General features: G+C 40.2%; 39 protein-coding genes and 1 pseudogene (1 of these 40 only partly in view). 15 read left to right on the forward strand and 25 right to left on the reverse strand.

From position 1 onward, the window contains the following. The 9 genes from FC093_RS02330 to FC093_RS24520 form a co-directional block, all read left to right on the forward strand. Nucleotides 1-1,751, forward strand: partial view of a SusC/RagA family TonB-linked outer membrane protein gene (locus FC093_RS02330; protein ID WP_137260115.1) — the 3' portion only. Its footprint begins 1,300 nt before the window's first position; only the last 1,751 of its 3,051 coding nucleotides appear in the window; the start codon falls outside the window, past its left edge; it ends in the stop codon at nucleotides 1,749-1,751. Between the two features lie 11 nt (nucleotides 1,752-1,762). Continuing rightward, on the forward strand, nucleotides 1,763-3,313 hold the full coding sequence (locus FC093_RS02335) for a RagB/SusD family nutrient uptake outer membrane protein (protein ID WP_137260116.1): 1,551 nt from the start codon (nucleotides 1,763-1,765) through the stop codon (nucleotides 3,311-3,313). A 381-nt stretch (nucleotides 3,314-3,694) separates the two neighbouring features. After that, on the forward strand, nucleotides 3,695-4,264 hold the full coding sequence (locus FC093_RS02340; protein WP_137260117.1) for an RNA polymerase sigma factor: 570 nt from the start codon (nucleotides 3,695-3,697) through the stop codon (nucleotides 4,262-4,264). Nucleotides 4,265-4,342: 78 nt separating this feature from the next. Continuing rightward, a complete protein-coding gene (locus tag FC093_RS02345) occupies nucleotides 4,343-5,383 on the forward strand; it encodes a FecR family protein (RefSeq protein WP_137260118.1) in 1,041 nt (346 codons plus the stop codon). 34 nt (nucleotides 5,384-5,417) lie between these two features. Beyond that, the gene (locus FC093_RS02350; RefSeq protein ID WP_137260119.1) at nucleotides 5,418-8,888 is read left to right on the forward strand and encodes a SusC/RagA family TonB-linked outer membrane protein; all 3,471 of its coding nucleotides are present in this window, start codon (nucleotides 5,418-5,420) and stop codon (nucleotides 8,886-8,888) included. A gap of 20 nt (nucleotides 8,889-8,908) precedes the next feature. Continuing rightward, the gene (locus FC093_RS02355; protein WP_137260120.1) at nucleotides 8,909-10,366 is read left to right on the forward strand and encodes a SusD/RagB family nutrient-binding outer membrane lipoprotein; all 1,458 of its coding nucleotides are present in this window, start codon (nucleotides 8,909-8,911) and stop codon (nucleotides 10,364-10,366) included. Between the two features lie 55 nt (nucleotides 10,367-10,421). After that, the gene (locus FC093_RS02360; RefSeq protein ID WP_137260121.1) at nucleotides 10,422-11,654 is read left to right on the forward strand and encodes an alkaline phosphatase family protein; all 1,233 of its coding nucleotides are present in this window, start codon (nucleotides 10,422-10,424) and stop codon (nucleotides 11,652-11,654) included. Between the two features lie 687 nt (nucleotides 11,655-12,341). Continuing rightward, nucleotides 12,342-12,437, forward strand: a complete 96-nt coding sequence (locus FC093_RS24515) for a DDE-type integrase/transposase/recombinase (protein ID WP_137260122.1) — start codon at nucleotides 12,342-12,344, stop codon at nucleotides 12,435-12,437. A gap of 140 nt (nucleotides 12,438-12,577) precedes the next feature. Then, nucleotides 12,578-12,790, forward strand: coding sequence for a DDE-type integrase/transposase/recombinase (locus tag FC093_RS24520; RefSeq protein ID WP_394347966.1), 213 nt, complete (start codon nucleotides 12,578-12,580; stop codon nucleotides 12,788-12,790). 159 nt (nucleotides 12,791-12,949) lie between these two features. Here FC093_RS24520 and FC093_RS02375 read toward each other — a convergent pair whose 3' ends face one another. The 7 genes from FC093_RS02375 to FC093_RS02405 form a co-directional block, all read right to left on the reverse strand. Next, on the reverse strand, nucleotides 12,950-13,249 hold the full coding sequence (locus FC093_RS02375; protein WP_137260123.1) for a hypothetical protein: 300 nt from the start codon (nucleotides 13,247-13,249) through the stop codon (nucleotides 12,950-12,952). An 84-nt stretch (nucleotides 13,250-13,333) separates the two neighbouring features. Then, the gene (locus FC093_RS02380) at nucleotides 13,334-13,774 is read right to left on the reverse strand and encodes a hypothetical protein (protein ID WP_137260124.1); all 441 of its coding nucleotides are present in this window, start codon (nucleotides 13,772-13,774) and stop codon (nucleotides 13,334-13,336) included. A gap of 183 nt (nucleotides 13,775-13,957) precedes the next feature. After that, complete coding sequence (locus FC093_RS02385; protein ID WP_137260125.1) at nucleotides 13,958-15,280, reverse strand: TolC family protein; 1,323 nt, start codon at nucleotides 15,278-15,280, stop codon at nucleotides 13,958-13,960. Beyond that, entirely contained in the window at nucleotides 15,277-16,521 is a 1,245-nt protein-coding gene (locus tag FC093_RS02390; RefSeq protein ID WP_137260126.1) for an HlyD family secretion protein, read from the reverse strand. The genes FC093_RS02385 and FC093_RS02390 overlap by 4 nt, the downstream gene beginning before the upstream one ends. Continuing rightward, nucleotides 16,511-18,970, reverse strand: coding sequence for an ABC transporter transmembrane domain-containing protein (locus tag FC093_RS02395; protein WP_170970969.1), 2,460 nt, complete (start codon nucleotides 18,968-18,970; stop codon nucleotides 16,511-16,513). Before FC093_RS02395 ends, FC093_RS02390 begins: the two co-directional genes overlap by 11 nt. After that, on the reverse strand, nucleotides 18,936-20,138 hold the full coding sequence (locus FC093_RS02400; RefSeq protein WP_137260128.1) for a serine/threonine protein kinase: 1,203 nt from the start codon (nucleotides 20,136-20,138) through the stop codon (nucleotides 18,936-18,938). Before FC093_RS02400 ends, FC093_RS02395 begins: the two co-directional genes overlap by 35 nt. An 82-nt stretch (nucleotides 20,139-20,220) precedes the next feature. Then, nucleotides 20,221-20,436 carry a hypothetical protein gene (locus tag FC093_RS02405; RefSeq protein ID WP_137260129.1) on the reverse strand — a complete coding sequence of 72 codons (216 nt, stop codon included), beginning with the start codon at nucleotides 20,434-20,436 and terminating at the stop codon, nucleotides 20,221-20,223. Between the two features lie 380 nt (nucleotides 20,437-20,816). Between FC093_RS02405 and FC093_RS02410 the strand changes: the two genes are divergently transcribed. Further along, nucleotides 20,817-21,809 (forward strand): hypothetical protein, encoded by a 993-nt coding sequence (locus tag FC093_RS02410; protein ID WP_137260130.1) that lies wholly within the window; start codon nucleotides 20,817-20,819, stop codon nucleotides 21,807-21,809. A 188-nt stretch (nucleotides 21,810-21,997) separates the two neighbouring features. Continuing rightward, nucleotides 21,998-24,760: a CHAT domain-containing protein gene (locus FC093_RS02415; RefSeq protein WP_137260131.1), complete on the forward strand. Its 2,763-nt coding sequence runs from the start codon at nucleotides 21,998-22,000 to the stop codon at nucleotides 24,758-24,760. A gap of 18 nt (nucleotides 24,761-24,778) precedes the next feature. Here the strand turns inward: FC093_RS02415 and FC093_RS02420 are convergent, their stop codons facing one another. Both FC093_RS02420 and FC093_RS02425 read right to left on the reverse strand, forming a co-directional pair. Next, nucleotides 24,779-25,561, reverse strand: a complete 783-nt coding sequence (locus FC093_RS02420) for an anti-sigma factor (protein ID WP_137260132.1) — start codon at nucleotides 25,559-25,561, stop codon at nucleotides 24,779-24,781. After that, nucleotides 25,551-26,165, reverse strand: coding sequence for an RNA polymerase sigma factor (locus FC093_RS02425; protein ID WP_170970970.1), 615 nt, complete (start codon nucleotides 26,163-26,165; stop codon nucleotides 25,551-25,553). Before FC093_RS02425 ends, FC093_RS02420 begins: the two co-directional genes overlap by 11 nt. Nucleotides 26,166-26,419: 254 nt before the next feature. Here FC093_RS02425 and FC093_RS24525 point away from each other — a divergent pair, with 254 nt between their 5' ends. Next, entirely contained in the window at nucleotides 26,420-26,515 is a 96-nt protein-coding gene (locus FC093_RS24525; RefSeq protein ID WP_394347967.1) for an HNH endonuclease, read from the forward strand. Between the two features lie 84 nt (nucleotides 26,516-26,599). Here FC093_RS24525 and FC093_RS02435 read toward each other — a convergent pair whose 3' ends face one another. From FC093_RS02435 to FC093_RS02490, 12 genes are all read right to left on the reverse strand, one after another. Then, the gene (locus FC093_RS02435; protein ID WP_137260134.1) at nucleotides 26,600-27,052 is read right to left on the reverse strand and encodes a transposase; all 453 of its coding nucleotides are present in this window, start codon (nucleotides 27,050-27,052) and stop codon (nucleotides 26,600-26,602) included. Next, nucleotides 27,049-27,270 carry an IS110 family transposase gene (locus FC093_RS02440; RefSeq protein ID WP_137260135.1) on the reverse strand — a complete coding sequence of 74 codons (222 nt, stop codon included), beginning with the start codon at nucleotides 27,268-27,270 and terminating at the stop codon, nucleotides 27,049-27,051. Before FC093_RS02440 ends, FC093_RS02435 begins: the two co-directional genes overlap by 4 nt. Before the next feature lie 511 nt (nucleotides 27,271-27,781). Further along, on the reverse strand, nucleotides 27,782-29,131 hold the full coding sequence (locus FC093_RS02445; RefSeq protein WP_137260136.1) for an MFS transporter: 1,350 nt from the start codon (nucleotides 29,129-29,131) through the stop codon (nucleotides 27,782-27,784). A 77-nt stretch (nucleotides 29,132-29,208) separates the two neighbouring features. Then, nucleotides 29,209-30,390: a Gfo/Idh/MocA family protein gene (locus tag FC093_RS02450; RefSeq protein WP_137260137.1), complete on the reverse strand. Its 1,182-nt coding sequence runs from the start codon at nucleotides 30,388-30,390 to the stop codon at nucleotides 29,209-29,211. Nucleotides 30,391-31,052: 662 nt separating this feature from the next. Next, nucleotides 31,053-33,362, reverse strand: coding sequence for a DUF7133 domain-containing protein (locus tag FC093_RS02455; protein ID WP_206106488.1), 2,310 nt, complete (start codon nucleotides 33,360-33,362; stop codon nucleotides 31,053-31,055). A 71-nt stretch (nucleotides 33,363-33,433) separates the two neighbouring features. Further along, nucleotides 33,434-34,276: a sugar phosphate isomerase/epimerase family protein gene (locus FC093_RS02460; protein ID WP_137260138.1), complete on the reverse strand. Its 843-nt coding sequence runs from the start codon at nucleotides 34,274-34,276 to the stop codon at nucleotides 33,434-33,436. A gap of 101 nt (nucleotides 34,277-34,377) precedes the next feature. Next, the gene (locus FC093_RS02465) at nucleotides 34,378-36,240 is read right to left on the reverse strand and encodes a RagB/SusD family nutrient uptake outer membrane protein (protein ID WP_137260139.1); all 1,863 of its coding nucleotides are present in this window, start codon (nucleotides 36,238-36,240) and stop codon (nucleotides 34,378-34,380) included. 27 nt (nucleotides 36,241-36,267) lie between these two features. Further along, nucleotides 36,268-39,396, reverse strand: coding sequence for a SusC/RagA family TonB-linked outer membrane protein (locus FC093_RS02470; RefSeq protein WP_137260140.1), 3,129 nt, complete (start codon nucleotides 39,394-39,396; stop codon nucleotides 36,268-36,270). A 200-nt stretch (nucleotides 39,397-39,596) separates the two neighbouring features. After that, nucleotides 39,597-41,003: a putative oxidoreductase C-terminal domain-containing protein gene (locus tag FC093_RS02475; protein WP_137260141.1), complete on the reverse strand. Its 1,407-nt coding sequence runs from the start codon at nucleotides 41,001-41,003 to the stop codon at nucleotides 39,597-39,599. 87 nt (nucleotides 41,004-41,090) lie between these two features. Then, the gene (locus FC093_RS02480) at nucleotides 41,091-42,524 is read right to left on the reverse strand and encodes a Gfo/Idh/MocA family protein (protein WP_137260142.1); all 1,434 of its coding nucleotides are present in this window, start codon (nucleotides 42,522-42,524) and stop codon (nucleotides 41,091-41,093) included. 30 nt (nucleotides 42,525-42,554) lie between these two features. Then, the gene (locus tag FC093_RS02485; RefSeq protein ID WP_137260143.1) at nucleotides 42,555-43,385 is read right to left on the reverse strand and encodes a ThuA domain-containing protein; all 831 of its coding nucleotides are present in this window, start codon (nucleotides 43,383-43,385) and stop codon (nucleotides 42,555-42,557) included. 41 nt (nucleotides 43,386-43,426) lie between these two features. After that, nucleotides 43,427-44,680: a DUF6807 domain-containing protein gene (locus FC093_RS02490; RefSeq protein ID WP_137260144.1), complete on the reverse strand. Its 1,254-nt coding sequence runs from the start codon at nucleotides 44,678-44,680 to the stop codon at nucleotides 43,427-43,429. A 361-nt stretch (nucleotides 44,681-45,041) separates the two neighbouring features. Here FC093_RS02490 and FC093_RS02495 point away from each other — a divergent pair, with 361 nt between their 5' ends. After that, nucleotides 45,042-46,088, forward strand: a complete 1,047-nt coding sequence (locus FC093_RS02495; protein ID WP_137260145.1) for a LacI family DNA-binding transcriptional regulator — start codon at nucleotides 45,042-45,044, stop codon at nucleotides 46,086-46,088. An 82-nt stretch (nucleotides 46,089-46,170) separates the two neighbouring features. Here the strand turns inward: FC093_RS02495 and FC093_RS24530 are convergent. The 4 genes and pseudogenes from FC093_RS24530 to FC093_RS23985 form a co-directional block, all read right to left on the reverse strand. Next, nucleotides 46,171-46,365 (reverse strand): annotated as a pseudogene (locus tag FC093_RS24530) (DUF4842 domain-containing protein); the annotation flags it as partial. 694 nt (nucleotides 46,366-47,059) lie between these two features. Next, a complete protein-coding gene (locus FC093_RS24340) occupies nucleotides 47,060-47,191 on the reverse strand; it encodes a hypothetical protein (protein ID WP_262711009.1) in 132 nt (43 codons plus the stop codon). A gap of 30 nt (nucleotides 47,192-47,221) precedes the next feature. Further along, nucleotides 47,222-47,755 carry a hypothetical protein gene (locus FC093_RS23980; protein ID WP_206106489.1) on the reverse strand — a complete coding sequence of 178 codons (534 nt, stop codon included), beginning with the start codon at nucleotides 47,753-47,755 and terminating at the stop codon, nucleotides 47,222-47,224. Continuing rightward, nucleotides 47,734-47,928, reverse strand: coding sequence for a hypothetical protein (locus FC093_RS23985; protein ID WP_206106490.1), 195 nt, complete (start codon nucleotides 47,926-47,928; stop codon nucleotides 47,734-47,736). Before FC093_RS23985 ends, FC093_RS23980 begins: the two co-directional genes overlap by 22 nt. A gap of 705 nt (nucleotides 47,929-48,633) precedes the next feature. On the opposite strand from FC093_RS23985, the gene FC093_RS02510 reads away from it, so the two are divergent. Continuing rightward, entirely contained in the window at nucleotides 48,634-49,113 is a 480-nt protein-coding gene (locus tag FC093_RS02510) for a DUF2975 domain-containing protein (RefSeq protein WP_137260147.1), read from the forward strand. A gap of 3 nt (nucleotides 49,114-49,116) precedes the next feature. Then, on the forward strand, nucleotides 49,117-49,344 hold the full coding sequence (locus FC093_RS02515; protein WP_137260148.1) for a helix-turn-helix domain-containing protein: 228 nt from the start codon (nucleotides 49,117-49,119) through the stop codon (nucleotides 49,342-49,344). Nucleotides 49,345-50,074: the final 730 nt, after the last annotated feature.

A 50,074-nucleotide genomic window follows, 5' to 3' on the forward strand; every position in this document is an offset into this window, starting at 1 on the left:
AAATAGATATAGTAAAAGGGCTGCGTGCAAGAGCCAATTTTGGTTATAGTCAAAACCAGTATGTAGGCTACAACTTTACACCGGCAGAGCCTGAGCAAACCCGCTCCATTACGCTGGCAACGCTTAGCCAGGGCGAGGCACACTCCAGCTCGTTGCTGGAAGAATATACTATTACTTACAACAATACATTTGCGAAAGACCATAGTGTAAACTTTACCGGTGGTTATTCAGCCCAAACATTCAAGTCGAGCAATTTTGGTGCATCCAGAAATGGATTCGATGATCCTTCCGACCCGTTGCGTAACTTAAATAATGGCAATCCCGCTTACCAATACAACTATGGCAGTAAGGGTGTAAAATCCGGGCTTGCCTCTTATTTTGGCCGCCTGAATTATAGTTATAAAAGCAAATATTTGCTCACGCTTACGATGCGTGCAGATGGTTCTTCCAAGTTCCCGGTTAATGAGCAATGGGGCTACTTTCCTGCTTTCTCCGCAGGCTGGCGCATTTCGGATGAAGCGTTTTTCAAAAACAACATTCATTTTATCAACGATTTAAAGCTTACCGGCGGCTGGGGTGAACTGGGCAATCAGGCGGTACCCGACCTGCAATACCTTGCCATTATTGGCACCAACCAAAACTACAATTTTGATAATACACCGGTGAATGGTGTGGCAGTAACCAGCCTTGCCAATCCCAATATTACGTGGGAGCGTGCGCAGATGACCAACATCAGCCTCGAGTTTGGATTGCTTCAAAACAAAATAATCGGTACGCTTACTTATTTCGATAAGAATACAAAGGACATGCTCATACCATATCCTTTAACCGAAACGTATGGCATTGCTGCTATTCCAAACCAAAACATAGGCACACTCAACAATCGTGGTATAGAAGTAGAGCTCAATTATCAAAATAAAGTGGGTGATTTTACTTATTCCATTGGTGCCAACGCTTCATTTATTAAGAATAAAGTAACCTTCCTATATGGCGATAAGGACAATTACATTGGTTCTGTGTTGTATGGCAGGCAGGCACTCGAAACCTCACGCACGTATGAAGGTCAGCCTATTGCATCCTTCTACGGATTTAAAACGGCCGGGTTATATCAAAACCAAAAAGAAATAGATGAGGACGCGAATATTGCTAATGATGATAAGACTAACATCAAGCCAGGTGATGTTCGTTTTGTTGACCAGAATAACGATGGAAAAATAGATGACCAGGACAGGATATACCTTGGCAATCCCAATCCTAAAGCGGTGTTTGGCATTAATGGTAATGCAGGCTACAAAAACTTTGATCTCAGCTTTTCGTTTGCCGGTGTAAGTGGTGTAAGCTTGTATAATGCCGATCGTGTAGCAGGCTTAGATGCAACCGGCGTGTTTAACTGGTATGCCGATCAACTGAACCGCTGGCATGGCGAAGGTACCAGCAATACGGTGCCGCGCTTGACCAAGGAAAACCTGCATAACAATTATCGCTCTTCCGACCTGTGGGTAGAAGACGGCAGCTATATTGCACTTAAAAACATAGCGCTCGGGTACACATTCAACCAGTTGCACGCCGGCGCTACCAAGCTGCCGGATGTAAGGTTGTATGTAAGCTGCTACAATGCTTTTTACATTACCAAATACACCGGCTTTACCCCCGAACTGGGCTATACCGATGGTAACCGCCAGCGTGGCGTGGATGTAGCGCAATATCCATCTGCCCGCACGTTTACGGTAGGTGCTTCTATTAATTTTTAAAATTGAAACTAATGAAACGAAATCATTTAATAATAGCAACCAGTGTACTGGTATTTGCCACGGCGATTGCTGGCTGTATTAAACATCCGCTGGAAACAGAACCGGCAGGAAATTATACTACCCAAAACTACTGGCGCAACCAAACCGATGTACTGGCAGGTGTGGCAGGCATTTACAACATCCTGTTTCAGGAAGATGGTGCGGGACATGGCAACTATATTTTTGAAGACCAGAGCGATGATATTTCGGTGGATGGCGACCATGACGACTACAAAGCCATCGAACGCTTTAATGCCAATCCCACACTTTATCAGATACGCACTACGTGGATATTTTCGTACGAGCAAATAGCCCGTGCCAATAATGCCATTATTTACATACCTAAAGTGCCGGTGATGGACGAAGACATCCGCACCCGCTCGATGGGTGAGGCGTATTTCCTGCGGGCGTATGCTTACTGGACATTGAATAACATTTATGGCGAAGTGCCTATTGTACTGGAAGACAATGTACTAAATGGCAATTATAATGTACCAAAAAACACCAGCGAAGAAGTGCGTGCACAAATAGAAGCCGACCTCCTAAAAGCAGCAGACATGCTGCCCGAAACGTATGGTGAAGCAGATAGAGGACGGGTAAGCAAAGGCGCTGCCTGGGGCATGCTTTGTAAACTGTACATGACATGGGAAAAACTGGATAAAGCCATTGAATACGGGCAAAAAGTAATTAGCAATGCCAACTATAGTCTGGCACCGAAATATGCCGACAACTTTACGGTAGGTACACAAATTGATAATTCCGAAATCTTGTTTGCTATCTGGAATAAAGACCAGTTTAATGCTGCTCCGGCAAACATTTATTTTACAGCACGTGCCTGGAATGGCTGGGGCTTTCATCATCCTACCGAGAACTTTGCGGAGGCATTTGAACCGGGTGATACTGCGCGCAAGAAAGCGACATTGGTAGCAGTGGGCGACTCGGTACCCAACCAATCATCCCTCATAACCATCGGACCTGCAGATGCTTACCAGATGTTTGCAGGTAAAGAAGGGCAGGAAACCGGCCGCATGTTGCCCAGCCAGTCTACTACCGGTTATAACCTGAGAAAATACACCGCCTTCAAGCCCGATGGCAGCGGACTAAACAACGATCTTAAGCAGCCGCTCCTGCGCACAGCAGATATTTACCTGCTGGTAGCCGAAGCTAAAGTAAGAACCAGCGGCGCTGGAGCCGGCGACAACGAAATAAATGTAGTGCGCAAAAGAGCAGGCTTGGGCGAAGTGCATGGTGCTGCCTTCAATGATGTGGTGCATGAGCGCCGCGTAGAACTGGGTGGCGAAAATGTTCGCTACTTCGATTTACTGCGTTGGGATAAAGTACAGCTTATTAATATGGACACGATTGTAGGCAAGCCCAAACTGGCATCGCCATTGCCGCCTTACAACAGCAGCGTAGTGGTGCCTGCACGTACCTTTACGCGTCCTAAGGATTATTACATGCCCATACCGCAGAATGTAATTGATGAAAGTAAGGGAATAATAACGCAAAATCCTAATTATTAGGACGGACTTTCATTATCAAAACAAAAGCCCCGCATTTGCGGGGCTTTTGTTTTGATAATAGCTCTTGATAAATTATAAACTCTTGATTACCGTCTATATTAATAATTCAACAAGTATAATTGCTGGCAAACAGCATATAAATTGTTTGATCTAACAAGAAGCCTTTCATAATGGAATGTAGTCTTATTGAATAAACGTCGGACTGTTTTTAGAAGATTTGAAAAAGCAAGCTAATACAATGGCAGGCACATTCATTTTGCCGATATCAAATGATAACGTATTATTATCTTTATTTCAGGGCAACCGTATCCCTTTGTAACAGCATTTTTATGGCAGATAACCAGTTTATAAGTTGGAAGTGATTTGTACTAAATCTTTACAATGCAGAACGAGTATAACATACATAATAAAGGCTCTGATGAAGAGGTATTCGCTTCTTTACTACTGTTGTATTATGAAGATCTGTATAAGTATGCATTGAAATATATAAAAGATGCAGAAGAATCAAAAGATAGTGTCAACCAGTTCTTTATTTATGTGTGGGAAAAACGTACTTTTTTTCAGTTAGCCTCCCATACCAAAAGCTATGTTATCACATCATTTAAAAATTTCCTGATCAGATCTGGCAGTTCCCTTCGCCAGAATGAGAAAAAACAGCAGCTTTATTCGCTAACGTTAGAAGATAAAGAACTGCCTTATGAAGCGTATATTTTAGCCAATCAAAAAGAAACGGAGCTTAAACAACATCTGCAAAAAGCCATTAGTAATTTATCTCCCCGCCAGAAGCAGTTGGTGCAATTAAAATTTTACGAGCATCTCAGTTATGAGGAAATCGCGGAAAAAACTTCTCTTGAACTGCGCACTGTTTACAACAAGCTGCATGAAGCTATAAAACAACTACGCCAATCCGATATTATACAACACTTGAAAAAGAACATTTTCATTTTTTAAAGTTTTTTTGAAAAAGTGTAAAAAAAACGGGTAAAAAATTGCGGCGCTTGTATTTATATAGGTATACACTGCTACGGCATGACAAATAATCGCTTTACTGTTGAAGAATTAATGCTCGATGATAGCTTTATTGGCTACTGCCTGGGAAAGGATGCTACTGATATAGAAAAATGGGAAGCAATTATTAATGTACATGCAGATTATCAGAACGTTTTTGCCGAAGCTAAGCAGTTGATTATCCTTCTGAACAGCGGACTTACACAAAACGAAATAGATAAGGAGCGGCAATGGATAATGAATGAAATCCTGAAGCGGAAAACCTTTATTATAGGCGATGAACATGAAAATCAAAAGGTTAAAAAAGTCTGGTATTTAAAGGCATCTTCCTGGGCTTATATAAGTGCTGCTGCCTGCATCTTATTCATTGTATTTATGGTTGTTCCAAAGGTGGATAACAACACTGCTGCACCTCAGCAAAAGGAGGTATTTTCTTCAATCAGTTCTTTTGGCGAACATAAAAAAGTATTGCTTCCGGATAGTACCACTGTTATGCTCAACAGCAATAGCAGTATAAGCTGGAACAGCGATTACAACAGTACAAACAGGCTCCTTTCTTTAAGAGGAACTGCTTTCTTTAAAGTGGCTAAAAATCCCCACAAACCTTTTATAGTTCAGTCGGGTACTTTGTTTACAACAGCTTTAGGAACTGCTTTTTATGTACAGCAATCCGCTGCTGATAATACGGTAGCGGTTTCGCTGCTGGAAGGGAAAATCAGCGTTGAAGCATCCAAAAATACTGATAAAAGTATTGTGTATCCAGGCCAGCAAATAATATACAGCAAGGCAAGTGCAAACTTGCAAAAGCAATCTTTTGATACCCTTTTTCTTCATCAATTGCTTACCGATGAGATTTCTTTTACTCAGGTAAGACTGAAAGAAGTAATGGCCCAACTGGCAAAATGGTACAATGTAAATATTGAAGTACAGAACCCTGCATTGAAGGATAAATTAGTAACGGGTGTTTATAAGGATATATCTCTTGAAGATCTGCTGAAGGTGCTCAGCTTCAGTATGCATTTTACTTATACAAAGATTGGTAACACTATTATTATTCAATAGAAATTCAATTACATCAAGACTCCAATTTTATCTTATGAGAACAAGTCAGAAGTATCTAAAACTTTTTCCTAAAGGTTTACCAACTGTTATCGCAGTAGTGAGTTGCCTGTTGCTGATAATGCCTGCCAAAGCACATGCTGAACAGAAAAAGAAAATTGGCCTGAACAATGCAACTTTTGAAACGGTGATTAAAGAAATTGAGAAAGTATTCTCGGTAAATTTTACTTACGACGCAGCCATGAAACAGCTGCAACAAAAGGTGTCACTGCAGCAAAAGGAAAGAACACTTGCGGAGGTGCTGTCTGAATTGGCAAAACAAGTGAATGTAAAGTTCATCAGGGCCGGAAACTTAATTGGCATACAGGAAAAGACTGCTCTTTACCAGTTAAGTGCTTATGAAAGTCCTGCGGTTGCAGGCGCACCGCCTTTCCTGCTGAAAGGAAGGATTATAGATGAAAAGAAAAACATTGCTGTTGCCAATGCAACCATACACGTGAAAGACTCGAAGACCTATACAACATCGGATGAAGATGGTAATTTTTCGATTGAAGTATTACAGGGCGATGTATTGGAGATCACTTCTGTGGGGTATGCTGCTAAGGAAGTAACTATTGGTAATAGTAATGAAATAATAATTAACCTGAGCAGCAGTGAAAACCAGTTGAATGAGGTGGTAGTTACTGCCTTAGGCATTAAAAAAGAAAGAGCTAAAATAAACTATGCAACACAGGAAGTAAAAGGCGAAAGCCTGCAAAAAGCAAAAGAGGCAAACGTTATTTCCAGCTTAACCGGAAAAGTAGCAGGATTAACGGTTGTTAATAAATCTACGCTGTATGAAAACCAGGATGTAAGGGTTCGCGGGGAGGCAACATTAGTAGTAATTGATGGGGTGCCTACCAATACCAATTTCTGGAATATTAATGCAGATGACATAGAAAGTGTAACCGTATTGAAAGGCACTGCTGCTGCCGCTTTATACGGCTCTCTTGGGGTGAACGGTGCCATTATGATTACTACAAAGAAAGGTAAAGGTGGCAGCAATGGCTTAGAGGTAAGTTTTAGCAGTACCAACCAGTTTCAGGCGGGATATATAGCTATACCAAAAACACAACAGGAGTACGGTATGGGCTGGAGTGGTTATTATGCTTATATAGATGGCCAGGGTGGTGGCGGCTGGTACGATAACTACGGTTATGTGTGGGGGCCTAAACTGAATGTAAAAGACCCGAATACTGCAAGTGGCTATGCAGAGTATCCGCAGTATAATAGTCCCTACAATCCTGATTCATTATACACATTTACACAAGCAGGCTATACCGGTCAAAGCCATTACAAACCAATGCCCTGGGTAAGCCGCGGTACCAATAATCTGAAAAATTTTTTACGTAATGAGTTTTTAACAACAGATAACATAAGCGTAGCAGGTAAAACAGATAGAACTGATTATAGAATATCAGCATCGCATGTATATCAAAAAGGCCAGGTGCCGAATACGCATCTTAACTCTACCACATTAACGGTAGCCGGCGGCTTAAAAATTTCAGACAAATTAAGGGCGGAAGCTACGATATCTTACAATAAACAGTATACACCTAATTATCCCTCGAGTGGTTATGGTCCCAGCAATTTCTTTTACAATATTCTTTTATGGATGGGACCAGATGTGGACATCCGTGATATGAAGAACTACTGGCAACCGGGCAAAGAAGGCATACAACAGTTAACCTACAATTACTCGTGGTACAATAATCCCTATTTCATGGCAAATGAATACCTGAACAGTTACAATACAGATGTAATAACTGCACAGGCAAATGCTACTTATTCTTTTTCAAAAAATCTGAACTTATTGGTACGTACCGGTGCTACTGTAAATAATGTATCAGAAGATACTAAAACGCCTTATAGCTTTATCAATTACGGAACTTCAAAAGCGCCGTTTGGCCAATATGCAATTGACCGTCGTGGAACAGTGCGTATTGTGTCTGACGCATTGCTTACTTATCAGAACAAGTTTGGCGACTTTGATGTAACTGTTTCCGCAGGTGCCAGTTCCCGGTTCGACCAGGCAAACGGATTATATTCCAATACGGTAGGCGGCCTGGCAGTGCCCAACAATTACACACTCGCTAATACGCGCGATCCTTTAAACTCCACCAACTATCTTAATGAAAAGCAGTACATGAGCTTATTTGGCTATTCAGATATATCCTATAAAAACATTGTATATCTAAGTCTTACCGGTCGTAACGACTGGACTACTGCCTTGCAAAAGCCGAATAACTCGTTCTTCTATCCGTCGGCAGGTTTGGGGTTGATGGTTTCTCAATTGGTGAAATTGCCCAGTGCAATCTCCTGGCTAAAATTGCGTAGTGCATGGGCAAATGTCTCATCAGATGTGAATCCTTATTATACACTGCAAACTTACAATAGAGGCATACGCTGGAATGGCGTGCCATCGCTCGATGTGCCATCTACTTTAATCAATCCGGATATACGGCCGCAAACAACCATTTCACAGGAATATGGTGGAGAAATCAAGTTCTTAAAAAATCGTATTGGTCTGGATGTTACTTATTATCGCTACCTGAATAAAAACTTTGTTGTGGATGTTCCGCTTTCGCAGGCATCCGGTTATAGTTATCGCAGGGTAAATGCAGATGAAATACTTAAAAAAGGTATTGAAATAGTGCTTTCAGGAACAGCAATAAAAACAAAAAATTTTCAGTGGAATATAGTTGCCAATTACAGCCGCATACGTAATACAGCAAAATCTTATTATGGCGGCGACAGTATAAGAAACGGGGTGAAAATAGGCGAGCGCAACGATGTGTACAGAGGTTATGCCTGGGAACGTTCTCCGGATGGCCGGCAGGTATTCAGTAATGGCTTGCCGCAATACATTAACCAGATTGTAAATCTTGGCTATTTAAACCCTGATTGGGAGTTTGGTATCATCAACAGTATTTCTTACAAAAACTTCAGCCTTAGCTTTACATTCGACGGACAAATTGGTGGTTACATGTTCAATGGAGTAGAAGCCAAAATGTATGAAGGTGGTATGCACCCGGTTACTGCTAATCATTACCGCGATGAAGCTTACAACGGTGAAAAAACATATTTAGTACCGGGCGTTGTGGTAACAGAAGGGGAAGTTACTTACGATCAGCAGGGCAACATTACGAGCGATACCAGAAAGTTTGCTGCAAATGAAACCAACGTCAATTACATTGACTACATATTTGCGCAGTACACGAATGGCGTAGATGAGTCTGTGTTATACAAACGCACATTTGTAAAGCTGCGTGAGGTTGTTTTTAGTTACAATATACCGGCTACTTTATTCAAAAAAGCGCCTTTTAAAGCTGCAAGTATCGCTCTTACAGGGCGCAACCTTGCATTGTTTACCAAGGTACCTTTTATGGATCCTGAATCATACACCGGTACTACACTCGCAGAGCCTACCTACCGGAATATTGGCGTTAGTGTAAACTTTACTTTCTAACCTTCTTAAACAAATTCTTCATGAAGAACTATAAACTATTTATATACATTTTTGCTGTTGCTGTAGCGTTGCAGCTTACCACTTCCTGTAATAAATATGATTATTACCAAACCAATCCCAACAATCCTTCGCAGGCTACGCCGGCTTTATTATTAACCGATATATGCGTGCGTGTTTTTGTGCACGATGGTTTGCCCATGGCTTATGCCAGCAGGTACCTGGCGTATTATGAAAGACCGGATGTGAATGCCAATTATGGATGGGGGGCTGCCAGTTTTGATAACTACGATATTCTGCGACAGGTAGAACAAATGAATACACTTGCCATAGCCAGTAATGAAGTGAACTACCAGGCAATTGCAAAACTGTTCAGAGCTGTTTTATTTTCGCAGCTTACAGAAACTTTCGGGGATATTCCTTACGCCGAAGCGTTGAAAGTAGATGAAGGCAATAACACTCCTGTATACGATGCACAGGAAAGTATATATGTAGGAATTTTGAAGGAATTGGATGAAGCCAACAGCCTGTTTGATGCAACGCAAAACACCATTTCAGGAGATATAATTTTTGATGGCGATATCAGCAAGTGGAAGAAGTTTACCAATGCATTCCGCTTACGGTTACTGATTCACTTAAGTAAAAAAGAAGATAATACGAACCTGAATATCAAACAGCAGTTTCAATCTATTATCAGCAATCCGGCAATGTATCCGCTAATGGAAAGCAACGATGATAATGCCCAGATTGTATTTAATAAAACAGCTGCTAACAATTCTTATCCTGGTTTTCAAAGCAACTCTTTACAAACCTCTATTTCGATGGAGCAAGGCTTTGTTGATAGTTTGAAAGTTTTTGCAGATCCAAGACTGTTTAAAGTAGCTGCCCCTGTTTCCGGATTACCAGCAGGTAATTTTAGCAGTTATGAAGGTGTGAATGAAGGGCTTACCGTAGGTGAAATGCAAACGGCTTCTGCCGATGCTTCCCGCATTGCGCCGCGGTATTGGCAAGATCAGATAAACGAACCCATGATGCTGCTCGGCTACCAGGAGCAGGAGTTTTTGATAGCAGAAGCCATTAGCAGAAACTGGATTTCAGGTGCAGGCACGGCAGAGGAACATTATAAAAATGGCATTGTTGCTTCCATGCAGTTTTATGGTGTGCCCGATGCTGATATACAAAACTATCTTGCAACGCCCAAAGTAAAGCTTGCAGCAGCAACGGCCTTACAACAGATAGCAGTACAAAAGTATTTCTCCATGTTCATGCAGGCTGGCTGGGAGCCTTTTTATGAGCAAAGGCGTACAGGCATTCCTGTATTTAACGTAGGCGATGGCACTTATAACGATCAAAGAGTGCCCAGGCGCTGGCTGTATCCGCAGAATGAATACAATGTAAATAAGGCAAATGTAGATGCTGCTGTTCAGCGGCAATTTAATGGTGATGACGACATTAATGGCGTAATATGGCTTTTGAAGTAGCTGTGCTTTTTATATTTTTCTATAGCAAGATTTTGTAAATTAATATCAGATTATAATGATTAAAAAAACTTTGTTCCAGATGCTGATGTTTTGTGTCATCAGCACAACGGCTTTATTTGCACAAAAAGTAAAAAAAACCGTATTTATTATTGTGGATGGTATTCCGGCTGATGTAGTAGAAAAGCAACCAACGCCTAATCTTCATGCCATAGCAAAAGAAGGTGGTTATACACGTTCTTATGTAGGCGGTGTTAAAGGTGCTTATTCCGAAACACCAACTATTTCGGCTGTAGGCTACAACAGCCTGCTTACCGGCACATGGGTTAACAAACATAATGTTTGGGACAATGATATAGCCGAACCTAATTATCATTATCCAACGGTATTCAGACTTCTAAAAGAAAGCTATCCGCAAAAGAAAACTGCTATTTTCAGTAGTTGGCTGGATAACCGTACCAAACTGGTTGGCGATGAATTGGCAGCTACAGGCAATATAAAAATAGACTATCATTTTGATGGGCTGGAACTGGATACTATCCAATATCCGCATGATCAAGCCAGGGACTTTATGAGCAATATTGATGAAGCGGTTTCGCAGCAGGCAGCTACTACGATCAAACAGGACGCACCGGATCTCTCGTGGGTATATCTTGAATATACAGATGATATGGGGCACATGCATGGCGACAGCCCTGAATTTTATAAAGCAATAGCGCTGGCAGATAAACGGGTAGGATATATTTGGGACGCTATACAGTATCGTCAGAAGAACTTTAATGAAGACTGGTTGATTATTGTAACCACAGATCATGGGCGTACAGCAGAAACAGGTAAGGGCCACGGCGGACAAAGCGACCGGGAAAGAGATGGCTGGATATTTACCAACGCCAAAAACCTGAATGAACAGTTTGGTACACCACAAAGTTCTATAGTAGATATCCTGCCTGCCATCATCAGGTTTATGGACATTCACCCTTCGCAAAAACAAGCATTTGAGATGGATGGCTTGCCCTTTATTGGTAAGTTATTATTTGCAAAACCCCGGATAAAAATGGAAAATGGCAGTCTTCATGTTGACTGGAAAAACCTGGCTAAAGGTGAGATGACGATTCTTGCATCTACAACCAACGAGGTAAAAACAGGCGGAGAAGACCATTATAAAGTATTGGCAACAGTACCGCTTGCACAACAATCTGCCACTATAAAATTAGATAATCTGCCTTCTGATTTTTATAAGGTTGTTTTACAATCCGGTAATGAAAATTTCAATTATTGGATTAAAAAGTAATACTGACTTTAGTTACAACTGCGTGCAATTCTATCAATAATATTGCTATTACTGTTTACGGGCCTGGTTATGCTCTCTGCTGATCAGAAAGCTTATGCTGTTGCCCTAAATCAAATAATGATTACGTTTATATAGCTATTATTAATAAATATAAATTTCAAAAAAAGTGAACTGCAAAAAGCAATACAGCGAACAAGCAATGCCATAAGGTAAACATCGAATCGCAAAAATGCTCTTACTTTGTTGCTATTGATTATTTTTAATTTTTACAAATACAAATAGCGGGATACTTTTTGCTTGCCATGGATTGCTACTCTTCAATAGACGACCAGGAACTGCTGCACCGTTTGAAAGCAGAAGAAAATGCTTTTACGGAAATGTATAACCGCTATTGAAAGCCTTTATTTGCTGTTGCTGGTTCTGTTGCACCTGTAATTGAATTGTAAGGGTAAGGATTACATTTGTAAGATGTTCAGAGGGTATTGTTTTCCTAAAGAGGTTATCCTGCAAGCGGTATATTGTAAATTAAGGTTTAGTTTGAGTTACCGGGATGTGGAGGAACTATTTTCTATTCGGGAGAGTAACAGTTGACCATGCTAGTATTCAAAGATGGGTATATAAATATTTTCTCCCCTGATGAAAAAGATTTTTCAAAAAAGAAAGAAGACAGTCGGGGATAGCTGGTGAATGGATGAAACCTATATCAATGTAAAGGGCGCGTGGATGTATCTGTACCGGGCAGTAGATAAGGAAGGCAATTACAGTGGAATTCCTACTCACTAAAAGAAGAAATAAAAAGGGCTGCTCATCTATTCTTGCTTAAAGCCATTACATAACAACGGTAAACCTTAAACCATCAATTTGATAAGAGTAGTGCTAATAAGCAAGCCATACGAACTTACCACAAAAGAACATGGTCCAGAATAAAGATCAGGCAATGTAAGTATTTAAATAACCGGATAGAAGGGAACCATCGGTTTGCCAAATGGCGAATGCGTAACGTGCCTGGATTTAAAAACTTTGAGCCTGCTTCACGAACATTAACAGGCATCGAAATAGTACGAATGATTAAGAAGGAACAAGTAGCCTCTCCTATGGCTACTTATTTCAAAATGTTCTGTTCTCTGGGTGTATAAAATGTAATAGTCAGAACTTAATACAATCTTTTGGGATCTATACCAACAGATGCAGCAGTGCCATTAATGAATTCAATATCATAATAACATATCGGAATAAAATACTTTCTTCTCTGATATATCAGAGAAGAAAGTATTTTATTCCGATAATATCCCTCCCTATTTTTCACCTAGGAAAGTGCCATCAGCAAGCCATTCTGCTTTTGCTTTTTGTCCATTCGCCTTTCTGAATTCTGCCTGGTACACCTTCATACCGTGCTCGCTCTCCAGTTCCCAACGGGTATTCGTTGCATTAGGATAACGGGCGCGATAATCCTGCTTTACCGGTCTTGGCACTTCGGAGGCGGGAATGTGCTGACCATCTCCACTTTTTACTGCATAAGCACTAAGACTTTCTTTGGGTGTGGCAAAGGAACCCACGGTGGCTAGCATACATGCTGCCAGAATAATTGTTTTCATAACTGTTTGCTTGTTTTAAAGATTAAATGAAAAAAATATTGTACACTGATAGTTAGATAGCTTTTGCGAAGCAGGCATTAGCTGTTACGCTCTTTCAAATTCGAGACGGCTATGTGTGGAAGGATGATCATCGTCGTTATCGTCAGCTTCGCTGCTATCCTTAAGATACAGGTGATCGTCTGTAAGGTCTTCCACATACCAGCTACCATTTAACTGGCTAAGGGGAAAGGCAGAAAAATTTATTTTTATTTCTGTGTTATTGCCATCATCAAATTTCCAGGTACCATCAAAAGTATCGCTGCCCTTTGTTGCAACAATGGTTCCGTCTTCTTTAAATGTGAACAGGAAACTACTGAAGGTTGAAGTTTCACTTCCGGTACTTACAAATGAGCCTACTGTAAAGTTGCCTGCAACGGAAGCAGCAGTAACCAGCAGTGGAGTGGAAGGATTAGTAGTTTCTTTTTTACATGCAATAAACTGTGTAGCAATCAGGCAAAGAATAAAGAAGGGAATAACCGATTTCATGAGCATCTGTATTTGTATTGTGGTATGAATATTTGGTATTTAAAAGTGCTTTGAATAATACCTTTATTCTTAGCACATATATAGGTTGTACCTGCAAATGAAAATGTAACCACTACAATAAGGTTTTTTAATAAATATCTTTGCTGCCGCTCTGGCTTATGTGTAGTTGCGGAGAGAGAAGAATCAGCTATTCAGCAACAACTCAATGAGTTTATACTTAAAATACAAATCATATTTTACCGTGGTTGCTTTTACCTGTTGTGCATACAACTGGTCTTTTGCAAGCATTAGTTCCAGCGAAGAAATATATCCTAATTTGTGTCTTTCTTCAAAAGCATTGTATGCTAACTCGCCTTGCTGTAAGGATTCAGCCTGCAATAAATATTTCTGTTTCGCAGCTATAAAATCACTCAGTAACTGCTGCGTGTTTTTTACAATTTCATTTTCAACCTCCTGCATCGTTAGCTTTGCATTGGCAAGGTTTATTTTTTCTTTCTCTACTGCCGCCCTGTTCTGGTATTTATTAAACAAAGGCACCTGCAGCAATACACCAACCGTTTTGCCAAAATTGTTATTTAATTGTTCATTCAAACGAATGTGGCTGCCACTGAGGTTTCTATCATTTAAGTTATAATTTGAAAACACATTTCCGGTAAGCGACATAGTAGGAATGAGGCTTCCTTTGGCAGTCTTTACCTTCATTGCTGCTGCGCTTGCATTATACATGCTCTCCAGCAATGCAGGATGATGCTTTAAAACTTTTTCTAATACCTCAGCAACATCAAATGCTGTATGCGCAATAGTACTTATCTCGTTCGAATCAATGTCTTTAACAGTAAATGATACATTGTTGTTGATACCGATTAAGTATTTCAATTCATTTATTGTAGCAAGCAAGTTATTTTGTGCTTCCACTATATCGGCCTGCTCACTTTTGCAACGCGTATTAATAGTATAATAGTCACTCTTGCTAAGTTTTCCAACATTTATTTTCTCCTGTACAACATCCAGTTCGTTTTGTGTATGTTGATAGTTATTTTCGATAGTAGCAATCTGCTCTCTGCTATACAATACCTTCGCATAGGCAACACTAATGGCAGCAAAGGTTTCCAGCTCTGCTTCCTTATAAGCTTGCTCATCTGCCCGTATTTTATATAAGCTACTCTTTATTGCATGGAATGCACTAAAGCCTGAAAAAATATTAAGTTGTAAAGTCACATCAAATTCGCCACCACTAAAATTTTCGCGAACAAAATTGTTTGTTACCGGATCAATATTTTTACCGGAAGAAAAAATATGTTCTGCATTGGCATATACAGCCGGCAGCAGGTTGTAAGTTGCCGCTTTCTTATCTATGTAACTGTTTTGAATATCGTTTTTACTTTTTTGAAGCGCAATATTATTGCTCTGTGCAGCAGCAAAACAATCTTCTAAAGAATATGATTGCTGTGCAATTCCCTTCAGGCAGAAAAGGCTAATTAATATAAATGGAGCACAAAACTTCATGATGGCTTCTTGTCAAAATCTTTGAATATTTTTTTAATAAAGTATCGGAATAACACAAGCTTGTCTGTAATGATTTCACCAGATACGTTATACCCTGATTTTAATTGAAAGTTTTTTGCATTGTTTAATTTGATGAAAGCATAGAACTTATCATTTTCTTTTCTAGCGGAGATATAGGTAACATTGCCTTGTATAATTCCGTATTCGAGGTGATAATAGGCATCTAACTGGAGATGGGCGCGCATTGTTGTTTTTACATATTGCATATCATTTTCTGGCAATACTACTTTTGCATAAAAGTCATTCTTGTCGGGCGAAATACTCAGCAATAAATCATTCTTATTGATGAGGTTGGTGGTTTGTTTGGAAGTAAAAATAAAATTTACAGTGCCATTTGTATTGGCAATCAGATACTGTTTAGCTAATTCGTGACTTAATAACTCCAGGTTCTCGTTTGCCTTGATTAATTCATTTTCTAAATCAATCTGTAACTGACGCAAGCTTTGGTTATTTTCTTCCAATGCTATATTTTTTAATGCCAATTGGTGTTGTTTCGACGCAAACTCATTGGCACTTAATTGTTGTTGAACCTTTTGTTTTTGTAGTTCGCTTTTTATTATATTTACCGATTCCCGTATATCATTCACCAAATCCTTACTAGCATTGTATTCTATTTTACTCAACATATCTTTCTGATATAAAATGGAATCAGCCCTGTTTCTTTCTAAAGCATTATTAAGCTTTTGTTGCTGCAGCTTGTATTGTGCATCTAAAGTAAGTATGTTGTTTTGTATATTTTGTACATCTACATTTCTATCCGAACTATTAATACTATTTTCAACACCGGTCTCGCTTTTCTTTTTGCTTAATGCAGCAAGTAATGATTGTACAGATGCCAGCTTCTTTTCCAGGTATTCTCTTTCTGCCTTTTGTGCTGTGTAAGCTCTTGAATTGGCTTCGTTATAAATCACCATCAAAGTATCACCTGTCCTAACTTTTTGCCCTTCACGTACATACATCTTTGAAAGCTGTGCTTCAAAAGGTGCCTTTAAATTGAGTTGCGGGCTCTGCGAGATAATTTCACCTTGTGCGAAGGAAACGGTATCATTGATGCGAACAGTAAACAATAAACTCATACTTATTAACACAAACAGCAACAATAACCGGAAGAACCAAAGTATAAATCTTTGTGTCTTTACCGGGTAATCTTCACCATATAATATTGCGTAATCAGTGATCATTTTTCATAAATCTTTTGTTTGTGATATAAATGTTTTCAACAACGCTCCCGTTTGTTAACATGATTGCTTTATCGAAACGTATATTATCAACCGGCTCGTGAGAAATAATAATGAAAGCACGCGTACTATCCTGGTTAATAAAAGCTTCTATTTTTTCCTTCGATTCTTTGTCAATACCTGATAGCACTTCATCAATGATAATGAGTTCTGCATCTGATAACAATGCACGCAGCAATAAAACTTTTTTGCGCTGACCTGTTGAAAGATTTCTCCCGCCTTCTGTAATTACATAATCAAAACCTTCTGCATTCTTGGATATAAAATCATGAAAACCTATTTGCCTAGAGAGCATTAGAATCTTTAAAACATCAACAGATCTGTTGAATTTGATATTGAATGACAGCGTATCATTAAATAAGATATCATCGTTACTAATCAATAAAATTTTCTTTCTCAGCGCAGCCTGGTTGTAAAAAATTGCTTTCTCATTATTGATATACACATTGCCTGCAGTGGGCGTATAAAGCATGGAGAGTATTTTGCAAAACGTGCTTTTACCTGCGCCGTTGCTGCCTTCCAATCTTATCTTTTCTCCGTCTGTAATACGAAGATTAAAGTTCTTTAAAACCGGCTTCTGAGGAACATATTCAAAGCCTACATTTTTAAACTGAATATTCTTTAGCCGAAAGTCTTTTATTTTATCTTCCTGTTCCATATTTATTTCATTGTTTACATCGGCTTTGGTTGCATCAAAATCAAGATATCTCTTTAAAATAATTTCATTTTCCTGCAGGTCAAGATTCTCATCCATGATGCTGGTAAGTGAATTAAAAATTCTGCCAGACAACGCGATGAACGTAATGATTTGCCCAACTGAAACAGATTGATTATTTACAGAACTAACAGAAAGGAAAGCAAGGATTAATACACTTGCAATAATGATGAGCAAATCTATTACTGAAGAATTTAAAAGACTGATATAGCGAACTTTTTTCTGCACCTTCATCATGCCTGCAATAGCGGGTTGCATGCGTTGTTGAAAAAGGTATTCGATGTTGAACGATTTTATCACCTGAAGTCCATCAATGTTTTCCAACACATTCGAAAACAGCCCCGACTTCTGCATAAAACGACGCTTTTCATTCTCTCTTATCCTAGGTGTAATTACCTTAAACCATATGATAAACAGAATTATAATGGCGAGAATAATCAAGCTGATCTGCCAGTTGATGATGAATAAAATAATAAGCGAATACACCGAGATGATACTATCGGTCAATATACTTGTAAAGAAGCGGGTAAAAAAGGTTTTAAGCATAAGGCTGTCTTTCATACGTTCTGTCAAATCACCCCGATTAAACGCGTGAATATACCTTATCGGATAACTGTTCAGTTTTCTTACAAATGAAGTAAGAAAATGGCTATCGAAAATATTAGAGAGTTGGATAGAAATAAAACTTTTATATACACGTATTGTCAGCTCGAAAAGTTTGAATAAACCTAACCCAACAGCAAATAAAATAACCAGGCTGGTATCATAGCTGGGTAGAATATTATCTATTAATAACTGACTGCTGAAGACAAGCATTTGTGTCATAAAAGCAGCAAACAACGCAGCAAAGATATAAATGTACCAAAGCTTCTTGTGCTGTTTCATTTCTCGAAACAATTGTATGTAAGCATTATTGTTTTCGGATGCTTTTTTGGAGGTGAATTGTTGTTTATATGTTTTATTATCAATCAATTTTACTGTTAATACCACCGGCGTTCTAACGCTTATTTTATCATCTGCTGCTTGTAAGGATTTGAATTCGTTTGGAAGCGTATTCAGTTGCAGATTATATAACAAATCCTTCAAAAAACTTACTTCAGCGTCCTTTGAAGCAAAACCAAAATTCTCTTTCAGATAAGAAAAATAAGTAAGCTTGTTAGCGACAATTGTTTCGTCCTGTTGTGTAATACTATTGGGTTGAAGATCATACAGGTCCAATTCATCTTTAATGAGTTGCTGTAATACTTCTTTGCTGCTCAGCTTATCGTAATAAGCAGTATTGGTATAGGCACGTTGCATAAATTCTGCAACGCTCCACTTCATGCGGTTGGCTTCAGCCGGATCAAGCACCAGCAACTTTTTTTCTTCGGTGCCATATATCACTACGTAGTGCAAACCACGTGCATTTTTAACAGGAAGAATACAAGGCAAAAAGGCTTCTATCTTTTTTGTATTAAACTTCAATGCATTTAAGTCTAAGAAGTTATAATCCGCTTTAAAGCAATGTTGTTCAAAAAAACTTTTAATATCCTGCAGCCATGCTCCATTTGCATCCAGTGGAACAGTAGCAGCAATATAATCCCGATCAATATTTACATGATAATAGTTAAATATTGATTTAATAACGCTGATTCCGCAATCGTTATATTTTAATTGCTGATCTGATTTTACTGGCATTATCCATTCGTTTTTTTGAGATTGCGTTATATAGTTCATGAGCATTGGCAAACCTTGCTGATGGCTTTTTAGCGACACACATTGCAATGCTATTTTTTAGCCATTCCGGAACTAAGAAACCATATTGTGACTTTGGAGGAAATTCAATTGGCTTTTCTTTTATTGCTGTTGCCAGTTCCTCCCACGTTATTCCATTAAAGGGATACGCATCATACAAAAAGGTATACAGCACAACGCCTAACTGAAAAACATCAGAGGAGAAGTCTGGCTTGCGGGTAAATTTTTTATAGGTTGTTTTTTTTATTCTTTCAGGTGGCATAAAAAAATAAGCACCACCAAAATTTATCAGTTCATCCTTTTCCAGTTCATGATGGATTGCCAAACCAAAGTCGAGCACTTTGATTTGCATCTTATTAGTCAGTATGATATTACTGGGATGTATATCACCGTGCACAATGTTTTCAGCATGAATTTTTTCAAAGGCTTCTATAATTTCAGCAGCAATATCCAACACAAGTTTTTTAGGTGTGTTCTTCTTTCTTTTTATAAACTGCGGTAAGCTGAGACCATCAACAAACTGTTGCGTAAAGTAGGTATATTTATCACGCTCAATAAAGGTATAGGCAAGAGGCGTAACACCTGTTTTACTTAAAGTCTCTAAAAAGTTATATTCTCTTTTTAACGCTTCGACGGCTTGCTCATTGGGGCGTTTCAGCAATTTAATTACAACTGTATTAGCTGAATTTAAATCAGTTGCCATATAAACATCTATATTACTATTTACATCAATAATCTTTTCTATTTTATACTCATCGAGTATGGTATTGATAGCAAATGAAGCAACTGCTGATGGCTCCTTTTCAGTATAATTTTCAGAAACTATAAAATGTCTGTACTTACTATGATTGAAAAAAGGTAAGATTATTTTTTTTACATCGATAACCGGCGTATGTACTTCTGCAGCAATTTCTGCTGTTATTTCATCCAATGTTTTAGCAACAGTAAACTTTTTAATGAATGTTTCTATGGTTGGGTTGACAAGGAAGCTACGATCGTCTTTAGTATCTCTTATTAAAATACGGTTTTGTAAAACGAAAGTATCCAACTGTATAGTTGAACATTCTTCCGGATGTAAAAACTGAATATGTTTAGAGATTTGGTAGCGCACAGGTAAAATTTTAGAATACGAATAGTAAGAAAAGAAGCATCAGGTAAATAATCTTACCTGATGCTGTAAACAGAGGAGCCGATTAATAATATTTGGTGCCATGTTTCCTCGTACGAGTCCTTGTTCTTGTTTTTGTTTTGGTCTTCGTACGGGTTTTTGTTTTTCCATGTTTACCGCCTACTACTTCATTAACGGCATTAACTTTCAGTTCTGTCATGATTTTTTCTAATGTCAGCATAACTGTGAGATTTTGATATAAAAAAATACGCCTACTTTTTTCAAGGGTGTTCAGCATCATTCCCATTTATTTTTGAAATAACTTGTATGCTAAGAGGTGTATAAGCAGTTTCAATCGTACTACATATATGAGTTATAGCAGCGGGAGAAAACGTAACCAGCCATTCGGAAAAATTTCAAAAAAATTTTAATCACTTACTTGCAGCAGCGATTTACATAAGGCGGCATCATTATTTTATCTAAAAGTGTTTGCGAAGCAACCAAAGTGAAATTTTTTCGTACACTGATTATATTATGCGTTGGCGATGCAACTAAACAATACTTATCTGAAATGATAAGGCTGTGTTTATAATAATTGTTATAAAAGATTTTATATTAATATTTTTTAATAAGTTAGCAAGCTATAATTTACATTGGGCCACACATTTTTAAACCTGCGTTATGAAGCATATCACACCTGTTTTCTTATTTATAGTTACTGTCGCTTTGGGTATATTGGCGTGCAGTAAAGAGGCTGCATACAGAACCAATGACATACAGAATACAACAACTGCTGCTAATAAGGTACAATCTGCCCGTGTGGTAACCAGCACCTGCGCTCAGTTTGCTTACCCCGATACCATCTTTTACCTAACTAACCTGCCTGGCGGCAATTATATTGTAAAACCTGTCAATCCGCTTACCGGTACTTTTGGTGCATATCCTGACGGTCTTAAAATTGATAAATCTGATGGCAGCATTAATATAACCGGAAGTGAAACTGGTTTAAAATATATGGTATGGTTTGTAGCAAGTGGTACAAGAGATACTTGCAGAAAATTTATAACTGTTTCGGGTATTAACTATATGGATAGCACCTATGTACTGGCAAATAATACAGCTACTGCTATTCCGATATATAATGCCAATCCTTTGAAGCCTACCGACTGTAGCGGAGGCTGCGAATTTGATGTTGGCCCGCCTGCCGAGCGAGTATCGGCACAAGGCATTGTTATAAATAGAAAGACAGGTGTTATTAATCTTAAAAAGAGTTTGCTAAACGGAGCATTGGGGAAAAACCCTGCGAATGGCACTTACAAAGATTTCATTTTGGAATACCGTTTAGGTGATAAAAGTTCAAAAGCTTTAAACCATATAGGATTCCGTCTTTATTATTACAAGAAAAAATCTGATATACCAGCAAATTTAGAAAATGAGTTGGAAGATAAAAAGGGACAGGTATTTTTGGGTGACGATAGCGGTGAAGAGGAGGATGATCGTGGCGGTGGCGGGCACGGCGGCAGTGGTGGCGGTCATAGCGGTCCTGGTGGAGGTGGCAGCGATGACAACCGTATTGCATTTACGTTTACTGCCAGTGCAGCAAGTACAACCGCTAAGCAAGGTGCAGCTACGGCAAAATGCAGACCGCCATATATTATTGTAACACAGCAATAATAACGGGTGTAAAAAGTGTAAATGTATATTGAATGAGATATTGGCTGGTAGCCTTATCTCCTATCAAATTGTATCAATTAGTGTTGGTTGTAGTTAAAATAAAGCAATGTTGAATGTTGTAAACGCATACTCCTAAATAACTAAACCGCAATAGCAATTTCTTACTATTTTAGTACGTCGCTTATTAAATGAAAAAGAAATTGCTATTGGCTTTTATTGCCGTTTGTTGGTTGATATTTATACAATTGCGCAGCCAGGAAGAGAATAATCTTCCGTCCTATCAACAATTATTCAACCGGGCAGAAGCTTTGTTTAATGGGCCAGCTACAGACAGTACCGATTCTGTTGCATTAAGTTATTACAACAGGATTGCTGCAGCCCTTCACCCAAACGCATCCAATGCAATACTGCTTTATAACTGTTACGAACGGGCGGGCATTTTAAAACAAGGACTGGACTATTTGCCCGAAGAAATATTACAACATTATTATGCAGGCTTAAGAATACAAACAACTTTTCATCTTAGTGATTCCATCTTATTCCGCCTGTTGCTTTCTGCCGGCAATGTTCATTATACAAATGGATTGTTCGACTCTGCCGTTTACTATTTTTCAAGAGCAGAAAAGATCATAAACCGTTATCCTGCCGCCGGGCTGGCCGGCGACTTATACAACTCGCTCGGTGCGTTGTATAATGAGGCGGGCAACTATGTACAAAGTGGCATTTACTTTTGCAAAGCATTAGAACTTACCCGGCAGCAGCATAGTTACGATGAAGCTATTTTTGCCATGTCGGCAAATGTGGCGTCGGCAGTAAGGGCATCAGGCTACCCCGATTCTGCACTCCAATTGTATAAAAAGTTATTAGATTATACCCAACCATCGTTAGCCATTGTAAATAATATCAGCGAAATATATCTTACTAAAAATCAATCCGACAGCGCTTTATATTACCTGCGAATAGTTAAAGACATAAAGGGTTTTTATGCAATAGCTATTCATAATGCTTTTGCACAGGCTTATATGCAAAAAGGCGATACAGCACAAGCTGCTAATCATTTGCAATCCGCTACCACTTTTTATACAGCAAACAATCAGCAGATAAAAAATAATTACTATGGGGCTACCCAAAAATATTTTGGCGATCTGAGAATGCTGGAAGGAAAATTGCAGGCTGCTTTACCTTATTATCAGCAGGCAATCATACAATACAACTTTAAATTTAATGACAGCAATGTGTTTGCTAATCCTGGTAATTTTATTGGTGATTTTGCCAGCTATAATTTATTCAATGTTCTAACGGCAAAAGCAGCTTGTTTTGCCACACTTTATAATCAGGCAAAAGATACCAAATACTTTAAAGCGGCGGTGAGCACTTACGATTCGGCGTTTGCCTTATCGGACTACATAAAAAAATCTATTGATAACGATGAAGCCAGGCTATTTATAGCAGATAAAGTTTTTGATGCTTACAGCAAAGCAGTAGATTTTATAATGACTTCTAATCATCAGGAAAATGATATAATTCATGCATTGGAATGGATAAGTAAAAGCCGTGCTACATCTCTTGCCATCAGCCTGAAAGAAAATACGATTAAGCAATATGCAGGTTTACCAGACACCTTATTGCAAAAAGAAGAGAACTATAAAATCAGTATATCGAGGATGAAGCTGCAGTTGCAACGAAGTACTGACACAGCAGAACAGGCACGGTTGCTGTCAGCTATTAATACAGCATCATTGCAATTGCAAACCATTGATAACACACTTAAAGAATTCCCTAATTATTACAGGCAAAAGTTTGCGGCTGATAATATTGATATTCGCACTATTCAAAAAAAAGTACTGGACAACAATACTGCAGCCATTTGTTACTTTAAAGGTGCCAATAAGCTATATGCTTTTGTAATTAAACATAATACCATCGTTGTGCATGAAATTGACAGCGATGCCATTCTTGAAAAGAATATTGATTCGTATGTCCGTCAACTTACAGGAGCTGATGTTGGTAAAGCTTATGACGAAAATGCTGCCATGTACCTTTATGGTACATTAGTGCAGCCTTTTGCAGGCGATATAAACGATATTACATCACTTGTAATTATCCCCGATCAAAACTTAATTAACGTTCCATTTGAAGCATTTCAGAAAGCCAACAGTAAATATCTTATACAGGACTATACAATCACTTACCAGTATGCACTACCATTTTTACAAAAGGAATCATTAACTCTTGATAAGGATAAGGCTATTGCATTTGCGCCGTTTGCCAATAGCAACACGAATGCAACCATGAGCGTGCTGCCTTCTTCCGTTAAAGAAATTTCCCGTTTTCCAAAACATGCGCAATTATTAAATAAAGCTGCTACAAAAGACACATTCCTTTTTGTAGCGGGCAATGCCTCGGCTATTCATCTGGCAACACATGCAGCCGTAAATTTTCAGGAACCCGAAAATTCGTACATAGCTTTTTACAAACAAAGCAAAGCTGATTCTGGTTACAAAATATTTGCGCATGAACTATACAACCTGCAATTGCGGCATACAAAGTTTGTTTTTTTAAGTGCTTGCGAGACCGGCAGCGGAAAGGTATCCCGAAGCGAAGGCTCGCTAAGTTTATCACGGGCTTTTGCGTTTGCAGGCTGTCCAAATGTCATCACTTCTTTATGGAAAGCGGAGGATAAATCAACTGCGTATATCAGTGAGCATTTTTACAGGTACATTGATAAAGGATATACTTACGCGCTGGCATTACAAAAAGCAAAAACAGATCTGTTGGCAGATGAATTGATGAGCCAGTTTCACTCACCTGCATACTGGAGCCATCTTATTTTTATTGGTGATGTACAGGAAGAACAATCCGCAGTGGCATGGTGGATAGTCGCCGCCAGTATAGTTGTTATTTCAATAATGATAATACTGTTTTATAAGCGAAAGAAGTATGTATTATGATAAGCCGTACTTATCAAACTACTTATCTTTCCACTTCAGCATCATCAATTTTATGCTACTGATATTTTTGGCTTTGGCATAAAACAAATGTTGCTTGTTGGAAATTATTTTATCCTGTTGCTTTTTTGCCAGGTCAATTTTTCCTGCTTTTATATATGCCAGCAGCAGGTAATAATCTGTCTCCTGCACAAAATATTTATCGGTGCTGTTATTGTTGATATCTTCTACCTGGCGAAATAAATTAATGGCTGCATCAGCATTATTTAATTGTAGATAAGATTGTGCAGCAAGAAAGTAATCTTTCTGGTTCTTCTGCTGCAGCTCATTAAAAGTGCTGATAACAGCATTAAAGTTGCCTGCATTATACAGGGCATCAATACTATCGGGGCCTTCATTACTCCTGTTTACCGGTAACTGATAAGCAATAAAATGATCATTGTAAACAGATTGATTGGTTGTTGAAGTATATTGAAATACACCATAACCAGCTATTACTACTATCAATATGGCTGCAACCCTCATCAACCTTTTTGGAAAGGATGCCGGCTTTACAACATTTGCCGGGTGCGTTTCCTGTGGCTTTACTTCCTGCATATATGCCTGGTGTACTGCTTGTACCCTTTGTTTAAGTGCCTGCGCTTTAATGGCTCTTTTTGCCGCCAAAAAATATTGATAACGCTCCTGTAAAGCAGCATCTTCGCGCAACAACTTTTCCGCAGCTTCTCTTTCGGCAGCATTTAATTCACCATCCATATACCTGATGAGCATTTCAGCCATATCATCTGTAGAATTATCCTGCATACCTTAGTGCATTTTTAAGTTGTGTACGTAAAGATTGATCGTTCTGTATCATTTGTTCTAACTGCTTCATGCATTTATATTTTTTATTACGCAGCACTTGCTCATTCTGATAATCCGGCATTTGCTGAACGATATCACTCATCGAAAGGTCTTCATAATATACCAGCATGAGCAGTTGCCTGCATTTTGTACCCAGCTTTTCGAAAAACTGCTGTATTACTGCAAAATACTCCCGCTGCACTAGATGTTGTATAGTTGCCTGTTCCGTATCATCTTTTGCTTTTTCAAATATCCTGTTCCTGTTGTCGGCACTGCTCCTCTTTCTAAGTTCGGCCAACCAAAGGTTGCGTGTTATAGCATATAAAAACGACTTAATACTGGCGTCACCCCTGTACTTATCCTGTTCTACAATTCCTATGAATGCAACAATGGTTTCCTGAATTATATCAGCAGCATCCTCCTTACTTCCTTTATTGTTGATTACATAATTTTCCAGTAATGCATAGTATTCTTTGTAAATAAGGCTGATAGCTACATCCATTTCTGTAGGATGTTTCAACGCACTTATAAGCTCTGCATCTGAGTAATTCCTGACAATCTGCATCCGATGTATATTAGTTTGTATTGACTGAGAATGAATTTGTAACCGGAAATGTAAAAACATAATCTGATATGTGTAAACCAATTTTACAAATGGGTAAAAGTTGTTGCTGCTTTGATTATATTCCAAAATGTATGATGAACTGAAAAGACTGAAAGGGCAACAAAATTGAACTTAAAACATTTAAAAATGCTTCTACACGTTCCGCAACGGCTTCCTTATAATCTATCCGTCTCATACAGCACAGCACCAATAGTATTGACCATATAATAAGAAAACTGGATGGCGGTTTAGGGACAATCGAAAATGGACAGTTAACGCATCCTTTCTGTAACACGGAAATAAAAGACTAGAGAATGAAAACATCGCCCAACAGCGGGTTTGGCAAAAGCAGGGCAGATTGCTATGGAATAAACAAAAGTTTTTTGTGGTTTTATTCAAGCTGCGGCTATATGGTCAACATAAGGTTTCTGATTGTTAACCACGGCAGCGATTCTTAGCACTAACTTGTTTCTGATGGCATTGATAATAGGCATACTGTGCTTGCCTTCCTTTTTCTTGCGCTCATAATATAATCTAAATTCAGGGTAGCATTTAATAGCTGACAATGCGCAGAGATGTAAGCTTTCCTTTAGTCCTTTATTAACCATCTGATGTACCCTGTTTCTGCCCTTGATACTGATGCCATTTGTATGTTCAAAAGGCATCACCCCTGCATAACAGGCAAGCTGTTTACCCGTAACCTTACAAACAAAGTTGTTGGTGCAACAGATCAGATAAACAGCCGTCAGGTGACCAATGCCAGGTACGGTAAGCAACAGGTCATAGTTGGCTTTTATAGAACTATCTGTTTCAATGATTTGCTTGATTGCAGTTTGCAGCCGTGTCAATGGATTTCGGTGTTTTCAATGACTAAAAGCGAGTGCTCATCAAAACAAACACCCTTTTCTTTAAGCCACTTGTGCAATGCTTTGATACCTGTTGCAGTGTTATCGAAACGCTTTGTAATGACAGGCTGCTTTTGATGGTTGATGACCGTCATCAAAGAAAGATCAAAGTACAGTTTGGACACATCAATACCCATGTAAAACTTTGTAGTTTGTTTCATAACTTAGATTTGAATTTTAAAAGAAAGCCTGACCGTTTTTGCCTGAAAGTCATAGTCCTTGATAATGGGTATGAAATCCCTGATTGCTATATAGACATCAATAAGGCAAAGAAAGTGGCAGCGGATTGCATCAGCCCATAGGTCGTGAGCCTTGACGAACAATTAATGAGCCGCTGCCACCTGGTTAGGTTATTCACAAATTAAGATGCTGATGAAAAGAAAAAACTAACAAAAAGAAAATAATAGTATCAATAGATCTATCATACTTTTATTTAAATCAAAGCTAAAGGACGAACCGCTGAATGCCGCTACTGGCAGCAAGCCCTGTTCGTTAGGAGGAAAACAGCATTTTTCTGCAAGTTTTTTCCTCCATACAATCAGGCTGTTGATCCGGTCGATGCTAAAAAAGACAATGACAAATGGGTAGTGTTATCAGCGTTACACAAATAAATTCACTCATTTGTTTATGTAAAAACCAACAATAAGTTTTTGAAAACTGCACGTGAGTTTCTCAATATTTATTACTAATCGGCTTCATATGCGGAACCAGTATTTTAAACATAATCAGCCAGGCTAACAGGTAACCGGCTCCGCAATAGAGAAACAGCATATAATAACCGGTTTCAATGCTGCCCAAACCTTTATAATAATCAAACAGTAAGCCTGCCAGCGTAGATATCAGCATACCACCCAAGCCGCCTGCCATGCCGCCAATGCCCGTTACAGATGCTACCGAATTTTTCGGGAACATATCAGATACGGTGGTAAACAAATTTGCCGACCATGCCTGGTGCGCCGAAGCAGCAATACCGATAATAATAATAGCATACCACATGTGATAGCTGCCTGCTGCCTGAGAAAATATAATGAGTAAAGGGAAAAGTGCATATATAAACATGGAGGTTTTTCTTGCACGGACAACGTTCCAATGTTTTTTCTTCACCAGCCACATAGGCAGCCAGCCACCAAAAACACTGGCCACGCCGGCAAGCGTATATACAAAAGCAATGGGCAAACTGACCTGCATACCGGTAAGATGATATTGCGCATCTAAAAAAGCAGGCAGCCAAAACAGTAAAAACCACCAGATGCCATCGGTTAAGAACTTGCCCATAATAAAAGCCCAGGTTTGCTTGTAACGCAGCAAACTACCCCACGAAATCTGGGGCTTTTCTTCCGTGCCCTCTTTTGCAGGCGGCTCTTCTGCGTCGCTGTGGATATAATCGAATTCTGCCTGGGAAAGTCTTTTCTGCTTTGCCGGCACATCGTAAAAAATAAACCAGAAAATAAGCCAGATAAAACCAATGGCGCCAATGGCAATAAATGCAATGCGCCAGTTATAATTTATGGCGATAAAAGGTACAAGAATGGGCGCTAAAATAGCACCGACATTTGTACCCGAGTTAAAAATACCGGCGGCATATGCCCGCTCTTTGCGGGGAAACCACTCGGCAGTGGTTTTGAAAGCAGCGGGAAAATTGCCGGCTTCCGTTACGCCCAGAAAGCCGCGATAAATGGCAAAAGAGAGGGCGCCGGTAGCAAAAGCGTGCAGTACAGAGGCGATGCTCCACAATGTCAAGGTAATGGCATAGCCCAATTTCGTTCCTATTTTATCAATAATTCTTCCGGCGAAGAGCATACCTATGGCATAAGCAAACTGAAAAGCCACTACAATGTCAGAATAATCGGTTTCTGTCCAGTGGAATTCTTTTTCCAGGGTAGGTTTCAACAAACTAATCACCTGCCGGTCGAGATAATTGATGGTAGTGGCATAAAAGACCAGCGCACAAATGGTCCAGCGATACCTTCCTATTTTAGTAGTTGGGCTAGCAGTGTTTAAATTGTCAGGTGTAGCAAGCATGTAGTTGTGTTATAACGGATAAATTAGAAAATATGGGTGAACCCATTTCGCCGCATCGCAGCGAATACGGCAATATTTTACAAAATAGTAATAGCCACTTCTTCGCCCTTTTTTTCGGCAGAAACATAACCGGCATAAATAGTAGCAGTTACATCGGCAGCCAGGCTGCTGTTGCTTTCAATGGCAGCGCCGTAAGCTGCTGATCTGTAAAATGCATCCATCTCGTGCTGATAACCGGCAAACCAGCCTTCATCGGGTGATATAAACGACCAGCCTTGCTTGGTTTCCATCTTTTCTACCACATATACGTCTTCAAAATGTTTTTGCGCCGGCGTGTACGTTTGCATGGCATTATTAGGATTCATATTGCAAATAGTCCGGTGGTTAGTCGTATTTACTTCTATCCAGTTGTGCACACCGCCTAACACCAGTTCGGAGGCAAACAAGTCGGCAATGGTACCATCTTCAAATACAATATGCAGCAGCGCAAAATCTTCGGTGTCTTTGTAGGTAGTGCGCAAATATCCTTCATCCTTGAAGCCCGGCATGCGGGTGATAGCGTGCGTGCGTGCCGAAATAGTTGCGGGGCGTATCGGTTTGCCATTTCGGGCCTTACCTTCTATCTGCTTAAAATAAAGGGCTGCTGACAACGGATGACAACCTTTACCAATCATAGAGCCACCGCCCGAAAATTGCCATTGTCCATACGTGGGAGAATGCGAGCCGGAATGAGATTGCTCGCCATGCATCCAGATGATTTGTGCACCCGTTTTTTGCAACAGTTCTTTTTGCTTTTGAACAGCAGGCGCATATATCCAGTTCTCCGCATACATAATTTTGCCTTTACTGTTTTTCTCGGCATTCAGCATATTGGCCACACTTTCCATGGCATGCTCTAATCCTTGTTTTTTTGGAAAAGTATCGCCATTAAATTCCACTGTGCCATCACCGAAATAGCCGGTAAACGGTTTTTCTACAATCACAAATTTATCCTGCTGCAAAGCAGCTATTACCAGGGGTTCGTGCGTCACCGGTGGCGTACACACATGAATCACATCTGAGGCTGCTATCAATTGCTCTACATTCTCAAAGGCGGGAATTCCCCGTGCTGTCGTAAAATCTGCCAGCTTTTGCGGCGTAGGTGAATATGCTCCCGCTATCTCCACTTTAGTATTAAACACCCGCTGCAAGGCGTCATAATGAAATTTGGCGGCAAAACCGGAGCCTATAATACCTGCGCGTAATATTTTTTTTTCCATTATAAAAATGTAATGTAAAATAATTTACCTCATTGCGAATAGTGATAAACTTTCCGTTAAAGAATTAAATTATTATTGGATATCATCACCAGACCCGTATTCGTAAGATTTAATTTAGTCTCTCTGTGAATTAGTTATGTTTTTTGAAGATGTTTTTATTTCAACCTCTTGTTTGTCACTTTTTGTCTTGACACAAAAAGTAACCAAAAAGTATGAATGCATTGATGTCTTTTCAATGGTATTCATGAGATTGCTTCGCTTAGTTCAAGGACAACACGAATCGCTCCGCGCGTTTGTCCGGCCAACGCCTCCACTTAATCTAAGATGGATTTCTGTTGCTAACAAAATGGTTTGGCTCCTAAATGTTTCCGAACATCTTAACTGCACACTCTAAACCTTTGTCAGCCAAACTTTACACACAAATACTAAAATCACTCTCAGGCAGTGTGGTGGTGCTGGCCTGCACGGCTGCGCGGAGCGATCATGCCGTGCTTGAACTTTTTTGTTCCTTTTTTCTTTCATCGCCTGCCCCGAAAAATCGGGGAGAAAAAAGGAAAACAAGAATCAACGTATGAAATCAAACTTAAAACACTTACACAGTCTCCTATATAATATCCCAAACCTATTTATTCTATTCCAAACATATTCAAGTTACACTACACTTAATGAATCCCATTCAATTCTTCCATTGTAAATGTCTTCTGCCGGTCTTTATACTTTTCACGGATGGCACTCACATCGGCAGCCGTAATCTTTTCGGCTTTATTATTCCAGGCATTGCGCACATAGCTTAATACCTGTGCAATGTCTTTATCTGTAAATTCTTTATTAGCACCAATACCCGGCATATCGCCGCTTATCTCAGGCGCCTTGTACGTTTTACCGGCAACAGTCACCGGACCGGTTAAGCCATATAAAACAATTGGTATTAACCTGTTTTTATCACCCTGTACCCAATTCGATCCGTTTAGCGGAGGTGCCAAAGCAGTAACGCCGTTACCATCAGTACCGTGACAGGTTTGGCAAAGTGACCGGAATATAGTAGCCCCTTTCGGATACAGCTTTGCCAGTTTTTCTACATTGCTGTTGTTTTTTGCTTTAGCAATGTCTGCTATTACTTTGCTTAACCGCTTATTGATGACAAGACTGGTATCCGGCTCTTTTTTACGGATTTCGGCGTAGTAGGCAGCCTCCTTATCTTGCAGGTTGCTGATGATAGCATCTGCCACATACACATTATCCGGATATTTTTCGGTTAAAGTTAGTAAAAGCTGCTTAGCCCTACCGGCATTATATGGTTGTATATCATGCGTGAGAAAGGCAATATAAGGCGCAGCGAGTGTATCGTTGCTATTTGCCATTTGCTCCAATTCAGAAGCATATTGCGCATAGTTGCTTTTATTAATCACGGAAGGTAATACGCTTAATGCCTGCATCCGTATGGTCCAGTCATTTTGTTTTAATAATGGCATTACATCGCTATCGCCTAAAACACCTAATCCTTCCATTGTCCACAACGCATGGATAAGCGGTAAAGGCTGAGCCGTGTTTTGAAGCAACTGGCGTAACGGAACAGTTGCACTTTTATCTTTTTTATCTATTAATAATTGTTGTGCTTTGCTACGCACCCAGCCGTTGGGATGCTGTAACAGTTGCACCAGTTGCGCAGTATTATCAGTAAATTGAACAGGCTGCAATGTTTTGTTTTCAGGAACAATTTTATAAATACGCCCGCAGTTAAGCGGCTGGGTTAACGACCGTTCTTTAATTTCATTTTTGAGGTAAGGCGTTAAGTAGGTTTTATGCTGAATAATGCCGCGATACATATCTACTACATACAAAGCACCATCGGGCCCGTTACTTAAATTCACCGGGCGAAAGCGCTCGTCTTCGCTGGCTAAAAACTCCTTGTTTTTATAGGCTTCTTCTCCATTTATAATATATCCTTTATCAGTAATAATATTTCTTTTAATAAGATTTGCCGAAGGCTCCGCTACAAAAGCGTTACCCTGGTACGCATCACCAAAGGCATTTCCCTTGTAGATAACTGGTCCGCAGGCAGCAGTAAAGTTGACCAGCCGCAAACTATCGTCTAAAACACCTTCCATATAGCCACGGTTAACGCCGGGCGTAGGACGCACCGGATACACCCGGTTATCATCCACCACTTTTGTTACATAGCCTGCCACACTCTTTTGATTTTTATTTTCGGCACCCAATCCCGGAGAAAAATAATCGCCCAGCAAGTTCTCCGAATTGGTGTTATAGAATAAGCGTCCATAGGCATCCTGCGTGATACCCCACTGACCTCTGAAGTGCGTGCGCTCTATCAGCCAGCGATCGCCTTCTTTGCGGTAACGCTTGGCCGATTTAGCGTTATAAATCCAGTTATCAAGTGCACGAAATAAGCCATTAGGCTGATGCTCTACATTACCGCCTTCGGCATAAGCAGAATCAATCAACCTTTTATTCACCGGCTTGTCATCTACAATGTCATAATACCAAAGCTTAGGCGGCTCCGCGACGAGAATACCGTTTTCAATCAAACAAATGGCGCGTGGCAACACCAGCGAGTCTAAAAATATGTTGCTCTTATCCATTACGCCATCGCCATTAGTATCGGCAAGAATGACCACTTTACCGGTTGGCTGGTCTTCGCCGGTGCCCACAGTATCGGGCATATAATCCTGCATATCGACCACCCAAATTCTCCCTTTATCATCCCAACTCATGGCTACCGGCGCGGTAACCAGTGGTTCCGATGCAACCAGTTTTACGGCAAACCCATCTTCAATATGCATTTTTTTAATAGACTCTTCCGGTGATAATTGCGGCGCTTCTGCAATGCTTTTTCTTATAGCCAGCGAATCGGGATGCGTGCTTTCCCTTGCTGAGTTTTTGCAGCTACCGGCAAATGCAATCAATGCATAGCAGGCAACTGCATATTTCATAAATAGACCAAAACGTTTCATTAAATATCCTTTATACTTAATGCTACTTTTTCAAATAGCTGGATGACAGGTGTGTAAGATAACAAACGATGCTATACAGATGCCATTATCCCTCTAAAATAGCCGATTGATTCGGCGATACCGGGTAATGGATCGGTCATATCTTTTTCAAATTCGATACTGCAAACACCATTATACTGAATGGACTTTAGTGTTTTTACCAGTGCAGGAAAGTCGATTACCCCTCTGCCTATTTCAATTGCTTTTGCATCTTTATAGGCACCGGTCACATCTTTAATGTGCATATCAAAAAGCCTGCTTTTGTATTCTTTTACAGACTGTACCAAATTGGCACCTGCTCTTACCGCATGCCCGATGTCGAGGCAAAGTCCCATGCGCGCATCGCGGTTTTTGATATGGTCGTATACATTCTGCGGAGCCGGATACAGCTTGTCTTCCGGACCATGATTGTGAATGGCGATCCTGATACCGGATGATTTTACTTTTTGTTCGGTATAATCCAGCAACTCATAAGTAGGCACGCCAACAATCATATCTACGCCCACTCTTTTGGCGTAGTCAAAGGCTGCATCTACATCAGCTTCCGTTTTCATATAAATAACACCTACTGCATACACTTTGCAGCCGGCATCGGCAAAGGCACCCAATACTGATTTTATTTTATCAGCATCGCTGTTTATAGGCAGATGAAAATCTTTTATAGACAAATACTTTATATCCAACCGCTTTATCATGGATGCTGATTGTGCAACATCAAAACGGGCAAACGTAAACCCGGCAACACCGATTTTTAAACTTCCCGTTTTGTTATTTTGATAAGCATGTAAGGCAGAAGCCTTGCCTAATAAAGGTAATCCCACTGTGCCTGCAAGCCCCATTGCTGCTTGCTGCAAAAACTTTTTTCTTTTGATCATCTCTTCATTTTTTTATTAACCTCTGATATTATTGCCAGTATAGTATAGGAGCAAGAGGCTATGGAAAATTCTCTATATTTTTCTTATCGGGCTCAACAGGTCTATTCCGGCAGTTCTTCCAGGGGTGGTACATTACTTTCAGCACCTGCATAACCTTCGTTTTGATTAATATGTCCTTGCACATTTGCATCTATAGCCGACTGCGGTACAGGCCACAAGACATGATAAGGACTCAATGTATATTCATCGCCATGAATAGTATGTACGCCTTTGTTGTAAAACTCCGTAACATCCATGATCCTGTCGTACCAAAAATTGTTTGTAGAAAAGCTATTCATGCTGTATGTCCTTCCTTTATAATCAGGCTTGCCGGTTTGCGCAAAAAGATAAGCCATGCGGGTAAGTTCCACCTTCCGGTATTCTTCATAATACAATTCACGGGCTCTTTCATCCAGTATGGTTGCAATGGTAACGTCTGCAGCATTGATTGGCGCAGCGCCTGCTCTTTGTCTTATCACGTTAATATCTGCGGCTGCCGCTGCCAGGTCACCCTTCCAGTAATAAGCCTCAGCCCTAATCAAGTAAGTTTCTGCCAGTCTAAACACATACCAGGGTGTATGTCCGCCATTATTGGTTGTATTCTCATTGTCCGGAACGAATAATTTATAATGGGGCCAGTCAAACCAGTCCCTTATCGTATCCGCACACAAAAGCGCCCCGGATGCAGAATATTTTTGCAAAGGCTGACCATAATAAGGGTCTGTTCCTTTTAAGGCCGGATTATTATAAACAAGATCTTCCATTGTCATCCAGTTACCCGGTGCATGGCGAAGGTCAGTTGAATCGTTTGCCCAAATCAGATGGGTGCTGTACCAGGTTGCTCTGCACCGGCCTATTCCTCTGCCATATTTATTTTGCAGGTCGAATTCTATTCCCCGCTGATCAGTTGTACCTGGATTGCCGTTGGGTGTATTGATGTTTTTATACCAGTTGGGAATTGTTTGGCGCATGACAGACATTCCGCCATTGTAATCACCATTATTTTTATACCCTTCCAGGTCTATTACATAAAATAAGCCTTCTGTATTTTGCGGTAATACTTTGTTGGTTGGGCGGTGAAGGTCCCAGATAACATTACGACTGGGGTTACTCGCATCTACTCCAAAACGGTTTGTCATAAGGTGATATGGACTCCCATTGATAAGATCTGATGCTGCCTGAATAGCACCATCAAAATCACCTAAAGCAAGATTAATCTTGGCAAGCAAATGCCGGCAGGCACCATTGGTAACTTGTCCTTTGGGTACACCATCAGGCACCCACTGAATAGCAAATTCCAATTCCCGCTTCATTTCTTCAAGCAGCACTTTGCGGTCAACCGTTTGAAAATCCAGTTTAGGGCTCGAATATAATGTACCTGCATAAGGCACATTGCCAAACGAATTGCAAAGCACATAATACGTATATGCTCTGAAAAAATAAGCCGAGCCGATCAGTGCATTTCTTTGAGCCCGTTGTGTAGCATCGGTGGTATCCCATTTAGGAACGTCTATATAAGCAAGCACCGTATTGGCATATTTAAGCCGGTAAAAACTCTGCTCCCAAAACCAGTAAATACGGTTATGGTCGGCATTATCATTACTGGCAGTAATGGCATCCGGTGTTATTTGTATATTCATGTTCTGCGCAGGGCCGGATTTGTCTGTTGTGCCTTCCACCGCTACATCAGAAAATATTTCCTGTGTAATTATTGGCGCACCATCACCATACCAGTCATACCTCAAATTTCTTTCGCAGGCAACCAGTGCATCCTGCAAGGCTTCCGGAGTGTTGTATGCAATATCTGGTGTGTAGATAGAAAGTGGTTTAGGTTCAAGCCAAGTTCTCTTGCAGGCAGTACCGGCAGCAATCACCATCAGCGTCATTGCCAGTCGGTATATTAATTTCTTATTGATTGTTTTCATAATCTATATATTTTTTATACTGGCAGTTTAGAGTGTAAGGTTAAAACCTAATGTATATGTTCTGGGTGTAGGGCCCGGGCCAACATTAGGGTCCCATTCCGGATCCCAGTATTGCCAATCTGGTTTATAAACTGCCGCATTTTTAATGGAGAAGTAAAACCGTAAATCCTGTATGCCTGCTTTTTCTACCAGGGTTTTTGGAAGCGTATAAGCCAGGGCAACATTATCAAGGCGTATAAAATTCCTTTTCCGGTACACACTGTAACTGGCACCGCCATCACTTGAAAATATCCGGGCAAAATCGTTTGTTGGATTGTCCGGCGTCCAGTACGGATATACATAAGCATCCGTACGGTCGGGAAAACCATCCCTGTTCTTTGCCTGGTTGAACGAAGACATATAGCCCCAGGAAGAGTAGATTAAAGCAGAAAGATCAAAGTTCTTCAGGAAGGTGAAATTATTTCTTAAAGTCCATTGATAGCGCGGTTTTGAATAACCAATAAACTGCCGGTCATCATTGGTATATTTACCATCCCCGTTTACATCCTGCAATTTAAAATCGCCGGGACTTTGACCATAAACTGCTGCCTGGTCTGCGTCCTTGGTCTGGTACACACCCAACACTGGTATATCCCACACCGCCTCAATCGGATGACCAATAAACCATTTGTTTGTAATGTCACTTGCTTCCTGCTGGCCTATTACATTTCCATTTGCATCCTTAATATCGGTCATAGTGCCATAGAGATGAACAATCTCATTTCTGTTTAAAGAGAAATTAAACGAAGTAGTCCATCTAAAATTATTTCTGTTAATATTAGTACTGTTTAAATTGATCTCCAGGCCCTTATTGTCAATTTCACCAAGATTGGTCTGTACATTGGCAAAACCTACCACATCGGGCAAACTGCGGTTTACAAGCAGGTTTTTAGTCTGCCCTTTATACACATCAATGCTACCACTTATAACATTATTAAACATCGAGAAATCGAGACCGATATTGAAAGCTGCCGTTTTTTCCCATTTCAAATCTGGGTTTGCCATTTGGGTTACGTACAATTGAGAAACAACATTGGTTGTTCCATCGGGATTTACCACCAGGTATTTGCCGGTAGCTAAATTGGCAAGCGAAGAATAGCGGCCAATATCCCTGTTGCCGTTGATGCCGTAGGATAAACGCAGTTTTCCATAATTCAGCCATTTGGATTTTATGAAATCTTCCTGTGTAAAAACCCATCCCAAGGCTGCTGCCGGAAACCGTGCCCAAGGATACTTTTGACCAAAAGCGGAATACCCATCCTGCCGCATAGATAAAGTGAGCAGGTAGCGGTCTTTATAAGAATAAAAAAGCCTTGCCATATAAGCAGCACCGGTACTGTATTCATCATCACTGGAAATGGTTTGATTAATAGCAGCACCCATGTTGTGGTAACTTAAAACGTCGCTGGGGTCAAAGTCTGTACCGATCATATCATTTGACCAGTACCGGTATTTTTCAGCATTTGCAAGCAAAGTAACCTGCACATTATGATCGTTGTTAAAGGTTTTGTTCCAGCTAAGTATATTGTCTATCTGCCACTGATAAATATTATGGTTATTCCTTTCTGCCTGTCCACCTATCAATTCAAAATCGGGGTCTTGTGCAGCGTTGCCGTTGAAGTAATTATAAAACTCAAACTGCGGGGTAAAGTTCATGGTGTAGGTGATGCCAAGCAGCAATTTTACTTTGCCATAAATAATATTATTGAGGGTGTAATATTTGGTCATGCGGTTGGTGTACTTCGGCCCTAATAAAGGATTTCTGGAACCACCGCCGGGATCATCCTGGGGACTGTAGCGGTAGTCTGTTGAATCGTCATTGTACATACTGCCATAAGGAGAATTATTTACGATAAGTCCCCAGTTTAATGGTACGGAGCTTTCATCCCTTGCTGCAAACTGAACATTTACGCCTACTGTTAAAAACTTGGTTACTTCAGCTTCTAATTTCAACCTGCTTTGTATGGTTGAATATTTATCGCCTACAACAATTCCTTCGTTGTTGAGATAGCCTCCTGACCAATAGTAGGAAAACCGGTCTGACGCTCCGGAAACGCTTACTGTATAATTCTGTTGCAGTGCATTTCTAAACATCATGTCATACCAGTTTGTTACATGACCGAGTTTATAATCTTTTATTTCAATCGGCTTAAAGTTGAGGCGGTTCAGCCATACATCTACAGGATCACCCGAAGAAGCGTCGTATGCCAGCCATTGATCAATGGAAATATCAGAAGGCAGCGTACGCGAATCATTGAATTGGTAGGGCTGCTGGTTGAATCCATGAATACTGTTCTCCACATCGGTTCTCCATTTAATAAAATCCTCACCCTGGTACACCGGCTGATTTACAGACATGGTTGCCAGTGCAATATTGGTGTTGAAGTTGATAGTAGGTTTACCCAGTCTTCCTTTTTTAGTGGTGACCATAATTACACCGTTTGCAGACTTGGCTCCATAAACGGCGGCAGCACTGGCGTCTTTTAAAACATCTACATTGGCAATATCCTGCGGGTTAATATCAGAAAGTGCACCGTAGTAAATTACGCCATCTACAACTATCAAAGGGGAAGTTCCTGCATTCAGAGAATTGGTTCCTCTTATCTCCAGTGCGCCACCGGGTTTAGCACCGGTAGTAACGCCAACAGTCAAACCCGGAACATTAGCACGAAGCGCATCCTGTACAGAAGTCCGGTTTTCATTTTGCAGCTTCGCAACATTCACCGAAGACACAGCCCCCGTAAGATCTTTCTTCTTCGCAGTGCCATACCCAATTACCACCACCTGGTCAAGCGTGGCAGCTTCAGCGGCTTCCAGCGAAACATCAATGTGCGTTTTGCCGTTCACTTCTACCGATTGGGTCTTATACCCGAGCGCAGTAAAAACAAGGGTAGCAGCAGGAGAAACGCCGGTAAGCTTATAATGTCCGGTTGCATCTGTACTGGTTCCTTTGCTGGAGCCTTTTACAGTAACAGACACACTTTGCACCATCGCATTACTATCGGCAGCACTCACCGTACCTTCTACCGTAATGGCAGATTGCCCAAATGCTATCATCCCATTGAACAGCATGATAAGCAAGAGCGCTAAAAAATGGCTGATTTTTTTCTTTCCCATAAGGCAATATTTAAGTGAATAAAGGTTTTTTGCTATTACTTTTTCTCCAACAAAAGCCACCTGAGCAGTTGCATCAAAAAGCAGTTATTTACAAGTATTATTTGCACTAATGTTATTCTTCCGTTTTACGGTCTATGCTGTTTCACAATCGTTATTTATTGCGGGACTTTAGCATTGTTTCAGTCCATATTACTATATCACTAGTTATGCGCCTTTTTTGTAGCTATTTCCAAAGCCTTTGTAGACGTGTAATATTTGGCAATCATATCAGGCACCTCCCAGTCGGGCAGCTTTCGTTCTTTAAAATACTGGAGATAGCGCTGCATTACCTGGGCAAAATGCGCCTCATGGCCAACTTTGTATTTTTCTGGTATTATCACCAGCCAGCCTTGTTTGTTTTTTTGAAGCGAAATACCTGGGTATTTTGTGCTTAATTGTTTAACAGCATCCTGCACTTCGTTTTCGTATCCGCTGCCGCTTGATTTCTGTATGATATACAAGGTTGGCTTGTAATTTTCTTCTTTACCCTGCCGTATTTCGAGATTGGCTTTAGTGCCTTTCAGCAGGCAATAATGGGTATCGCCGCTACCCTCCGGTGCCTGATAATTCCAGCGTGCGGTAAGCTTTACCGGCACACCTTTAAGTGTATAATTAATTTCGCCATTGGCATGCGTTTGCAACACTGTATCGTGCGTTACGTATGGTTGTAAAAAAGATGGAAAAGCAGTTTCTTTGGTAACGGCTGCAAACTGCAATAGCGTAACAGGCGTAGGCCATATTCTCGCCGCTTTTATAACAATATCTTTTTTATAATCAATAGCAGTATCTGGAAAGAGTGACCATTGTACCAGATCAATGAGATGAGTGCCCACATCGGCAATAGCTTCGCCCTGCTGTCCAGGATCAAAAAACCAATCGGGACGGGTAAGCACATTGCCGGAGACATACTTATAAAAATAATGGACACTTTCTATCACTACAGCCGGGTTGTTTTGGGTACCGGCAGCCAGCGTTCCAAAAACGGCAGGCGTATGTGCAAGTTCTTTTTGTAAGATATTGGTGATTTCTGAGCGCTCTGTCATGATATCATATAAAAGCACGCCATTTTTAGCGGCAGTTCTGAATGCATTTTCCAGCATTGCAAAATTGCTGCTGTTAATAGCCATCGGCTTATCGCCCAGTACATTCAGCCCTGCATTTACTACTTTGCTGATACACTCTGTTTTACGCTGATTGTTACCGGCAAGCACTACAACATTGCCTTTTTTTTCGTTAAGCATTTTATTTAAAAAATCGCTGCTGGTATATACTTGTTCGTTCCAGTGTGTGGGGTTATCCTGCCGCTCGTTATACTGTTTTATCAAAGCCAGATGTGCCTGCAGTTCTGCCCCGCCGGGCGCATACACATATACCGTAGAATCTATTTCGGGATACATACTTTTTTGCACCAGCGCAGCATGAAAATGTCCGGGATCTAATGTTATCAATTTTACCACAGCGCTATCGTTTGTTTCTTTCAAATTACTGTTTGCAGCAGGCTGGCAGCTTTGCTGACAGACAGCAATAATCATCAAAAAGAAAAAAAATAAGAAAGGTTGTCTTTGCATGCGTGTTGCTTTTTTTCTGCCGGATGCTATATATGGAAATAATCTGTTTCCTGTTTTAATAAGTTGTTTTATAGCCAGTCAATGCTGTTATAAAACCGTTTCAACATTATATGCTTTATTGATCTGGTAGGGCCACCGTTGTGGGCGCGAGAGCATGGCATTTGCTTCGGCATCGTTTATAAATACTTCCTTTTCCGGATCCCAATACAGTTTTCTTTTCAATTTCATAACCGTATGATTGAGCAGGCATACCGAACAGGCACGGTGGCCTACTTCAATAGGTGCAATGTTGGGCTGACCAGTAATAATACTTTCCAGCCAGTTGGCGTGATGTTCTTTACTGTCTATTAAATGAATTTCGTTGGGCTGTATTTCAGAAGTGAGCAATTTAGGATCACTGGCATCCAATGCTTTGCTGTTCTTGTCTTTTGCCACCGGGTCGGAAGCAGTAACGGAATAGTTGCCGCGGGTAACGAAAATCCAGCCATCATCACCAATAAATTTTACACCATTGGGATATTCGTTGCTGGCAAGCACTTTCACCCCATTGGCATAAAGGCTTTCTGTTTTAAAATTGCCATGCACATCCCACAACGCATCCTCCGGCGGCCAATCGGCAGTGCCGGATACTTCTATTGGGCCGGTATGTTCTGTACCCATGCCCCAGTTGGCAATATCAAAGTGGTGTGCGCCCCAGCCGGTGATCATACCGGCGCCAAACTGTTCGCAACGCAGCCAGCCCGGCCGGGTAAAGCCATTTTGCGGATGCACCAGTTTTTCGGTATAAGGCACATAAGGCGTTTGCCCCAGCCATTTTTCAAAGTTCAGATTCGTTGGTATGGGCATCTCCTGCTCTTTAGTGCTTTCTGCAGGGTTATCAACCGGCAAGCCAACATAAATGGTGTGCAGTTTGCCAAGCCGGCCATTACGCACCAATTCACAAGCTTTTTTAAACTGCGGCATCGAGCGTTGCTGGCTGCCTATCTGAAAAACAACGCCGGCTTTATACGCTTCATTGCTTAATATACGCCCTTCAGGTATCGTAAGCGATGCCGGCTTTTCCATATACACGTGCTTGCCGGCACGTACGGCGTGCACTGCCGGTATTACGTGCCAGTGATCGGGCGTGCAAATGAGTACGGCATCAATATCTTTATCGGCCAGCAACTCCTGGTAATCATCATACATTTTTGTTCCGTTGTAGGATGATTTGTTTTTTGCCGTATAAAAATCATCTACAAATTTTTTCCCTTGTGCTAATCGGTTTTTATCCAGATCACATACCGCTACAATATGCGCGTTGTCCTGCTTGAGGGTGCCGGGCATATCCCACTCACGCGATATTCTGCCGGTGCCGATAACACCTATATTGATTTTGCCCGAAGGCGCATCTTTGCCTAATACTCTTGCTGGAACGATAAACGGGAAATGAGCTAACAACGTAGCGCCAATGGCTCCTTTTACAGTATTTTGTAAAAAGCTTCTCCTGGATGTTGATGTTTCTGATATATGAGTACTCATCTTTTTTATTTTTAAACAATCAATAAAAAATCAGTAAGGCAACGGATCTTCGGGCGTTTTTGCATGTGCCTTTGAATAGTCGAGCGGTTTGTTTTGTCCAATAACCCATTGAATGCCGCCCAAGATATGTTGTTGAAAAACAGGATTTTTGTACGTATCGCTATCGTGCCCTAAGGAGGTGTACCACTGTCTGCCGCCATCCCATTCGTGGCACCATACCGAGGGCGACGAAGCCCCGCCATAAAACGAAGGTTTATCCTTATCATCCACGCTGCTTAAATCATGCACCAGCAGCACATGCAAATCGGGATTTACTTCTTTAAAAAAATAACATTCATCGTTTGCCTGCCACAAAGCCGGCAAGGCAGCAGTGGAAGCATTGTTTTTATCAATGACAATTTCTGTAAAGGGCTGATGCTTTGCATGGCGCAGGAACGAAGCGCCGATCATGCGCTTAAACCATGGCCAGTTTCTCTCGGTGCCGGTAGCAGAATGTAGTCCTACAAAGCCGCCACCGGCTTCCACATACCGCATGAGGGCTACTTTTTGCGCGTCGGTAGTAAAAACGTTGTTGTTGGTGTTATTAAAAACAAGCGCATTGTACTGTTTAAGATTGGCTTCATTAAAGTCCTCCGGATTATCTGAAACATCTACTTTAAAACCATGCTGTGCCCCAAGTGCCCTGATTGCTGCCGAAGCTGAAGCAATATTATCGTGCACATAACCAGTACCGTTTTTGGTATATACCAGCACACGAATATTGCTCCAGTTGAAGTTGTTGCTGCGTGCCGTTTCCTTAGTGCCGGCACAACTCCACAAAACGCTGGCAAATAATATAAATAATAGCTGTTTTTTTCTCATGGCTTTTAGTGATTCCTATGGTATTCGTTTGTGTTTCAATTTCATTTTTTTGAAATAACAATTGCCGGCGGATGAGCAAAACTCTGCCAGGTTTGCTCGGCCTGCTGCGGCGTTATCGTGTTATCAAAAACAAGCATACGGTATTTCAATACATAGCTTTTACCCGGCGTCAGCAACCAATCGGTATTGCGCGTGGGACTAAAGCTGAAAAACACATCGCCGCGCCCGTTCATATCTTCGGGCCATACCCGCATCGGCTCCGGAAAGTTGTAATTGGCAGGATAGCTCATAAATAAAATACCTGAATGCCCGCGTTGCATATCCCCGTCAATCATACACCAGCGGGCGGTGCTCGCATCGGCCTCTTTGCGCGTTTTACCTTCGGAAGTAAGCACTTTACTGTTCTTATTGTTCCAGTCTGCTGTAGCCCTGAAGCCAAAGCCGCCATAGCGATATTCTTTCAGCAATACACTGTCGTTGCCGGCGCAGTTAAGTGTAGAGGTAAAATCCCACAGCCACATTTTATCGCCCACATTATATACCCGCACATCCCACACTTCATTCATAGCTGTCTTCTCGGCAGGCGAGGTAGCATCGGGCAATGCAATATGTTGCTGCAGGGCTTTAAAACCGCCCCATACGGCACCGGATTCTTTTGCAATAAAATGTTCGAAGCGAACTGTACCTTTTTTATCCCCCAAATTCCAGAAGTCTACCATTTTTCCCTGAAACAACACATCGGTCCAGGGATTCCAGATGCCCATGTGATGCCGGTGATCGCGCGGATTGATTTGCGTAAGAATATTACCGGAAGGTGACCAAAGCGGGTGAATAAAACCGCTGCGCTTGAATGCAGTATCCACACCTGCCGGTGGATAGTGCGTTTTGTAATTGTATTGCAGCACATTCTTCCCGTTTTCTTTGATGATTAAGGCGTTGCTGTCGTCCACTACGGTAACTGCTTGCTTAATATCTGTCGGGTGCTCTTTTTGCTCCAGTTTATATTTTCTTATGCCATTACTGCCGGCATCTTCATTCGTTATTAACCACCATAAAAAACGATGATAGCCATGTTCAATTTGAAAGGGCACCGGTATGTTTTTACCGGCAGTTATTTCTATAAGCGTTAAGGAAGAATCAGTCACATAAGTTAATGGGTCAAGATCAACATACACGGGCACTCCTACGGTATTACCATGATTGGTGAGCGTAAAAGTAGCTATTGGCTGTGCAGACAGGTTATTGCCGGTAAGCAGTAAAAATATAGTCAGCCACAAAGGCGTGTATTTCATCATAAGCTGCAATCGTAAAACAGTTTCTTATTTGGATAAAAATAGAAAGTGTAAGGCTACTCAACAACAGTGCTTGCAAATGCCGTTTAATGGTTATTATTGCAATCGTTACCGGTAACGATTGCAATAAATTTGTTTAACTAAATTCGTAAAAAATTTAGTAACTGTTTAATATGGATCCTATATCAGTAGATTTTAAAACGATTGTATATGCTGATATTACCAGAAAAATACCGCAGCATACCGCAGCATAAAAAACGATTAGTAGCCTGTTAAGAACGCTTGCTACACAACAGCATCTTTAATTTGTTTAGTACAAGACGACAAACAATATCATCTATACTCAGTTCTTATAAATGTTAATATGAATAATCAGCACCAAATCACATTAAAAGATATTGCACAACAGCTTAAACTATCAGTTTCTACCGTATCAAGAGCACTGAAAGGCAGTACCGATATCAATGCAGAAACATCGAAGCAGGTATTAGCTTTGGCAGAAGAGCTCAAGTATAGCCCGAACCCTATTGCGCTTTCTCTAAAAGATAAAAAGACTAAAGTAATTGGCGTAATGGTGCAGGAAATAGCCAATAACTACTGCTCTGCGGTGATTGCAGGTATTGAGAACTTTGCCTGTAAAATGGGCTACCAGACAATTATTTCTCAAAGCCATGAAAAATATGAGACAGAAGTACAGAATACCCGCTTGCTGGCTTCGCGACGTATAGATGGATTGATTATCAGTATATCGAACGAAACCAGGAATACCGACCACCTACAGGAGTTAATAGATAAAGGCATACCAGTGGTAATGTTTGACCGTGTAAGTAATGCCATAGCCACGCATAAAGTGATTGTGGATGATTACAGGGGAGCTTTTGAGGCTACCTGCCAGTTGATAGAGCAAGGATATGAAAACATTGCCCATATAACTATTTCAAAACATTTGCTGATCACCCAAAACAGGCTAAGGGGATTTACCGATGCCTTGCGGACGCACCAACTGCCGGTAAGAAGCGAATGGATTCTTCACTGCGATTTTAATACAGAAGCAACTGAAAATAAAATCCGCCACTTATTCTGCAGTACTAAGCGCCCCGATGCAGTGTTGCTATCTGTAGAGCGATTATCAATAACATGCCTCAAGGTACTACGAGAATTGGAACTGCAGGTGCCGGATGATGTTGCACTTTCAAGTTTTTCGGATAATCCGCTCAGCCCTTTCTTAAACCCGGCTTTGACTTCTGTTTGCCAACCCACCTTTGCTATGGGACAACTTGCGGTAGAATTATTAATTGAGTTGATTGAAAGTAAGCAAATAATAAAAGAGTATAAAACCGTTCAGATGAAAACAACACTGCATGTGCATGAATCTTCGCTGCGAAAAGCTGTTGCTGTTGGAGAGAAATAGTTTGAATAGTGGCGCTCCCTATTGGATAAGCAAAGCTTTCGGTTACGAGAGTAAGCGCCGGAGAATACTTGTTTTTGAATAGCTAATAAATACCTCCATTAGAATTGTCCTCATCGGTATTGAATAAAGCGTTATTGAGTTTATCGGTAGTTTTTTCACCTGCTAGGTATACTTTATGGTAGTGCCGCATGCCATTGATAAGAAAGTTGTTAAAAGGAGCTTTACTAATGTATGATTTATCTAAAGGTTTTGCAAAGGTTGTTACTATATGCACCGTATCTCTCGTTTGGCCTGATCTACATTAACGTGAGTTTGGAGTCTTTATATATCAATTTTTAATAGTTGAGTTTGATTTAAAGCTGTTAATGAGTCATTTAACAAGCTGTTTTATTGCCTTGAAAACTCCAGAATTAAGTTTTAGCTCAATTGAATCGATCTGTCTTTCTAACATTTTGGGTTATTATTCAGAACACCCCGAACTCACATTACATTAATGTAATAAGAATAAACGTAGTAGCGCAGCAATTCTTCATGATTATCAAAAGGAATAATTACAGCACTTGGCCAATTATCTTCAAATGCTTGGGGTGCCCACTGTCCGGAAGCAGAATAATTTGCATACGATACCACCAGTGGTATAACACCCCCTCCGAAGAATAGCCGGACGCGGAATGTTCTTTACGACACGAAGTACATAAGAATAAAGCAGTTAAAATTTCCAGAAATATGAATTTCATAAAAGTTTATTTTTACTATACTACTTTTATCAATAAGAGTATAACATAAGCAGGTAAGTAAGCTTTTAAAGAGAAAAGATCTGTAGAAAAAATTACAATTTTTGCGCACCCCTTATAAATAATTAAATAGAGATATGAAAAGTTAAAAACAGTCCTCTTCGTTTGCTTCAGCTGAAGAAAGGGCGCAACTTATAAAGTTTATGCACCTTGTAGATAAAAACTACAATAAGCGACTTAGCGTGTCCAAACTACAATCATCAAAGTGTATATGGCTAACAGCACAAACAGTATCTGCAAAGGGTAGAAAGTAGTATTATATTTTCTGAATACTTCTACAAATTCTTCACTGGTAAAAGGAAGTTCCATAATAAAATTACTTACTTTTAGGAATGAACTTTATAGTGCCTGCCCTTTTAAATTTTGAATGGTATCAGGAAGCTTGTTTTTTTCTTTACTGTTAGGAAAGTTGTGTTGCCCTTTTGCTTTGTAGTTCTTTTTAAACAGTATGGCAAGCAAAAGCATTGAAAGCGGTGCGGTAATACCCCAGGGAAAGCCAAGCACTAACAAGTTGTAAGAGTAATCAGGATAGAAATATATAATAGCAATCAGTGGAGTCATTAGCGCGTTAGCTAAAAAGGATATACGCAGCCAACGTTGAAATCCTTTCTTTTTAAAAACAGGAATAGCAAACAAGGTTGCCAAACCCATAAATATGTATCCCAGTGCATCAAAATTCCAAAATAGAGAGTGGGGTGTTTGCTGCAGAATACGCACTTCGTCTAAAGAACCCCTAAGCGTCATAGGAATGACTGTTGCTAACTGCACTACATAATTTGAAGTTACAAATACAGCGTATAAAGTGGTGAATAAGAGTGCTGCATGACTCCAGAATTTCTTTCCATCAGGAGTTATGTAGTGTAAGGCAAGCATTTCCAAAATAAAAGGATGACAATACAAAGCGACGTGCTGTAGATGAGTATTTCGTCTGTTGGATAAATAAGCGCATCATAGAGTTGTAACACCTGAACTATACAATAGGCGATTGTTGCAGTAAAGGCAATAAGTCCTGCTCCAAAACCTATTTTATTAACAATGTTGTTCATTATCTTCCGTTTAAATAAAGGTATTTTAGACCTTATAGTCTTCCTATGATTTGTGTAAGTGGTAAGTGTGATATTGGTCATGCTGGCTTAAATACAAGTTATATATGTAAATCAAGACTTTAGCTGCTTCAAAAGTCCTGGTATATGAAAATCAAAGCTCACCCATAGCTTACGCCATAAGTTGCGGGCGTTGGCTTATGGAAGCTTATTGAAAACGGGCAAAAACTACAATTTGCAAGTTGCTGAAAATCAATTCTTCAAATTGTAGTTTTACAGAAGCGCGCTTAAAAGAGTGAGCTGAAGATGATTCTCCCGAATCATTTTCAGCTATACAGCTTTGCTCCTAACGTAAGCTTCCGCTTTCATAATTACAGATTAGTTGTGCTCTTACAAATGCGCTGCATTACCCTCTGGAAGATCAGCATAAATGAACACCCTGGTTATATTGCTTTAACTACCGTCCAACTCGTATATTACTAAATTGAAGATTATCAGTAGCCAGGTTTAACACCTGTCTCCTATAACAGCATAAATTTACGCGTTAGCGGTCGTTGTAACGGACAACCCAACTAATCCTAACTGTCTGACAACTCAGGATAAAAAAGGCGTTTACTTTCGTAATACTTTATAAAACACTAATTTTTTATTGTTTATCAATAATTATTTATTATGTTTGCCGTATAAAATAAATTCATAAAAATCCTTATGAAAAGTATTTCAATAGTATTCCTTCAGGCAGTCATCGTGCTTATCGGCATTGTAGCACTTGCTATTTTACTTTGGGTTCCCTTAACTGAGGGAAGAGCCGCAAACTTAGACTTGTTCAGCATTTACTTTGACCCGTTCATCTTGTATGGATACGCAGCATCCATCGCTTTTTTTATTGCATTGTACAAGACGTTCAAATTACTTGGATACATCGGACAAAATAAAGTTTTCTCTTCAAACGCTGTTAAGACTTTAAAGAGTATAAAGTATTGTGCGATCGTACTAAGTATTTTAATTGTGTTAGCGGGACTATACATAAGACTATTTCACAATAAAGAAGACGATCCTGCGGGTTTTATTGCCATTTGTATCGTTACTACTTTTGTTTCTATTGTAGTTGCAACTGCTGCGGCAATATTTGAAAAACTCTTGCAAAATGCCATAGATATGAAATCTGAAAATGACTTAACAATTTAAGCTATGCCAATTATTGTAAACTTAGACGTGATGATGGCAAAGCGAAAAATTTCATTGAATGAGCTTTCTGAAAGAGTTGATTTGACATTATCTAACCTTTCTATCTTAAAGACAGGGAAGGCGAAAGCAATACGCTTTAGCACCTTAGAGGCAATTTGTAAAGCATTAGACTGCCAACCAGGTGACATCTTGGAATATGTAAATGACGAAAAAAGAGCAACGAACCGCTAACAGGCGGTTTTCTTTCCCGCAGGTCTCCAAAGCCAGCTGTGCGTAAGCCATGAGACATTGTGGCGGTTGTACATAAAGGTAAGCCGCTTTATATCTTTACCCTACTGTAATGTCCACGTTCTGCTAAGTGTTAGCACAGCGCACCCGACTAAGCGAAGTGTGTCACTTGGCTTATTTTTTATAAGGTTTGCAACTGCAGGGTATCTGGGCAAAGTTTCACTCACTAACTCAGGCATCCACTTCCATCATTACAGATTAGCTATGCACTTACAAGTGCACTGCACCAGCCTTTGCCTGGAGGTTGTATTGATGCAACTATAATCTAAGTTGTATAATACTAAACTATTGAATTTCAGTAGTCAGCTTCAATCGTCTATTTCATCTAATTGCATATAATTTACGTGTTAGCAGTAATTTTTTGGCGGTAAACCTTAAACCATCAATTTGATAAGAGTAGTGCTAATAAGCAAGCCATACGAACTTACCACAAAAGAACATGGTCCAGAATAAAGATCAGGCAATGTAAGTATTTAAATAACCGGATAGAAGGAACCATCGGTTTGCCAAATGGCGAATGCGTAACGTGCCTGGATTTAAAAACTTTGAGCCTGCTTCACGAACATTAACAGGCATCGAAATAGTACGAATGATTAAGAAGGAACAAGTAGCCTCTCCTATGGCTACTTATTTCAAAATGTTCTGTTCTCTGGGTGTATAAAATGTAATAGTT

Origin of the sequence: Ilyomonas limi (assembly GCF_005233845.1) — a bacterium.
GTDB lineage: Bacteria > Bacteroidota > Bacteroidia > Chitinophagales > Chitinophagaceae > Ilyomonas > Ilyomonas limi.

What these genes read in the sequence shown, in the direction of transcription:
- FC093_RS02335 (WP_137260116.1), top strand. Translation starts at nt 1,763, where the DNA reads ATGAAACGAAATCATTTAATAATAGCAACCAGTGTACTGGTATTTGCC.
- FC093_RS02340 (WP_137260117.1), top strand. Translation starts at nt 3,695, where the DNA reads ATGCAGAACGAGTATAACATACATAATAAAGGCTCTGATGAAGAGGTA.
- FC093_RS02345 (WP_137260118.1), top strand. Translation starts at nt 4,343, where the DNA reads ATGACAAATAATCGCTTTACTGTTGAAGAATTAATGCTCGATGATAGC.
- FC093_RS02350 (WP_137260119.1), top strand. Translation starts at nt 5,418, where the DNA reads ATGAGAACAAGTCAGAAGTATCTAAAACTTTTTCCTAAAGGTTTACCA.
- FC093_RS02355 (WP_137260120.1), top strand. Translation starts at nt 8,909, where the DNA reads ATGAAGAACTATAAACTATTTATATACATTTTTGCTGTTGCTGTAGCG.
- FC093_RS02360 (WP_137260121.1), top strand. Translation starts at nt 10,422, where the DNA reads ATGATTAAAAAAACTTTGTTCCAGATGCTGATGTTTTGTGTCATCAGC.
- FC093_RS24515 (WP_137260122.1), top strand. Translation starts at nt 12,342, where the DNA reads ATGGATGAAACCTATATCAATGTAAAGGGCGCGTGGATGTATCTGTAC.
- FC093_RS02375 (WP_137260123.1), bottom strand. Translation starts at nt 13,249, where the DNA reads ATGAAAACAATTATTCTGGCAGCATGTATGCTAGCCACCGTGGGTTCC.
- FC093_RS02380 (WP_137260124.1), bottom strand. Translation starts at nt 13,774, where the DNA reads ATGAAATCGGTTATTCCCTTCTTTATTCTTTGCCTGATTGCTACACAG.
- FC093_RS02385 (WP_137260125.1), bottom strand. Translation starts at nt 15,280, where the DNA reads ATGAAGTTTTGTGCTCCATTTATATTAATTAGCCTTTTCTGCCTGAAG.
- FC093_RS02390 (WP_137260126.1), bottom strand. Translation starts at nt 16,521, where the DNA reads ATGATCACTGATTACGCAATATTATATGGTGAAGATTACCCGGTAAAG.
- FC093_RS02395 (WP_170970969.1), bottom strand. Translation starts at nt 18,970, where the DNA reads ATGCCAGTAAAATCAGATCAGCAATTAAAATATAACGATTGCGGAATC.
- FC093_RS02405 (WP_137260129.1), bottom strand. Translation starts at nt 20,436, where the DNA reads ATGATGCTGAACACCCTTGAAAAAAGTAGGCGTATTTTTTTATATCAA.
- FC093_RS02410 (WP_137260130.1), top strand. Translation starts at nt 20,817, where the DNA reads ATGAAGCATATCACACCTGTTTTCTTATTTATAGTTACTGTCGCTTTG.
- FC093_RS02415 (WP_137260131.1), top strand. Translation starts at nt 21,998, where the DNA reads ATGAAAAAGAAATTGCTATTGGCTTTTATTGCCGTTTGTTGGTTGATA.
- FC093_RS02420 (WP_137260132.1), bottom strand. Translation starts at nt 25,561, where the DNA reads ATGCAGGATAATTCTACAGATGATATGGCTGAAATGCTCATCAGGTAT.
- FC093_RS02425 (WP_170970970.1), bottom strand. Translation starts at nt 26,165, where the DNA reads ATGCAGATTGTCAGGAATTACTCAGATGCAGAGCTTATAAGTGCGTTG.
- FC093_RS02440 (WP_137260135.1), bottom strand. Translation starts at nt 27,270, where the DNA reads ATGAAACAAACTACAAAGTTTTACATGGGTATTGATGTGTCCAAACTG.
- FC093_RS02445 (WP_137260136.1), bottom strand. Translation starts at nt 29,131, where the DNA reads ATGCTTGCTACACCTGACAATTTAAACACTGCTAGCCCAACTACTAAA.
- FC093_RS02450 (WP_137260137.1), bottom strand. Translation starts at nt 30,390, where the DNA reads ATGGAAAAAAAAATATTACGCGCAGGTATTATAGGCTCCGGTTTTGCC.
- FC093_RS02455 (WP_206106488.1), bottom strand. Translation starts at nt 33,362, where the DNA reads ATGAAACGTTTTGGTCTATTTATGAAATATGCAGTTGCCTGCTATGCA.
- FC093_RS02460 (WP_137260138.1), bottom strand. Translation starts at nt 34,276, where the DNA reads ATGATCAAAAGAAAAAAGTTTTTGCAGCAAGCAGCAATGGGGCTTGCA.
- FC093_RS02465 (WP_137260139.1), bottom strand. Translation starts at nt 36,240, where the DNA reads ATGAAAACAATCAATAAGAAATTAATATACCGACTGGCAATGACGCTG.
- FC093_RS02470 (WP_137260140.1), bottom strand. Translation starts at nt 39,396, where the DNA reads ATGGGAAAGAAAAAAATCAGCCATTTTTTAGCGCTCTTGCTTATCATG.
- FC093_RS02475 (WP_137260141.1), bottom strand. Translation starts at nt 41,003, where the DNA reads ATGCAAAGACAACCTTTCTTATTTTTTTTCTTTTTGATGATTATTGCT.
- FC093_RS02480 (WP_137260142.1), bottom strand. Translation starts at nt 42,524, where the DNA reads ATGAGTACTCATATATCAGAAACATCAACATCCAGGAGAAGCTTTTTA.
- FC093_RS02485 (WP_137260143.1), bottom strand. Translation starts at nt 43,385, where the DNA reads ATGAGAAAAAAACAGCTATTATTTATATTATTTGCCAGCGTTTTGTGG.
- FC093_RS02490 (WP_137260144.1), bottom strand. Translation starts at nt 44,680, where the DNA reads ATGATGAAATACACGCCTTTGTGGCTGACTATATTTTTACTGCTTACC.
- FC093_RS02495 (WP_137260145.1), top strand. Translation starts at nt 45,042, where the DNA reads ATGAATAATCAGCACCAAATCACATTAAAAGATATTGCACAACAGCTT.
- FC093_RS24340 (WP_262711009.1), bottom strand. Translation starts at nt 47,191, where the DNA reads ATGGAACTTCCTTTTACCAGTGAAGAATTTGTAGAAGTATTCAGAAAA.
- FC093_RS23980 (WP_206106489.1), bottom strand. Translation starts at nt 47,755, where the DNA reads ATGCTTGCCTTACACTACATAACTCCTGATGGAAAGAAATTCTGGAGT.
- FC093_RS23985 (WP_206106490.1), bottom strand. Translation starts at nt 47,928, where the DNA reads ATGAACAACATTGTTAATAAAATAGGTTTTGGAGCAGGACTTATTGCC.
- FC093_RS02510 (WP_137260147.1), top strand. Translation starts at nt 48,634, where the DNA reads ATGAAAAGTATTTCAATAGTATTCCTTCAGGCAGTCATCGTGCTTATC.
- FC093_RS02515 (WP_137260148.1), top strand. Translation starts at nt 49,117, where the DNA reads ATGCCAATTATTGTAAACTTAGACGTGATGATGGCAAAGCGAAAAATT.